This is a genomic window from Streptomyces sp. NPDC006372 (assembly GCF_040612515.1).
Taxonomy (GTDB): Bacteria; Actinomycetota; Actinomycetes; order Streptomycetales; family Streptomycetaceae; genus Streptomyces.
Genome location: NZ_JBEXQJ010000009.1, coordinates 115,343 through 171,515, shown reverse-complemented (window position 1 = coordinate 171,515; position 56,173 = coordinate 115,343). Strand labels below are relative to the sequence as shown.

Below are 56,173 nucleotides of genomic sequence, written 5' to 3'. Positions count from 1 at the left end.
CGGTGCGGCGCTGTGTGCCCGGACTGCTGCCCAACGTGGGCCTGTTCGTGGTCGGCCTGACCGGCGGATCGGTCGCCGTCGAGCAGATCTTCGACATCCCGGGCCTGGGCCGGCTCACCCTGCACGCCGCCCTCGCTCAGGATCTGCCCGTCCTCCAGTCCGGCACGCTCGCCCTGGTCCTGCTCGCGGCCGGTGCCGGCGTCCTCGCCCGGCTCGCGGCCCGGCTGCTGACCGGGCCCGCGCTGCGTGACGGCGCCCTGCACTCCCTGCACCGGACCGGCCCGGCCGCGCCCCGCGCCCTGCCGCTGCTGTACGGGGCGCTGCTCGCCGCTGTCGTCGGTCTCGGACTGCCCCGTGACCCGCTCGCCGTGGACGCGCTCGCCCGGCTGCAAGCCCCTTCGGCGGCGCACCCCTTCGGGACCGACGCGCTCGGCCGGGACGTCCTCGCCCGGGTCTCGCACGGCGCGCTGACCACGCTCGGCTTCGCTCTGGCGGTGAGTGCCGCCGCCCTCGTCACCGGCCTGCTGCTGGGGCTGCTGCCGAGGCTGTCCGGGCCGCTGGTCGACACCGTCAGCGCCGTACCGCCCGTTCTGGCCGGTCTCCTCGTCGCCGGGGCCGCGGGCAGCGGTCCGTGGACGCCCGCGCTCGCCGTCGGTGCCGTCGCCTGGTCCCCGCTGGCCGCCCACACCTCCGCACTGCTGCGTCAGGAGCGCGCGACCACCCACCTGGCCGCGACCCGCGCGCTGGGCGCCGGGCGCCGGTACCTGCTGCGGCACGAACTGCTGCCGGCCGTGCTGCCGCCGGTGGCCCGGCACGCGCTGCTCCGGCTGCCCGGCATCGCGCTGGGCCTCGCCTCGCTCGGCTTCCTCGGCCTGGGCGCCCAGCCGCCGTCTCCCGAGTGGGGGCTGCTGCTCGCCGAGAACCAGCCGTACACCGAGCGGGCGCCGTGGGCCGTCCTCTTCCCCGCCGCCGTGCTCGCCCTGCTGGGAGCGCTCGCGGTGACGGCCGCCGGAGGTGTACGGCTGCCCCGGCGGCGCGAACGGCCCGGCGGACCGTCCGTGCTGTCCGGACCGTCCGGTCCGTCTGGTCCGTCTGCTCCGTCTGGTCCGTCTGGTCCGTCTGGGGAACGGAGCACGCCCGTGCCGGGGTGGCAGTCGCACCGGCCCGACGGCCTCCTGACCCCTGTGCCCACCCCACCGGCGGAAGAACGATGACCGACCCCACCCCCCGTGTCGTGACCCGCCGGGCCTCTCGTACGGCGCCCAGGACACCGCGCGAGAGCACCTGGCGGCTCTGGAAGGAGCTGTCGCCGCTGCTGCGGCTGCTGATCCTGACGCAACTCGCCTTCAACGTCGGCTTCTACGCCGTCCTGCCGTTCCTCGCCGAGCACCTGGGCACCGCCATCGGCATGGCGGGCTGGCTGGTCGGGTTCGTCCTCGGGCTGCGCACCTTCAGTCAGCAGGGACTGTTCGTAGTGGGCGGCTGGCTCGTCGACCGGTGGGGGGTGCGCCCGGTGGTGCTGGCCGGCTGCGTGCTGCGGATCGCCGGGTTCGCCTGGCTCGGGTACGCGGAGGCGAGCGGGGCCGTGATCGGCGCCGTGCTGGTGATCGGTTTCGCCGCCGCGCTGTTCTCCCCCGCCGTGGAGTCCGAGGTGGCCCGGCAGGCGGTGGACTGGGAAGAGGCAGGGCACGGGGCGCGTACCGGTGTCCTGGCCCTGTTCAGCGTGGCGGGCCAGATCGGGGCCTTCGCCGGCCCGCTGCTCGGCGGGCTGCTGCTCGCCGTGGACTTCCGCACCGCATGCCTCGCGGGAGCCGCGGTCTTCGTGCTCGTCCTCGCCGGGCACCTGTGGCTGATGCCGCAGCACATACCGGGCCGGGTCCGCGCCCCGCAGCGGGGCGGAGTGCGGGTGCTGCTGCACAACCGCCGCTTCCTGGCGCTGTGTTGCGCGTACGGCTCGTACCTGCTCGCCTACAACCAGCTGTATCTGGCTCTGCCGGACGAGGTGCAGCGCGCGTCGGGTTCCCAGGCGCCACTGTCCTGGCTGTTCGCGCTCTCCTCGGTGCTCGTGGTCTTCGCACAACTGCGCGTGACCCGCTGGGCCGGCGACCGGCTCGATCTGCGCCGCTCCATGACCGCCGGGCTGCTGCTGATCGCGTCGGGTTTCGTGGTGGTGGCCGCTGCGCGCCCCGCCGGCTGGACGGGCATCGCGGGACTGCTGCCGGCCGCGGGCTTCGTGGTGCTGCTGACGGTGGGGCAGATGCTGGTCGTGCCCGCCGCCCGGGCCTGGGTGCCCGACCTCGCCGAGGAGGGCCGGATCGGCCTCTACTCGGGTGCGCTGTCGTCCGTCTCCGGCCTGATCGTGCTCGCGGGCAGCGCGGCCACCGGCTCCCTGCTCGACCTGGGCCTCCCGGCCGCCGTGCCGTGGCTGGTCCTGGCCGCCGTGACGGCTCTCGCGGTGACGCTGCTGCCGCGCCGGGAGGAGGGCGCGGCCGCCTGAGACTTCTGGCCACGGCGGTCACGCGGCGCCAGTATCCTGGGTCGGCTGCGGCACACCCCATCAACCTCCGCTGGAACGCGGGGAGTCGAGCCTGCGGCGAACCTTCCCACGAGCATGAGGACGAGGACGAGTGCTGCTAGCGGGCCGCTACCGGCTGGACACTGAGATCGGGCGCGGCGGAATGGGCGAGGTCTGGCGTGCGTACGACCAGATGCTCGCCAGGGCGGTGGCCGTCAAGTTACTGCTGCCGCAGGACACGGACGCGACGGCGGCCTCCCGGTTCCGCCTGGAGGCCCAGACCGCCGGGCGTCTCAACCACCCCAACCTCGTCGGTGTCCTGGACTTCGGCGAGCACGACAACCGGCTGTTCCTGGTGATGGAACTGGTCGACGGCGACAGCCTCTCCGGAGTGCTGGCCGCCTCCGGGGCGCTCCCCGCCGAACGGGTCGCGACCCTCGGAGCGCAGGCCGCCGCCGGACTCGCCGCCGCGCACCAGCAGGGCATCGTGCACCGGGACATCAAACCCGCCAACCTCCTGCTGGACGCCCACGGCACGCTCAAGATCGGCGACTTCGGCATCGCACGCTTCCTCGACGATCCCGGCGCGGCACTCACCGCGACCGGCCAGATCGTCGGCACCGGCCTCTACCTCGCGCCGGAACGGGCCCTGGGCAAGCCCGCGGGCCCGCCCTCCGACATGTACTCCCTGGGCTGCGTGCTCTACCAGCTCCTCAGCGGCCGCCCGCCGTTCCAGGCCGACACCGCCGTCGCGCTCCTCCACCAGCATCTCGACAACGCCCCCGTGCCACCCCGCGAGCTCGGTGTCAACGGTCTCCCGCCGGCCTTCGAGAGCTATCTCCTCGCCCTGCTCGCCAAGCAGCCCGAGGACCGGCCCACGGCCCAGCAGACCGCCGAGTGGTTCGCCGGCGGCGCCTGGCGGGGGCTGCCCGAACCGCTGCCGGAGGCCGCGTTCCCGGTGCCGTCCGCCGAGCCGGGACCGCGCGCGGCGGCAGACCCCGGCACCCCCGCCACCTACGCGCTGCCGACGGGGTCCCGCACGGCCCGGGGCGGGCGTTCACGTCGCGCCGCACCGCGCAACACCGCGGGCAACCGGCCGCGCGTGGCCGCGACGGCCGCCGCTGCGGCCCTCTTCCTGGCGGCGATGGGCGCCGGCATGCTGTGGTTCTCACCCGACGACACCGCGACGGAGGGCACGGAACCCGACACGTCCCCGTCCGCGAGCAGCCCGGCCGCCCCCTCGTCGGCCGAGTCCGCCGATCCGCTCGGGTCCGCCCCGGCGGCCGACGGGACGCCGACCGTCGGCACAGTGGCCGATGTCACTCCCTCCGTCACGGCACCCGCTCCCCCGACCGCCGCGGACCCGGCACCCAGCCCCACGGGCCCGACCGAGGAGGCGAGTGACACCAAGCCCGAGAAGGCTGACAAGCCCAAGGAGGACAAGCCCGGACCGTCCCCGGAGGGCTCGGGGGACGATGACGACGAGGGCGACGACTGAGGAGTTCTGCGCCGGTGTGCCGGGGGGCGCCCCTTGCGCGCCCCCTCGGGTGGCTTGTCATCGCCCTTGTCCCGGCACTACTGTCACCACGCCTTGGTGAACGGGAAATCCGGTGTGATGCCGGTGCGGCCCTCGCCACTGTGATCGGGAAGTCCGGCTCCGGCCCTCGCGGGCGGCCACTGGGTCCTCAGGGACCCGGGAAGGCGGAGCACGGGCGGTGGGACCCGTGAGCCAGGAGACCGGCCAAGGCACGTCAACCATCCACGAGGTGCTGGAGAGGGTCTGCTGAGCCATGCACATTGCCGAGGGTTTCCTTCCTCCGGCGCACGCGGTCGCCTGGGGCGTCGCGTCGGCGCCGTTCGTCGTCCACGGGGCCCGGTCACTCACCCGTGAGGTGCGCGAGCATCCCGAGAGCACCCTGCTCCTCGGTGCCTCCGGCGCCTTCACGTTCGTCCTGTCCGCCCTGAAACTGCCTTCCGTCACCGGCAGTTGCTCCCACCCCACCGGCACGGGCCTGGGAGCCATCCTGTTCCGGCCGCCCGCCATGGCGGTGCTGGGGACCATCACCCTGCTCTTCCAGGCCCTGCTGCTGGCCCACGGCGGTCTCACCACGCTCGGCGCCAACGTCTTCTCCATGGCGATCGTCGGGCCCTGGGCCGGATACGCGGTGTACAAGCTTCTGCGGCGGTACGACGTGCCGCTGATGGTCGCCGTGTTCTTCGCCGCGTTCGTCGCCGACCTGTCCACCTACTGCGTCACCAGCGTGCAGTTGGCGCTGGCCTTCCCCGACCCGGGCAGCGGGTTCCTGGGGGCACTCGGCAAGTTCGGCTCCATCTTCGCCATCACGCAGATTCCGCTCGCAGTGAGCGAGGGTCTGCTGACGGTGCTCGTGATGCGGCTGCTGGTGCAGTCCAGCAAGGGCGAACTGACCCGGCTGGGTGTGCTCCTCACCAAGAAGCAGTCCCGGACCGAGACCGAGTCCGAGACCGAAACCGAGGCCGGGACCGAGACCGAGGCGGCGACCCGATGAGCAGGAACACGAAGATCAACGTCCTGCTGCTGGTCCTGGTGGCCGCGCTCGCCGTGCTGCCGCTCGCGCTCGGCCTGGGCGACCACAAGAAGGAGCCGTTCTCGGGCGCCGACGCGGAGGCGGAGAACGCGATCACCGAGATCCAGCCGGACTACAAGCCCTGGTTCTCGCCGCTGTACGAACCGCCGTCCGGTGAGATCGAGTCGGCCTTGTTCTCCCTCCAGGCCGCCCTCGGCGCCGGCGTCCTCGCCTACTACTTCGGCCTGCGCCGGGGCCGGCGGCAGGGCGAGCAGCGGGCGCTGGAGCGGGCCGCGGCGAGCCCGGGCCGTGAGGCCGCCGGGAAGTCCACGGCCGAGAGGGCCTGAGCCGCGTGCTGCCGATCGACGCGGCGGCGCACAGCAGTCGCTGGCGCCGCCGCCATCCGGTGGACAAGGCCGTGCTCGGACTGGGGCTGACCGTGCTGGCCGTCTCGCTGCCGCCCTGGCCGGGCGCGGCCCTGGTGCTCGTGACGGCCCTGGTGGTGCTGCTGGGTCCGGCCGGTGTGCCCTGGCAGCGGCTGTGGCGGGCCTACCGCGTGCCGCTGGGCTTCTGCGTGACCGGAGCGGCCACCCTGCTCGTCCAGGTCGGCGGGCCCGGGGGCTTCGTCTCCGTCGCCGGCGACGGGCCCGTCCGGGCCGGTGAGTTGCTGCTGCGCACCTCCGCGGCCTCGCTGGGCGTGCTGCTGTTCGCCTTCACCACGCCCATGTCGGATCTGCTGCCGCGGCTGGTCCGGGCCGGGATCCCCGCGCCCGTCGTGGACGTGGCGCTCGTGACGTACCGCATGAGCTTCCTGCTGCTGGACTCCGTGCGCCGGGTCCGCGATGCGCAGGCCGCCCGGCTCGGGCACACCTCGCGGGCCGCCGCCTGGCGTTCGCTGGGCGGGCTCGGCGCCACCGCGTTCGTCCGTGCCTTCGACCGCGCGGCCCGCCTCCAGGCCGGTCTCGCCGGGCGCGGCTACGACGGCACGCTGCGCGTGCTGCTGCCCGAAGCCCGTGTCTCCGTCCGCTTCACGGCCGCCAGTGGTGCGCTCCTCGTGGTGCTGACCGTGCTCACCTTCCTACTGGAAAGGCCGCTGACATGAGCGAGCCCGCCCTCGTCGCCCTGCGGGGCGCGTCCTTCGCCTACGAGGACGGCCCGGCCGTGCTCAGCGGCCTCGACTTCGACATCCGCGAGGGGCGCGCGCTCGCCCTGCTCGGCCGCAACGGCAGCGGCAAGACCACGCTGATGCGGCTGCTCAGCGGTGGACTGCGGCCGGACGAGGGCCGGTTGACGGTCGGGGGGCAGCCGGTGGCCTACGACCGTAAAGGCCTGACGCGGCTGCGGACGACCGTCCAGCTGGTGGTGCAGGACCCGGACGACCAGCTGTTCGCGGCCTCCGTCGAGCAGGACGTGTCGTTCGGGCCGCTGAACCTCGGGCTGTCCGGCGGGGAAGTGCGGGCGCGGGTGGCGGAGGCGCTCGACGCGCTGGACATCACCGCCCTGGCCGACCGGCCCACCCATCTGCTCTCCTACGGGCAGCGCAAACGCACCGCCATCGCGGGCGCGGTCGCCATGCGGCCCCGGGTGCTGATCCTCGACGAGCCGACGGCCGGCCTCGACCCGGACGGCCAGGAACGCCTCCTCACCACGCTCGGCGGGCTCCGCGAGGCCGGTACCACGGTGGTGATGGCCACCCACGACGTCGACCTCGCCCTGCGCTGGGCCGACGACGCGGCGCTGCTCACCCCGTCCGGCGTCCGCAGCGGGCCCGCACCCGAGGCGCTGGCCCGCACCGATCTCCTCCGGGAGGCGGGGCTGCGGCTGCCGTGGGGCGCCGCGGCCGCCGATCTCCTGCGTGCCCAGGGGTTGTTGACCGAGTCGGCAACCGGCCCGCGCACCGCGGACGAACTCGCCGCCCTGGCGACGGGACGGCTGGGTGCGGCCGGCTGAGGCGCGGCGAAATGCGCTTGTCCGCCTTGACGGCACGGCACTACGTTGCCTGCGTGGATCACGTGGATCTCTTCTCACGCTCCTGGGCGGCGCTGCGCACTGCGGTCGCCGGGCTCTCCGACGAGGACTTCGCACGGCCCTCCGGCTGTACGGGCTGGCTGGTACGGGACCTGGTGTGCCATCTGGTCATCGACGCCCAGGACGTCCTGATCACCCTCGCCACCCCGTCCGACCGGGAACCGACCCGGGACGCGGTGACCTACTGGGAGGTCAGCGGCACACCGCCGACCGGCGAGGACCCGCTCGACGCGCTGACGGTCCGGCTGGCCGCCGCGTACGAGGACCCGAAGCTGCTCACGTTCCACCTGGACGACGTGGGCTCCGCCGCGGGCCGCGCCGCCCTGCTCGCCGACCCGGCCCTCAGGGTCGGCACCCGCGACGAGGTCCTCACCGTGGCCGACTACCTCTCGGCGTACGTCATGGAGTGGACCCTGCACCACCTCGACCTGATCGCGCACCTGCCGGACTCGGAGCAACCGCCGGCGGAGGGGCTCACCCGGTCCCGCGAGATGCTGGAGCAGATCGCGGGGAGCGCGTTCCCCTCCTCGTTCCACGACCTGGACGCGCTGCTGGTCGGCACGGGCCGGCGTGCGCCGACGGAGGCCGAGCGGGCCGAGTTGGGCGACCTCGCGGCGCGACTCCCGCTCTGTCTGGGGTGACCGCCGACCGTCGAGACGTCGTGGGCGAGGTGGGAGCATGTCCGGCATGGACATCAGCCGCAGGAACAACGTGCAGGTCACCGGCCGGGCCGACGCGCCCGTGCTGGTTCTGGCGCACGGCTTCGGGTGCGACCAGAACATGTGGCGGCTGGTGGTGCCGGCCCTCGCGGAGCGGTACCGGCTGGTGCTGTTCGACTACGTCGGTTCCGGCGGCTCGGACCTGTCGGCGTGGAGTGAGGAGCGGTACTCCTCGCTGCACGGCTACGCCCGGGACGTCGTGGAGGTCTGCGAGGAGCTGGATCTCCGGCAGGCGGTGTTCGTGGGGCACTCGGTCAGTGCCATGGTCGGGGTGCTGGCGGCACGGGCCGCACCGGAGCGCATCGGGGCGCTGGTGATGGTGACGCCCTCGCCGCGCTACATCGACGACGAGGGATACCGGGGCGGCTTCGGCACCGAGGACATCGACGAGCTGCTGGCGTCCCTGGAGGCGAACTACCTGGGCTGGTCGTCCGCGATGGCGCCGGTGATCATGGGCAATCCGGAGCGGCCGGAGCTGGGCCAGGAGCTGACCAACAGCTTCTGCGCCACCGACCCCGACATCGCTCGTGTCTTCGCCCGTACGACCTTTCTGAGCGACAGCCGCGACGATCTGAAGAGCGTGTCCGTGCCGACCCTGGTGCTGGAGTGCGAGCAGGACGCCATCGCGCCCCGCGAGGTCGGCGCGTACGTGCACGCGGCGATCCCGTCCTCGCGTCTGGTCACTCTCGACGCCACCGGGCACTGCCCCCAGCTGAGCGCGCCGGAGGCCACCACGCGGGCGGTCCTCGACTTCCTGGAGTCCGTGCGGTGATGTGCCGCGCGGACGGTGTGCCGGATCCCGCCGGAACCGGGGACGAGGCGAGCACGGACGCCGCCTTCACGGCGCTGCTGGAGGACAGCGCCGAGGACCTGTACGAGTCGGCACCCTGCGGCTATCTGTCCACGATGATGGACGGCACCATCGCCAAGATCAACGCCACCCTGCTGGACTGGCTGGGCCTGGAACGGCATGCCGTGGTGGGCCGCACGCGCTTCACGGATCTGCTCACCGTCGGCGGGAAGCTGTACCACGAGACGCACTTCGCGCCGCTGCTGCGCATGCAGGGCGAGCTGCGGGGCATCGCCCTGGACCTCAAGCGGCAGGGCGGCGGCAGGCTGCCGGTGCTGGTCTCGGCCGTGGTCAAGCACGGCTCCGGCGGTGAGCCGCTCCTGATTCGCATCACGGTCTTCGACGCCTCCGACCGCCGCGCCTACGAGGAGGAGCTGCTGCGCCGCCGCCAGGATGCCGAGCGGTCCCGCGCCGAGGCGGAGCGGGCGCGTGAAGAGGCGGACGCGGCCAGGCGGCAGGCCGAGGCCGACCGGTCCCGGCTGGCCGACGCGCTCTCCGTCCTTCAGCGGTCGCTCGTGCCGGACTCGCTGCCCGCCGTGCCGGGGCTGGAGACGGCCGTCCACTACCACACGGCCTCGCCCGACCAGCTCGGCGGCGACTTCTACGACCTGTTCCCCGTGGCCGGCGGCCGGTGGGCGTTCTTCCTCGGTGACGTGTGCGGCAAGGGACCCGAGGCCGCCTCGCTCACCTCACTGACCCGCTACACACTCCGGGCCGCCGCCCACCACGACCCGGACCCCGCCACGGCCCTGGCCACACTGAACGCCGTACTGCACGAGCGATACACGGCCAGCGGCAACCCCCGTTACTGCACCTGCATCTTCGGCGTCATAGAGCCCGGCGGCGCCCACGGTCCGGCCACCGTCCGCCTCGCCTCCGGCGGCCACCCGCCGGCCCTCCTCCTGCGAGCCGACGGCCGCGCCGAGTACCTGCCCACTCCGGGTGGCATGCTCGTCGGCGCCCTCCCCGGCGCCCCGATCGCCACCACGGAGACGGTGCTGGCCGCCGGCGACACGCTGGTGCTGTACACCGATGGACTCACCGAGGCGCGCACCGGCGCCGGCCGCGACGACCTCTACGGCGAGGACGCCCTGCGCGCCTTCGGCGCCGACCACGCTCCCGCCGCACCGCACGAGGTGATCACGGCGCTGACCGGACTGCTGAAGAGCTTCGGCGACGGCCTTGACGACGACACCGCCCTGCTCGCCCTCGGCGCCCCTGCCACCCCGACCCCTGTACTCTCCGCGACGAACCCTCCTTCATGAACCCGCTCATCACCACCCGGCACGACACCGCGACCGGCCCCGTTCTGCGGCTGTCCGGCGACCTCGACTACGACCAGGCGCCCGAACTGCGCCGACAGGTAGACCAACTCCAGTTGGCACCGGGCCAGTGCCTGGTCATCGACCTGGCCGGACTGGAGTTCTGCGACTCCTCCGGCATCACCGTCTTCCTCGCCGCCCGCCAGCGCGCCCTGGACGCCGGGGCCGAGGTCGCCCTGGCCGCCGTACCGGCCAAGCTGCTGCGCGTCCTCACGCTCGTCGGCCTCGACCGGGTCTTCACACTGCTCCCGGACAGCCCCACGTCATGACACGTCCGGCAGGCCGGGGAACAGCGCCCGGGCCCGGTCGGCGTCGGGCGCGACGAACACGCCGTCCGCTGTGACCAGGTCCGTGGCGGGGTCCTCCTGGGCGGTGACCGCCCCGTGGACGAAGACCTTGCGGCGGTCGGTCCCGGTCACCCGGGCCAGGATCCGCAACGGGGTCTCCAGTGGGACCGGACGGTGATAGCGCATCTGCAGGGAGACGGTCAGGCCGGGCAGCCCGGCCGCGGCGCAGGCGCGCCCCATGAGTTCGTCCAGCAGCAGAGCGCTCATGCCGCCGTGGCCGTAGCCGGGCGGGCCCTCGTGGGCGAAGCCGAGGGTGCAGTGGCCGAGCAGCCCGTCGTCGGTGTGCGTGACGCGCACGGGCGGGGCCAGCGGGCTGCCGGCTCCGGTGACGGGACTGTAGATCCGTGTTCCGGCGGGGAACTCGTCGACCTCGGGGATCTCCGCTCGGGCCCGCCGTCGGCCCGTCAGCCGGCCGGTGAGACGGCGGACGTCGCCGGCCAGGCGGTCCAGGGTCTGCGGGGTGGCGGCGGTGCGGACGGTGGCTTCCACCAGTGCGCGCAGTTCGTCACCGAGGCGGGTGATGGCGGCCCTGCGGTGTTCCAGCTCCTCGGAGGTGCGGGGGGCCGGCGGGTCGGTGAGGGAGGTGGGCATCGGGTTTCCGGGCGCAGTGGGCAGGGGCGGCGACGGTGGGGGCTGAACCGGGGTGTGATCAGGCATCGGACCTGACGAAGACCGGCTTGAGGTGTTTCTCCGGCAGCGCGGCCGGCAGGTCCTCCCAGTCGATGACGTGGGAGACGACCTTCTCGGGGGCGACCTTGCCGGAGGCGGCGAGTTCGAGGGCGTCGGGGATGTGGGCGCGTACGCTGTCGCGGGCGACGCGCAGGGTGACGCCGGTGAGGTACATGTCGAGCAAGGGCAGCTCGCCGGGGCGGAAGTGGTTGCCCGCGCTCTCGCAGATGCCTTCCGGGGTCAGGCACTTGAGGGCCAGCGAGAGCTGTTCGACGCGGCCGGTGGCCTCGACGGCGATGTCGTAGCTCTGCGGGATCGGTTCCAGGGTCTCGGCGGTGGCGGCTCCGAAGGCCCGGGCCAGGTCGCGGTGTCCGGGGTCGGGGTCGACGTAGAGCACGTCGGAGGCGCCGAGCGCGCGGGCGATGTCGCACACGTACAGGCCGATGCTGCCGCGGGCCACGACCAGGACCCGGGCCCCGGGGCGGGCCTTGAGGTGCGGGGCGACCAGGCGCCAGGCCAGGGACCAGTTGTCGCTGGCGGACGCCATGGCGACCGGGTCGAGACCGGTGGGCAGCGGGACCAGCATGGCGTCGGCGTAGGGCACGCGGACCAGGTCGGAGAAGAGGCCGCCCCAGGTGCCGCCGATCGGCGCGCCGTACATCGCCATGTAGGGCACGGCGGTGCAGTGCGCGGTCAGCCCGGCCCGGCAGCGGTCGCAGGTGCCGCAGCTGATGGACCAGGGGACGACGACCAGGTCGCCCGGGGCCACGGCGGTGACGGCGTCGCCGGTCTCGACGACCCGTGCCACGCACTCGTGGCCGAGGGCGAAGGGCGGCTCGATGAAGCCGTGCCCGGCGAGGATGGAGGAGTCCACGTCACAGGGGGTGGCGGCGACCGGGGCGACGATCGCCTCCCGGTCCGACCGGAGCTCGGGGTCGGGTGCCTCGCGCCACTCGACGGTGCGCTTGGCCACGTAGGTCAGTTCACGCATCGTTCCGCTGCCCCTTCGCCAGAGCGACCAGGTCGGAGTAGCGGACGACGGAGCCGCCGGCGCCCCAGGTGCCGTCGGGCTGTTCGTGCACCAGCACCCACACCCGCAAGGCGTCGTCCGGGCCGAGTCCGGCGGCGGCCAGCACCGTCTTCGTGGCCTCCTCGACCAGGCCCGCCTTGCGGCGCTCGGACAGGGCGCCCTGCGGGACGGTGACCTCCACGAGGAAACGCGGCGCCTCGTCCTCGGCGGTGCGCTGGGCGCCGTCGGGCAGTTCGACGAGGTAACTCCACGCCTGGGCGCGGAAGAACGCGGTGTCGGGTGCGCCCTCCCAGCGCAGCAGCACGGCCGCGAGGTCGCGCTGGACGCTGTCGCGTCCCGCGTCGGTCAGCGCGCCGGCCGGGGCCGTGAGCCGGATCATCGGCATGGAGGACCTCTTTCGGGTGTCCGGGGGCTTCAAGGGCCCACGTGGTTTATGACAGTCGTTATAGACGACGGTCACGCTAGACTATGACGGCTGTTATAGCCAGTGGGGTCAGAAGGGATCGCGTACGTGACCAAGCCCAGCCCGACGGCGCGCGAGCGGATCGTGGCCGGCGCCGCCGACATGATCAGCCGGCGCGGCCTGAACGCGACGAGCATCCGCGAGACGGCCAAGCACGCCAGGGCGCCGCTCGGCTCGACGTACCACTACTTCCCCGAAGGCAAGCAGCAGTTGGCCACGGAGGCCGTGCGCCACACCGGCGCATGGGCCGCCCGCAGTCTGCGCAGGGAACTGGAGGCGGGTCCGGTCGCCGGGCTGCGGGCCTTTCTCACCCTGTGGCGCAAGATCGTCGTGGAGAGCGACTTCCGGGCCGGCTGCCCGGTCCTCGCCGTCTCGATCGAGGAGCCTCCCGTGGACGAGACGCCCACCGCCCTGACGGCCGCCGCCGAGGTCTTCGACGAATGGGAGAGCCTGCTGGCCGGCTCACTGCGCGAGCACGGCGCCGATCCCGAGCAGGCGGCGGAGGTCGCGACGCTCGTCGTCGCCGCGGTCGAGGGGACCGTGGCCATGTGCCGCGCCAAGCGCAGCACCCAGCCGCTGGACCGCACGGCGGCCCAGCTTCACGCCCTGGTCCTCGCCACGATCAAGGCCTGACCGCCAACGCCGCCCGGACGGCCTCGGCCCGCTCCTCGGTGAACACCCCGCTCGCGAGCAGCGACAGGATCGACAGCACACCGCCGGAGGCACCCCAACTGCCTTCGTCGATCACCCGGAAGGTGACCCACCACGCCGGCGAGGGTTCGCCCCGCCCGCACGCCGCCGCCAGGGCGGCGAGGAGACGCTCGACGACCTGAGCCCGTACGTCCGCCTGCCAGGCGGCATCCATCACCGCGACGTCGACGACCATCACGTCGGCTTCCGGTCCGGCGTCCGCCAGCAGCCGCCCGCCGATGGCCATCATGTCCCGCTCACGCTCGACGAAGTGCACCTGGAACCCGACCCGGGCGGCCGGCGCGAGCTGTCCCACCTCGGGCACCAGCACCGCGTCGGTCAGCGTCTGTGCGAGTTCGCGACGCTGCCCGGGACCGAGGCGTCCCGTCGGGGCGGTCACGGTGATGATCGTCACGGCACTCTCCTATGACAGTCGTTATGGAGGGCAGCAGGCTAGCACTCGCCTATAACGACTGTCATAGAAGGTGAACCGGTCGAGCGCTTCGGCCTGTTCGGCGTCCGCCCCGAGTCCGCCCGCCGCGCCTCCCGGGCGCTCCCCGCGCACCACCGCCCGGCCGGAAAACGCTTGGACTCCATGGCCGCTGTCGCGGGACACTTCCGGACTCGACCCGAAATCCACGCATTCGTTGCGGCGATGACCCCTGCCCGCGCAGACGCGGTGGCGGTCCGCCACAGGACGACACAGGGGTGGGATGGAAACGCCGGAATCACGCAGGGTTCGGCCGGGCAAGCGCTCGGTACTGCTCGCACTTCGCTACTACGGACGGGAGCTGGCCCGGCTCCGCCGGTGGACGGCACCGGCCATGTTGCTCTCGGCGCTCGGCAACATCGGCATCAACTACGTGGCGCCTCTGATCGTCGCCAAGCTCGTCGGCGACATGGCCGGCGACCGGGACGTCACGGTCGCCTCGACCCTGCCGTACGTCCTGGGCTTCGCGGGTGTCCTGCTGCTCGCGGAGGCCCTGTGGCGCGTCGCCCTGCACTGCCTCAACCGCGTCGACGCCCTCGGCATCGAGCATCTGTACGTGATCGGGATGGACGAACTGTTCGCCAAGGACGCGGCGTTCTTCCAGGACAACTTCGCGGGGTCGCTGACCAAGCGCGTGCTGAGCTTCGCCTCCCGGTTCGAGCCGTGCGTGGACACCCTGACGTTCCAGATCGTGGGCAACTTCGTGCCACTGACGTTCGGGGCCGTGGTGCTCTGGCGCTACGAACCGCTGCTCGTCGCCGGGCTGCTGGTGATGATCGCACTGACGGCCGTGCTGGTCGTGCCCCTCATCCGGCGCCGCCAGCGGCTGGTCCACCAGCGTGAGGAGGCGATCGCCCTGGTATCGGGCCATGTCGCCGACAGTCTGATGAACATGGACACGGTACGGGCGTTCGCCGCCGAGGAGCGCGAGGCCGCCGAGCACCGCTCCCGCGTCGCCACGTCCCGCCGCCTCACCCTGCGTTCGTGGGACTACGGCAACCTGCGCATCGACACGCTGGTGGCGCCGATGTCGGTGCTGACCAACGCGGTGGGCCTGCTGCTGGCGGTCCGGCTCGCCGGGGGCGCGCAGGGCGTGGAGGCGATCGTGGTGGCCTTCACCTACTACAGCAACGCCACGCGGATCATGTTCGACTTCAATCAGATCTACCGTCGCCTGGAGAGCTCGATGACGGAGGCCGCGCAGTTCACCGAGCTGCTGCTGACGCCGCCGACCGTGCTCGATCCCGCGGTCCCCGAGCCGCTGCGACCCCGGACCGCCGACGTCCGCTTCGAGAAGGTGACCTTCGCCCACCGGGGCGGCCGGCCGCTGTTCGAGGGACTCGAACTGGACGTGCCGAGCGGGGCGAAGCTCGGCCTGGTCGGCCGGTCCGGCGGCGGCAAGACGTCTCTCACCCGGCTGCTGCTGCGGATGACGGACATCGACGGCGGCCGCATCCTGGTCGGTGGTCAGGACATCAGCCGGCTGCGCCAGGCCGACCTGCGCAGCCAGATCGCCTACGTGCCGCAGGATCCGGCGATGTTCCACCGCACCCTGCGGGACAACATCGCGTTCGCCCGGCCGGACGCCACCGACGCCGAGATCCGCCGAGCGGCCGAGGCGGCCCATGTCACGGAGTTCGCCGACACGTTGCCGGACGGCTTCGACACCATGGTGGGCGAGCGCGGAGTGAAGCTGTCCGGCGGTCAGCGCCAGCGGGTGGCGCTCGCCCGCGCGATCCTGCGTGACGCTCCGATCCTCCTGCTCGACGAGGCGACCAGCGCACTTGACTCCGAGAGCGAGCTCCTCGTCCAGGAGGCGCTGTGGCGGCTGATGGAGGGGCGGACCGCGCTCGTGGTGGCGCACCGGCTGAGCACCGTCGCCACCATGGACCAGCTCGTCGTCCTCGACCGCGGACGGATCGTCGAACAGGGCACCCATCAAGAGCTGCTCGCGTTCGACGGCGCCTACGCGAAGCTGTGGCAGCACCAGTCGGGGGGCTTCCTCGACGACACGCCCTAGGCGAGACCCCGCCTGCCGTGCACCAGGTACGCCAGGTGGGGTCAGGGTGCGGCCGCTGCTCATCGTCAAGTTCTCCACCCTCCTCGGTGGCCGCAACACCGTCGCACACCACGACCGGCTCGTGGACGTCTGCGCCGGCGGCGACGCCAAGGCCGCCGCCGAACTCTCCGGACAGCACTGGTCCGAACTGGGCGGCCACATCAACCAGCTCTTCGACACCAACCAGTTGACGGAGGACGCGCCGGTCTGACGCATGCGGCGCTACGCCCTGCTTCGAGACCCCTGCGCGACGTGAACCGCCCAGTCCAGGATCTGCACCGCCGCCCCCGCGGCCTCCAGCCCCCGGCAGTGGGCGTGGTGCCTGCGGGCGATGCCGTCGAGGTCGAGGTGGCACCCGAAGGCGGGGTGGGCGGCAAGCCGCCGGGCGTAGGCCCACAGGTGCGGGTGACCGGCGACGCGGTGGACCGCGGCGGCGTCCAGATGCAGGCGGTGCACCGTGTCGAGCTGGACCAGGGCCACCCACAACCGCACGTCGGCGGCGGTGATGGCGTCGCCGAGGACGAAATCCTGGTGGGCGAGCCGGTTTTCCAGGGAGCCCAGCACGCGCAGCAGGGAGCCGAGGGCGGTACGGCGCGCCGTGACGTCGGTGTCGGACCGCCCGGCTTGCTGTGCGGCGTGGTCGATGCGGTGCTCGCAGAGGCGTTCGAAGGCCTCGATCTCCTCCTCGGCGCCGTGCGGGTAGAGGTCGGGCCGGTCCGGGCCGTCGCCGCCGAAGTGCCGGGCCAGGTCCCGGAGGATGTGTGCGGAGTGGCTGCTGACGATCCGTCCGGTCCAGGTGTCGCTCAGCACCGGTGCGAGGGCCGGTCCGGAGTGACGGTGCGAGCCGGCCTCGTACAGGGGGCGCAGCGCGGAGTGTCCGCCGTCGGGCCTGTCGGGGACGGCCGGCAGCGGCTCGACCGGGAGGATCTCTTCCAGACCGAGCAGGCTGTGCGTGATGGCGATGCGCAGACAGTCGGGGCAGGGCAGCGAGAGGTGGAGGCGGTAGCGGCGCGGTACGGCGTAGTAGCCGCTGTTCGCGTCACACCCGATCCTGCCTCGGAACGACGGTGAGGAGAGGAGGGACGGCACGGTGGACAGGGGTGTGGCGGGCATGTGTCTCCCTGGGTCCGGGTCCGGCTCGGTTCGCGGAGGTGCGGCGGGCGGCGCACGCGGGGTGGGTGCGCGGCGGCGTCGGCGCATACCCGTAGGCGCGGCGGAGTGCGGTGCCGGTGGGCACCGCCGGTTCAGCGCAGGGGGCTCGCCGCGCTGCAGACACGCAGGAGATCGATGTGCCGACGGGAGGTGAGGAGGAGAGACGACCGGCCCGCGCGGATCGCGCGGTCTGCGGACGACTCCGGACGCTCCATCTTTCCTACCCGTTCACTAGGGATCTCTCCTCTGGAGTGTCGGACGGCCTCGCCGCCACGTCAAGAGGGCCGCAACGTGTTCCGCCCGGCGCCCCTTCCCCTCCCCCTCTGACAGTGCCTCAGTTCTGAGGCAGGTCACGCCCCTTGCCCGTCACCGTCCCGGCCGCTCCGCAGCCGTCCTCCGGCAGCGGGCCCAGCAACACCTCGATGCCTTCCCGCAGATACCGCTCCAGCGTGGCGTCCGGCGCCGAGGCCAGGGCGGGAGGCCGGATCTCCGTACGCATCAGGCTGGTGCCGAGCATCCACGCTGCGAGGAGTTCCGCCCGCAGATCGGCGTCGGGGCCGCCGAGACGAGCGGCCAGGCGCTCGGAGAACACCTCCGTGAAATCCGCCCGCAGCCGCGCCACCGCCTCGTCCCGGCCCGACGACCGCAGCACGGACAGCACCGGGTGCGGGAAACCGCCTTCCCTGGGCGGCCCCGTGAGCAGCGCGCAGAACCACTCGGGGATCGCCTCGACCGGCTCGTCCAGCAGCGGCTCGAAGATCTTGCCCGTACCCGACACGTCGTTGAACAGCGCTTCTTTCGAGCCGAAGTAGCGGTAGACGAGGGCGGCGTCGACACCGACGTCGCCCGCTATGTCGCGCACGCTGGTGCCGTCGTAGCCGTACTTGCCGAAGCGGAAGGCCGCTGCGGCCCGAAGCGCGGTGCGCGTGGCCGAGGCCGAGCGTTTGCGGGCGGGCCCTGGGGCCACCGCCTTCGACGTCTCGCCGTTCTGTACTCCCGACACGTACCGCACCTCCGTGGTCCACGGCGCTTCCGCCATCCGCCCATGTTCCAGTCTGCGGGAGCTGTCTCAAAGTCACCGACCGATGTCATCAATCGTTGACTTCCGTTCTCCGCACATGCCATACCTGTGTCAGGTCAACGACCGATGACTTGACTCCTCACTGTGCGAGGGCCGTACGACGACGTCGGCCCTCCCAGGTCCGCCCGCAGCACGCGACGCCGCGCGCCCTCGCGCTCCTCGAAGCCGTCGCAGGCGGGTCCTCCACCGACCGGAAGTGGTGATCTTCTGTGCCTGTTCGACGCGTCGCCGTGATCGGAACCGGATACGTAGGACTGACCACCGGCGCCTGCCTGGCCTCCCTCGGCCACCATGTGGTGTGCGCGGACGCCGACCCGTACAAGGTCGAGCGGCTGCGCGAGGCGCGGGTGGACATCCTGGAACCCGGTCTGCCCGAGACCGTCCGGGACGAACTGGACGCGGGACGGCTCGACTTCACCGGCGACACCGCGTCCGCCGTCGCCGAGGCCGACGTGGTGTTCCTGTGCCTGCCCACGCCCATGGGAGCGGGCGGCGCGGCCGATCTCGCCGCCGTGGAGGCCGTCGCCGCGCAGGTCCGCGAGGTGCTGCCGCCCGGCTGTGTCGTCGTCAACAAGTCGACCGTGCCCGTCGGAACGAGCGAGCGCGTCGCCACGCTGCTCGACCGGGACGACGTGGCCGTGGTGAGCAACCCGGAGTTCCTGCGCGAAGGCCGCGCCGTCCAGGACTTCCTGCACCCCGACCGCATCGTGATCGGCGCCGCCGACCGGGACACCGCCCGGCGCGTGGCCGGCCTGTACGCCGAACTGGACGCGCCGCTGGTGCTCACCGACCCCGCCAGCGCCGAACTGACCAAGTACGCGGCGAACTTCTTCCTCGCCATGAAGCTGTCCTTCGCCAACAACCTGGCCACCGTCTGCGAACGCTTCGGCGCCGATATCGACGATGTCACCGAGGGCATCGGCCGGGACCCGCGCGTAGGCTCCGCGTTCCTGCGGCCCGGGCCCGGCTGGGGCGGCTCCTGTCTGCCCAAGGACACGCACGCCCTGCTGACCGTGTGCGACCTGGCCGGGGTCGACTTTCCCCTGCTGCGGGCCACCATCGAGACCAATGTCGCCCACCAGCGGCAGCTCGTGGAACGGGTCGCCGCGGCGTGCGGTCGCGGCGAGGGCGGCTCGCTGGACGGCGTACGACTCGCCCTGTACGGCCTGACCTTCAAGGCCGGCACCTCCGATCTGCGCGACTCCCCCGCGCTCTCCTTGGCCCGGCTGCTCCGCGAGCGCGGAGCCCGGCTCAGCGCGTACGACCCCGCGTTGCGCGAGGAGCGGCCCGACCTGAGCGATCTGGTCGAGCTCTGCGACGACCCGGTGCGGGCGGCCGACGGGGCAGCGGCCTGCCTCGTCCTCACCGAGTGGCCGGAGCTGCGCGACCTCGACTGGGCGGAGATCGCCGCGCGCATGGCGGGCCGCGAGGTCCACGACTTCCGCAACCTGCTGGACCCGGACCGCCTCGCGCGGGCCGGGCTGACCTGGCAGGGCATCGGGCTCGCGCAGGCGCCGACGCGGGTGACGTGACAAGGCCCTTTTCGTTCCCCTTCGAACAGTTTCCGAGAGAAAGGCTCACCCCATGCGGGTTCTGTGCACCACGCTCGGCAGTCCTTCCCACGGCCGTGCTCAGCTGCCGCTGCTGCGCGCCCTGGCCGGGGCCGGGCATCAGGTGCTGGTGGTCACCACCGACGCCCTCGTCCCCGTCTTCCGTGACGACGACGTAACGGTGAACGCCGCAGTGCCGGAGTTCAACCCGATGGCCGCGCTGGTCCCCTACCTCGCCGAGCTCGAGGAGACCCCGGACTCGACGGATCCGTCAGGTGTTCTGACCCGGTTGCTGATGCGGAACGTGGCCGGGCCGCACGTCAAGCCGCACCTGGACGTCCTGCTTCCCCTCGCCCGGGACTTCCGGCCCGATCTGATCCTGCGGGACGGCATGGACATGGGCGCGGTGCTCACCGCCGAGCTGCTGGGCATACCGCAGCTGCCGACGCCTTCCGGGTTCAGCAACATCCTGGACCCGGCGGAGGTGCTGCCCCAGCTGAACCAGCGGCGCGAGGAGCTGGGGCTGCCCGTACGGGAGGACCCGCTGTCCGTCGTCCCGCACGGCCGCGTCGACTACGTGCCGTCCTCCTTCTCCTTCGCCCGGCATCTGCCCCGGACGTGGTCCTACCGGCAGACCGTGGACGTCGAGCGCGGCGGAGTGCTGCCGGAGTGGGCCGCCGCCCTGCCCACGGACCGGCCCCTGGTGTACGCCGCGATCGGCACCGCCCTGCCGCAGCTGCGTGCCCGCATGGAAGGCCAGTCCGAGCCACTGCCCGTGAAGATTCCGGACGCCGCCGAGAGCCTGAACGCGATCGTGGATGCGGCGGCCGAACTGGACGACTGCACGGTGGTCGTGTCGACGTCCGGGATACCGCTGGACCGCGCGGGACTGCCCGGGCACGTCCACGTCGCCGACCGGGTGCCGCAGCCGCTGCTGCTGGAGTCGGTGGACCTGTTCGTCACCCATGGCGGCTTCAACAGCATCCGCGAGGCCATGCGCACCGGCACGCCCCTGGCGGTCCTGCCGTTCTTCGGGGACCAGCCCACCAACGCCGAGCGCGTGGAGGAGCTGGGCCTCGGACGTCACCTCACCGACCGCAGCCCGTCCGGCATCGCCGAGGTGTGCCGCAAACTCCTCGCCGATCCCGAGCCGCGGGCGCGGGCCAGGTCGGCCCAACTGGCGATGCTGACGCTTCCGGACGTCGCGGACGCGGTCGCCGACCTGGCGAGGATCGCCGGCTAGCCGGACGGCCCCCGCCCCCACACCGAGGACGACGACACGTGACCTTCTCCGACACCCGAGAACAGGGCTCGGCCGGGGACATGCCCCCGCGGCTCAGTCACCGGCAGATCACCACCGTCATGTCCGGGCTGGTGCTCGGCATGTTCCTGGGGGCCCTGGACCAGACGGTGGTCTCGTCCGCGCTGCGGACCATCGCGGACGATCTGCACGGGCTGACGGCCCAGGCGTGGGTGACGACCGCGTATCTCATCACCGCCACCATCGCGACACCGCTCTACGGCAAGCTGTCCGACATCCACGGCCGCAGGCCCGTCTACCTCGCCGCGATCGCCCTGTTCACCGTCGGTTCGCTGCTGTGCGGATGCGCCACGTCGATCTACGAACTCGCGGCGTTCCGCGCCGTGCAGGGTCTCGGTGGCGGCGGACTGATGTCCCTGGCGATGACGATCGTCGCCGACATCACCACCCCGCGCGAACGGGGCCGTTACCAGGGCTACTTCATGGCCGTGTTCGGCGGCGCCAGCATCGTCGGGCCTCTGGTGGGCGGCGCGTTCGCGGACCGGGCCACCCTGCTCGGCATCGACGGCTGGCGCTGGATCTTCCTGATCAACGTGCCGCTCGCCGCCGCGGCCGCCGTGACGATCGTGCGCGTCCTGCGTTTCCCGCACCGGCGGGTCGGCCACCGGCTCGACTACGCCGGTGCGCTGACCCTGGCCGTGGGACTGGTCCCCCTGCTGGTCGTCGCCGAGCAGGGCCGCACCTGGGGGTGGGACTCGCCCCGGGCACTGTCGATGTACGCGGTCGGGGCGGTGGGACTCGCCGTGTTCGTCGTGGTGGAGCGGCGGTCGGGTGACGCCGCGCTGCTGCCGCCGCGCCTGTTCCGCATCCGGGCCTTCCGGCTGGGCGTCGGGCTGCACTTCCTCGTCGGCATCGGCATGTTCGGCGCCATGACGACGCTGCCGCTGTACTTGCAGCTCGTACGCGGCATGAGCCCCATGGCGGCGGGCCTGGCCACCCTGCCCACGGTGGCCGCGAACCTCGCGGTGACGATGCTGACGGGCCGGATGATCGCCCGGACCGGCCGGTTCAAGGTCCATCTCGTCGCCGGGGTCGGCTCGTTCACCGCGGCGATGCTCGTCTTCGCCACCCTGCGCGTGGACAGCCCGCTGTGGCATCCGGCGCTCGGCATGGTGTTGATGGGCGCGGGCCTGGGCGCGTCGATGCAGACGCTCACCACGCTCGCCCAGTGCGAGGTGCCCCGTACGGACATGGGTGCGGCGACGGCGTCGGTGAACTTCTTCCGCTCCAACGGGGGCACCGTCGGCACGGCGGCGTTCCTGTCGATCCTGTTCACCACGGCGGCCGGCGCCATCGCCGACCGGCTGGCCGAGGCCCGCCACGACCCGGCCTACCGGGCGCTGCTGGACCGGCCCGAGAACGCGCACGCCCTGACGGGAGTGCTGCGTCCCGGCGGCGGCGTCGACCTGGAGGACTCCGCCTTCCTGCGCGCCCTCGACCCGAACGCGGCCCTGCCGTTCCTGGAGGGCTACGTCAGCTCGATGCGCGTCGTCTTCCTCGCCGGTGCCGCGGTGACCCTGGCCGCCTTCGTGATCGCGGCGTGGCGGGTACCGGACCTGACCCTGTCCGACGAATAGACGTCATCGCGGGGATCCCGTACCCGCGAACGGGACCTGGGCCGAGGGGGCGCTCCGGATGCCGGAGGGATGCTGCCACAGGCCCTGCGCCTGGAGCTTCGGCAGGACTCCCTCGCCGAACCAGTAGGCCTCCTCCAGGTGCGGGTAGCCGGAGAGGACGAACTCCTCGATGCCCAGGGCCGCGTACTCCTTGATGCGTTCGGCGACCTCCTGGTGGCTGCCGACCAGGGCGGTGCCGGCGCCGCCGCGCACCAGACCGATGCCGGCCCACAGGTTGGGGTGGATCTCCAGGGCGTCGCGCCGGCCGCCCTCGTGCAGGGCGAGCATGCGCTGCTGCCCTTCGGACTCGCTGCGGGCGAGGCCGGCCTGCACGGAGGCGACGGTCTCCGGGTCGAAGCCGTCCAGCAGGCGGTTCGCCTCCGCCCAGGCCTGCTCGGAGGTGTCACGGGTGATGACGTGCAGCCGGATGCCGAACCGGACGGTGCGCCCCTGCTCGGCCGCCAGCTTCCTGATCCAGGCGACCTTCTCCGCGACCTGCGCCGGCGGCTCGCCCCAGGTGAGGTACACGTCGACGTGCCGGGCGGCGATCTCCCCGGCGATCGGCGAGGAGCCCCCGAAGTAGACCTCGGGGACCGGGTCGGGCACCCGGGCCAGCGTCGCGTCGGCCACCTGGAGGTGCTCGCCGTGCAGGTCGACGGTCTTGCCCTCCCACAGCTCCCGCACGATCTGCAGGAACTCCCCGGTGCGGCGGTAGCGCGCGTCCTTGTCGAGGAAGTCGCCGTAGGCACGCTGCTCGTGGCTCTCGCCGCCGGTGACGACGTTGAGCAGCAGCCGTCCGCCGGTCTGCCGCTGGAAGGTGGACGCCATCTGCGCGGCGAGGGTGGGTGAGACGAATCCGGGCCGGAAGGCCACCAGGAACTTCAGGCGTTCGGTGTTCTGGCTGACCATGGCCGTGGTCAGCCACGCGTCCTCGCACCACGCTCCGGTGGGGGTGAGGGCGCCGACGAAACCGAGGTCCTCGGCGGCGCTTGCGATCTGGCTCAGGTAGGCGACCGACGGCGGCCGGTCCCGTCCGGACTCGGTGGCCGGGGTGCCGTGGCCGCCGCCGACGACATGACGGCTGTCGCCGTTGGTGGGCAGGAACCAGTGGAAGGTGAGGGACACGAGGGGTCTCCGATCGTGAGAGGGGAGGCAGCGGGGCAGCGGGCTCAGAGCAGGCCGTGCCGGGCTGGCCTGGTGCCGTTCAGGACGTAGCGGCCGATGTGCTGGATCTTCCAGCGGGCCGGGTCGTGCAGGGTGTGGGTGCGGGCGTCGCGCCAGTGGCGGTGCAGGCCCAGGGAGTCGAGCGCCGAGCGGGTGCCGGAGACCTCGAAGAGGGCGCTGCCGACCTCCACGGCGGCCTCCGCCGCGGTCACCTTGGCCGCGGCCACCGCGATCGAGGCCTCGGCGGCCGAGTCGTCGGTCAGGTCGTCCCGGGCGGCGTCGACCGTGCGGGCGGCCTCGCGCAGCAGTGCCTCCGCCGCCCGGACCCGCACGGCGAGCTCACCGAACCGCTGGACCAGCAGCGGGTCCTCCGCGGCCGTCTCGAATCCGCTCTCGAACCAGGGCCGGCTTTTCGTGCGGACGAACTCCACGGCCTCCGCGAGCGCTCCGGAGGCGATGCCCGCGTCGATCGCGGCGTGCAGCAACTGGGCCACGGCTCCGTGGAGTTGGGGGCCCTGGAAGGTGAGGTGGTGGGGAACGACACGGTCGGCGGGGACGGGCACCCGCTCCAGGCGGACGGTGCCGCTGGCCGTGGTGCGCTGCCCCATGCCGTCCCAGTCGTCGACGACCGTCAGGCCGGAGGCGTCGCGCGGGACGTACGCCACGTGCAGGGTGTCGTCGTCGGCGCGGGCGAGGACCGGGATCCAGTGGGCGAACAGCGCGCCCGTCGAGTAGTGCTTGACGCCGTCGAGGACGTACGACCCGTCCGGGCGCCGCGCGAGCGTGGTGCGGATGTCCTGCACGTGCCGGGTGCCCGCCTCGGACTGGGCGTTGCCGAACCGGCGGCCCCGCAGCACCTCGCCGAAGAGGAACTCCTGCTGGGCGTGCGTCCCCTGGCGGCGCAGCACGTTGACGTAGACGAAGTGGCTCTGCGGGATCTGGGCGAGGCTGGCGTCGGCGGCGGCCAGCAGCCGGAAGATCTCGGCGAGCGTCCCGGCGCCGACGTCCGCCCCGCCGAACTCGGCCGGGACGCTCACGGCCAGCAGGCCGGAGGCGGACAGCCGTTCCAGCTCCGCGTGCGGGAGCCTGCGCCGTGCGTCCCGTTCGGCGGCGTCCTTGCGGAACTCCGCGGCCAGTTCGGCGGCGACGGCGAGGGCCTCGGCGTCGTCGCCGATCACGTGGGGCGCGCTCATCCGGTGGCCGCCAGCAGCGCCGTACGGCCCCCCAGCGCGGTGGAGAACTGGTCGGTGACCTGGGCCAGGGCCTCGGCCGAGCCGGGTGCGACGGTCAGGGAGCCGTCGTCGCCCATGGTGATGTCCTTGTCGAGGGTGAACCAGCCCGGGACGATGTGCGCGGCGCCCATGGAGCTCAGCACGGGACGCAGGGCGTAGTCGATGGCCAGGACGTGGGCGGTGGAGCCCCCGGTGGCCAGCGGCAGGACCGTCTTGCCGGCCAGCGCGTACTGCGGGAGCAGGTCCAGCAGTGACTTCAGCAGTCCCGAGTAGGCGGCCTTGTAGACGGGGGTGCCGACCACCACCCCGTCCGCCTGCTCGACCAGGGCGGTGGCCCGGACGATCTCCGGGTGCCGGAAGTCCGCTCCGAGGAGCGCTTCGGCGGGGACGGTCCGGACGTCCAGCGGGATCACCTCGTGTCCCTGTGCGGTGAGCCGCGCGTCGAGGTGGCGCAGCAGCCGCTCGGTGCGGGAGGTGGCGGAGGGGCTGCCGGATACGGACAGGATGGTGGCCATGTGAGGACCTTCCGTTGGGCTGTTCGTGGGCGGGCGTCGGTCAGGCGTGGGCGGCGACGGGCTCGGACCGTGCTTCCCGCGCCTCCAGTTCACGCACGAGGGGCAGCACCCGCTTGCCGAAGTACTCGACCTCCTCGTGGTAGTGCAGGAAGCCGAGGAGGAAGAGGTCGACGCCGAGCCGCTTGTAGGCGACGATCCGTTCGGCGATCTGCTCGGGAGTGCCGATGAGTCCGGTACGGAAGCCGTCGTTGTACTGGACGAGGTCCTCGAAACTGGAGTCCTGCCACATGCCCTTGCCGTCGGCGGTGGACTGACCGGCCTGCTGGACGGCGTCGCGGAAGCCGTGCACGGCCCGGGTGTCGGCGTGGGCGACGATCTCGCGGAGCGTCTCGCGGGCCTCGGCCTCGGTGTCGCGGGCGATGAGGAAGCCGTTGAGGCCGAACTTCGGTGGGGTGCGGCCTGCTTGAGCGGCGGAGGCCCGGACGTCCTCGATCTGCTCGGTGACGCCCTCGAAGTCCTTGCCGTTGCTGAAGTACCAGTCGGAGACGCGGCCCGCCATGGCCCGGGCGGCGGTGGAGTTGCCGCCCTGGAAGATCTCCGGGTGTGGGCGCTCAGGGGTGTTGAGCGGCTTGGGCTTGAGGGAGAAGTCGCGCACCCGGTAGAAGTCACCGGCGAGTTCGGCGTGGTCCTCGGTCCAGATGGTGCGCAGGGCGGTGATGAACTCCTCCGCGCGCCGGTAGCGTTCGTCGTGCTCCAGCCAGGGCTCCCCGAGGGCGGTGAACTCGCCCTTGAACCAGCCGCTGACGACGTTGACGGCGAAGCGGCCGCCTGACAAGTGGTCGGCGGTGGCGCCGAGTTTGGCGAGGACGCCCGGGTGCCACAGGCCGGGGTGGACCGCGGCGATGACCTTCAGCCGCTGGGTGGCGAGCAGCAGGGCGAGGCTGAAGCTGGTCGACTCGTGCTGGTACTCGGCGCCGTAGCTGGCCATGTAGCGGACCTGGCTGAGGGCGTAGTCGAAGCCGTTGTTCTCGGCGAGGACCGCGAGCTCGCGGTTGTAGTCGTATCCCCAGTCGGTGCGCTGCTCGACGGTGCTGGTGACCAGACCGCCGCTGACGTTCGGCACCCAGTAGGCGAAGCGGACGGGGTCGGATACGGGCGGTACGGGCATGGGGACTCCTGGGGAGGGCGGAAAGGCACGCGAAGCGCACAGGCGTCGGCACGGGTACGTGCTCGCGCGGGGAATTCAGGCGCGCTGGAGCAGCGGTTCCGGGAAGGCCGTCAGCACGACGGAGAACGTCCGGGACCGCGGTTCATGAACGGTGAGGGCGCAGAAGACGAGTGGGAGGGTTTCCCTCGGGTGCGCTGCGCTCAGGCGCAGCGGCGACAACAGGAGCTGGAGACACGCGCGAGGTCGACGTGGCGTCGTCGCGTGAGGTCCTGTCGCTTCATGTCATCGATCCAACCAAGCGCGAGTCCGGCCGGTCAAGAACGCCCGGTGGTGATTCCACATGGTGAGAGTCGGTATTCACGAGGTTGTGACAGGGATTCCCTTGAACCGGGTTCGCGACGGACGCAGTCTCCTGTCGTGCGTATAGAACAGCTGGAATACATCGCCGCCGTGACCCGGTTCGGTTCGCTGCGGCGCGCCGCTGAGGAACTGCATCTGTCCCAGCCCGCGCTCAGTGAGACCGTGCGCAATCTGGAGCGGGAGCTCGGCGTGGACCTGCTGGAGCGCAAACGGTCGGGCGCGAAGGTCAGTGACGAGGGCCGGGAACTGCTGCCGCACATCATGACGGTGCTGGACGCGGTGGACCGGCTGCGCGGTGCGGCCGGCGATCAGCACCGCATCAGCCGCATGGTGCGGCTCGGCACGGTCAACACGGCCACCGTCCCGCTGCTCATCCCGACCGTGCGGGAGTTCCGGGCCGCGCATCCGGCCACCCAGGTCGAGGTGGTCGGCGCCCAGCAGGCCGACATCCACCGCGGCCTGCTGGAGGGCGCCTTCGACCTGGGGCTGGTGAACTACCTCCACGGGGACGACGTGCCGCCCGGATTCGAGACGACCGAGCTGCTGCGCGGACGGCCGGTGGTGTGCGTACGCCCCGACAGTCCGCTGGCGGCTCTGGACGCGGTGGATGTGGACAGCCTCCTCGCCGAGCCCCTGATCGTGATGCGGTCCGGTTACGTCATGCACCGCTTCGTCCACCGGCTGCTGCGCGGCCGGACACCGTCCTTCTCGTACTCCACCGACGGCGCCGAGATGGGCAAGCTGATGGTCGCCGAGGGGCTGGGGGCCACGGTGCTGCCCGACTTCAGCGTGATCGGCGATCCGCTGGAGCGGCGGGGCACCATCACCGTGCGGCCGCTCGCGGAGGACGAGACCGACGTGCTGCTGGTGCTGCAGCGTCGCCCGGCGGTGTCCGCCCCCCGGGCCGTTCGCGATCTGCACACCCTCTTCGTACGCAACGCGCGTGCGCACCGGGCGCCGTGAGGCACTGACCACTCCCCAGCGCTGAACGAGGCAACCGAAGTGACGGACATCACACCTTGCATTCCGTCGTCCTCAGGTCATCATATGACCTGATCTCCCGGAGGGGCTGCCCCAGCCATTCCGGAGTGCACGGCAATGCGAGGAGGGGCATGAGCGACCTGAACGAGCCCGCACGATCGCGCGTGGGCGTGGTGGGTCTGGGGGCCATGGGCCTCGGGATGGCCCGGAGCCTGCGGACGGCGGGCTACGACGTGGGTGTTCACGACCTGAGGCCCGAGACCGCCGCTGACTTCGCCCGCGACGGCGGGACGGCCTTCGGTACCTGCGGTGAGCTGGCGGCCGCGGTGGACGTCCTGGTCAGCGTGGTGGTGAACGCGGCGCAGGTGGAGACCGTGCTGTTCGGTGCCGATGGCGCGGCCGACCGGCTCCGTCCCGGCTCCGTCTTCGTGATGTGCTCCACCGTCGACCCGGGCTGGTCCGCCGCGCTGGAGAACCGCCTGGCGGACAGGGGTGTGCTCTACCTGGACGCCCCCATCTCCGGTGGCGCGGCGCGTGCGGCGACCGGTGAACTCACCATGATGACGTCGGGCTCCGCCGGGGCCTACGCCCTGGCCGACCCGGTCCTGGAGGCCATGAGCAGCACGCTCTACCGCCTGGGAGAGCGCGCCGGACTCGGCTCCAAGGTCAAGATCGTCAATCAGCTGCTCGCGGGCGTGCACATCGCCGCCGCGGCCGAGGCGATGGCCCTCGGCATCAAGGCGGGCGTTCCCGCCGAGGCGCTCTACGAGGTCATCACCCACAGCGCCGGCAACTCCTGGATGTTCGAGAACCGCATGGCCCATGTGCTCGCCGGTGACTACACACCTCTGTCCGCCGTCGACATCTTCGTCAAGGACCTGGGGCTGGTGCTGGACTCCGCGAGGCCGGAACGGTTCCCGCTCCCCCTCGCCGCCACGGCCCACCAGATGTTCCTCCAGGCCTCGGCGTCCGGACTGGGGGCCGAGGACGACAGCGCGGTCATCAAGATCTTCCCGGGGGTCGACCTGCCCAAGCCGGTGGAGGCCTGACATGGGAATCCGTCTCGGATGCATCGCCGACGACTTCACCGGCGCCACGGACCTCGCCAACAACCTGGTGCGCGCGGGCCTGCGCGTGGTCCAGCTGATCGACACACCACCGGACGGTGTCGAGCAGGCGGTGGACGCGGACGCCGTGGTCATCGCCCTCAAGTCGCGCACCGTCCCGGCCGCCGACGCCGTCGAGGCGTCACTGCGAGCTCTCGCCTGCCTGCGGTCCATGGGCGCGGAGCAGATCTACTTCAAGTACTGCTCCACCTTCGACTCGACTCCGGCCGGCAACATCGGGCCGGTGACCGAGGCACTGATGGACGCCCTGGGCACGGACTTCACGGTCGCCACACCGGCGTTCCCCGACAACGGACGCACGGTCTTCAAGGGCCATCTCTTCGTCGGTGACGTGCTGCTCAGCGACAGCGGCATGCGCCACCACCCGCTCACGCCGATGACCGACTCCAACCTGGTCTCCGTCCTCGGCGCCCAGAGCACGCGCAAGGTCGGCCTCATCGACCACACCGTCGTCGCCGACGGCGTCGAGGCGATCCGGGCCCGCGTCGACGCCCTGCGTGCGGACGGCATCGGGATCGCCGTCGTCGACGCCGTCTCCAACGACGACCTGGTGCGCCTGGGCGCGGCGGTCCAGGGCTTCCCCCTGGTGACAGCCGGATCGGGGCTGGCGATCGGCCTGCCCGCGAACTGGGGGGTCAAGCCGTCCCGCGCCGCCGCGCACCTGCCGCCCACCACCGGCCACCGGGCCGTCGTCTCGGGCTCGGTCTCCGAGGCCACCAACCGTCAGGTCCTTCAGTACCTGCGCACCGGCCGCCCCGCCTTCAGCGTGGACCCGCTGCGCGTGGCGGCCGGCGAGGACGTGGTCGAGGAGGCCCTGGCCTTCGCCGAGTCACACCTGGACGACGGGCCGGTCCTCGTCTACTCGACCCAGCCGGCCGACACCGTCCGGACCGTGCAGGGCCGGCTCGGTGCCGCCGAGGCCGGTGACCTCGTGGAGCGGACGCTGGCCCGCGTCGCACAGGGGCTCGTGGAACGCGGCGTGCGCCGCCTCGTCGTCGCGGGTGGCGAGACCTCGGGCGCCGTCGTCCATGCGCTCGGCATCACCGGGCTCCGCATCGGTCCGCAGATCGACCCCGGTGTGCCGTGGTGCGCGGCGGCCCTCCCCGGCGGGGACACGCTCCACATCACGCTCAAGTCGGGGAACTTCGGCGGCCCCGCCTTCTTCACCTCCTCGTTCGCGCTCCTGGACGAGGAGGCGGCATGAGCCCTCAGGTGAACAGCGAGACCGAGACGGCACACGACGAGGCCGTCGACCTGGCCCGCGACGAGATCGTCCGGGTCGGTACGAGCCTGTTCGCCCGGGGCTACGTCCATGCCAGCGCGGGCAACATCAGCGCCAAGGTCGGTGACCACCACCTGATCACGCCGACCGACGCCGCACTGGGGTTCCTCGAACCCGACCGCCTGGCGCTGGTCGACGCCCGGGGCGAGCAGGTGGCGGGCGACCGGGCCAGCAAGACCCTGACCCTGCATCGCCGCATCTGTTCCGCCGACCCCACGGCCCGCTTCGTCGTCCACACCCATTCCACGCACCTGGTCGCGCTCACGCTGGCCGGAGTGTGGAGCGACGACGACGTGCTTCCCCCCATCACCCCGTACTACGTGATGAAGGTCGGGCACGTCCCCCTCGTCCCCTACCACCGGCCCGGCGACCCGCGCGTGGCCGACCTGGTGACCGCACACATCGCCGACCGCGCAGCGAGCCGTACGCCCATCAGGGCGGTGCTGCTGGACCGGCTGGGCCCCGTGGTCTGGGGCCCCGACGCGGCCACCGCTCTCGCCGTCCTCGAGGAACTCGAGGAGACGGCACGTCTCTGGCTCCTGACCGACCGTCGCCCCGAGCCGCTCGCCGCGCACTCGCTCGACGAACTGAGGTCCACGTTCAACGCCGCGTGGTGACCCCTCTCCCCTCCCGGAGAATTCCCCTGAGCCGCTCAAAGGATCGCCATGTCCATGCCCGTATCGGCGTCCCAAGTCACCGACGCCTCCCGTGAGAACGCCGTCTTCCGCAAGGTCGTACGACGTGTCGTCCCCTTCCTCGTGCTCTGTTACGTCGTCTCCTACCTGGACCGGGTCAACGTCGGCTTCGCGAAGCTCCAGATGTCCGACGACCTCGGCTTCAGCGAGGCGGCGTACGGCCTCGGCGCCGGCCTGTTCTTCGTCGGCTACTTCCTCTTCGAGGTCCCGTCCAACCTCATGCTGCAGCGCGTCGGCGCCCGCACCTGGATCGCCCGGATCATGATCAGCTGGGGCCTCGTCTCGGCGGCGTTCATGTTCGTCCACAACGAGGCGATGTTCTACGTCCTGAGGTTCCTCCTCGGCGCCGCGGAGGCCGGCTTCTACCCGGGGGTGATCCTGTACTGCACCTACTGGTTCCCCTCGCACCGCCGTGCCCGCGTGATCGCCCTCTTCATGTCCGCGATCCCGGTGGCCGGCATCTTCGGCAACCCGCTCTCCGGCTGGATCATGGACCGGTTCCAGGGCGTGAACGGCTGGCAGGGCTGGCAGTGGATGTTCCTGCTGGAAGCGATACCCGCCCTGCTCATCGGCGTGGCCACCCTGTTCTACCTCGACGACAGCGTGCGCGCCGCGAAGTGGCTCACCGACGAGGAGAAGGACGTCGTCGAACGGGCGATCGCCGAGGACGCCGCGCACCAGACCGTGCACGGCCGGGTCTGGGACGCCTTCCGCGAGCCCAAGGTGTGGCTGATGTGCCTCATCTACTTCTGCTTCGTCATGGGCCAGTACGCCCTGACGTTCTGGATGCCCACGTTCATCGAGTCCACCGGCATCGAGGGCAACCTCGCGATCGGCGCGCTCAGCGCGGTGCCGTTCCTGGCCGCACTGGTCACGATGAACCTGCTCGGACGTTCCGCGGACAGGCGCCGCGAGCGCCGCTGGCACCTGGTCGTCCCGAGCCTGATGGGCGCCGTCGGCTTCTCCCTGGCGGCCGGCTGGGCCGGGTCCACCGCACTGTCCCTGATCGCGCTGTCCGTCGCCGCGGCCGGTGTGCTGACCTGCGCGCCGCTGTTCTGGTCGCTCCCCACCGCCTTCCTCGGCGGTACCGCAGCCGCGGTCGGCCTCGCCGTGATCAACTCGGTGGGCAACCTCGCCGGTTTCGTCAGTCCCTACATGATCGGCGCGCTGAAGGACGCGACCGGCTCGACCTCCCTCCCGATGTACGTCCTGGCGCTCACTCTCGTCCTGGGCGCCGCCGCGGTGCTCACCACCGACAAGCAGACCGTCAACCGCTGAACCGGGGCCGCCCGGTCCCGTCGATGGAGCCACCATGCCGAGGTTCGCAGCGAACCTGTCCATGATGTACGCCGAGCACGACTTCCCCGACCGCTTCGCCGCGGCCTCGGCGGACGGCTTCACCGCCGTCGAGTACCTCTTCCCCTATGCCTACGACAGCGGGGAGTTGCGCCACCGGCTCGACGACCACGGCCTCAGGCAGGTGCTGTTCAACGCGCCTCCCGGGGCGTGGGAGTCCGGAGAGCGCGGGATCGCGGCGCTCCCCGGCCGCGAGGCGGAGCTACGCTCCGGCGTCGCCCGCGCCCTCGACTACGCCGCCGCGCTCGACTGCCCGCGGTTGCACGTGATGGCCGGTCTCGTGCCACCGGACGCGACCGCCGAGGAACGGGACGCGCACCGCGGCACCTACCTGGCCAACCTGGAGTGGGCCGCGGAGCGAGCCGCCGCGGTGGCCGTCGACGTCCTCATCGAGCCGATCAACGGCCGTGACATGCCGGGCTACTTCCTGTCCGGGCAGTCGGAGGCCCACGCGGTGGTCCGGGACGTCGGCGCCCCGAACCTCAAGGTGCAACTCGACCTCTACCACTGCCAGATCGTCGAAGGCGACCTCACGATGACGCTGCGCCGCGACCTGCCGACCGGCCGGGTCGGTCATCTGCAGATCGCCGGCGTGCCGGACCGCCACGAGCCCGACAGCGGCGAACTCGACGTCCGGCACCTGTTCGGCGTCATCGACGACCTGGACTTCGACGGGTGGATCGGCTGCGAGTACATCCCCCGGGCCGGCACGAGCGAGGGCCTCGGCTGGCTGAACGACTACCGAGGAGACCACGCATGAGGATCGTCATCACGGGTGGCTTCGGCTTCCTGGGACGCGAGATCACCGACACCCTGCTCAGGACGCGCACGCATCGTGGCGTGCCGATCGACCGCCTTGTGCTCACCGACCGGTACGTGCCGGCCGGGGCGGCGGAGACGGCCGATCCCCTCGTGGAGATCGTGCGGGGTGACCTGACCGAGTGCCTCGACGAGGTGTTCGCGGAGCCGGTGGACGTACTGATCCACCTCGCCGCCGCCGTCTCGGCCGAGTGCGAGGCCGACTTCGACCTCGGTATGAGCGCCAATCTGGACACCACCCGCGCCCTCCTCGAGGCCGCCCGGGCGCAGTCGGCCGCCGGCGGGCCGGTGCCGCGCCTGGTCTTCTCCAGCAGCGTGGCGGTCTACGGTTCCGACCCGGCTCTCCCCCTCCCTCCGGTGGTCGGCGAGTCGACCCTGCCCACTCCCCGGTCGAGCTACGGGATCCAGAAGTTCGTCTGCGAGCAGCTGGTCGCGGACTACACGCGCAAGGGCTTCGTCGACGGGCGCGTCGCCCGGCTGATGACCGTGTCCGTGCGGCCCGGCAAGCCGAACGCGGCCGCCTCCGGCTTCCTGTCCGGCATCATCCGCGAGCCGCTCGCGGGCCTCCCCGCGATCTGTCCCGTACGCCCCGGCCTGCGGGTGGCACTGGCGTCGCCACGGCGCACGGTCGAGGGGATCCTCCGCATCGCGGAAGCCGAGCGCGGCACCGGGAAGGGCCGGCTCGACGGCGGGCTGCCGGTCAACCTCCCGGCGCTCACGGTCTCGGTCGCCGAGATGCTGGCCACACTGCGACGCGTGGCAGGCGACGCCGTGGCCGATCTGGTGACCGTCGCGCCCGATCACGCTGTCGAGGCCGTCGTGGGGTCGTGGCCCTCGGTCTTCGACAACACGCGTGCCGCGGCGCTCGGGCTGGAGCCCGACCCGAGCTTCGCATCGGTGGTCCGGGGCTACCTGGCCGACCATCCCGACGCGATCCTGGTCGGCACATCGCCGGCAGCGGAACGACGAGACCCGGACCTATAGACTGAAAACCATGTTTTCTAAGGTGAGCGGTCCCGTCCGGCTCGCAGATCAGGTCGCCGCGACGCTCTCGGAGGAGATCGAGTCGGGGCGGCTGGCCGAGGGCGACCGACTGCCGACAGAGGTGGAGCTGGTCAGGCAGCTGGGCGTCAGCCGTACGGTCGTGCGCGAGGCCCTGTCGCGGCTCCGCAACGCGGGTCTGATCGAACCGCGTCAGGGCATCGGCGTGTTCGTGCTGCCACGGCGCGCCCGCCCGCTCGACCTCGAGGCCGCCGACACCAGGGCGAAGGTGGTGCAGATCGCGGAGCTGCGCCGTGCCATCGAGGGCGAGGCGGCCCATCTCGCGGCCACCCGGGCCACGGCAGGCGACCTGGCGCGGATGCGTGAGGCCCTGGACGCGATCGACTCGGCGGTGGCGGCCGGCGGCGACGGAGTGGACGAGGACCTCGCCTTCCACCGGTCCATCGCCGAGTCGACCGGGAACACGGTGATGGTCTCGACGCTGCGGTACCTGGGCGAGGTGCTGCGCAGCGGCATCCGCGTCACGCGGGCGAACGAGGCACGCCGGAACGACTTCATCGAAGCGGTCCGGGAAGAGCACCACGCCATCCTGGCCGCCATCGAAGCGCGCGACGCCGATGCGGCGCGCGCGGCCGCACGCCGCCACATGAACCATGCCGCCGCCCGCCTCCAGGACGCGGACGACGGATTCTGGACCGAGGCCGAGGACCTCGAGGTGGATCTCGACGCGGCCCCCTGAAGGCGTTCGCGATCAGCCGGGCGGGATGCCGGTGTGCTTCTCCAGGGCCCGGAGAAGCCGAGCCTGGAATTGTGCGTCCTGCGCGGCGGGGTGCGGTGTCTGTGTCCGCCGGTGGTACCAGTAGCCACCGGTGCTCGGGGTCACGTCGGGGTGCGTGGCGAGCCACGCCTGTGTCTCGTGTCCCGCGATCAGGTCGTCCGGTGCGCCGCGGCCGCCCATGCGGGTGGGGACCCAGCCGGGGTCGACCGCATGGCTGGAGGTGCCTTCCCAGCGGGACGCGAAGGCGAGCGCGAGGGCGGTGACCCACAGCTTGCTGTCGTCGTAGGAGGCAGTGCCGTCGGTGAGCCGTCCCAGGTCGGTGGAGCCGGTGCGGTGCATGGAGCTGCTCAGGTGGACGAGCCTGGCCGGTTTCTCCATCAGGGCGGTCAGCACGTAGGGCGCGACGGTGTTGACGGTGGCGTCCTCCGGACGGTTCATGACGCCGGCGTTGTGGATGACGGCGTCGAAGCGGCCGAACTCGACGGCCTGCCCGGCGACATCGCGGATCGCGTCCAGATCGGCGAGGTCGCCGGTGACGACGCCTTTCCACCGGGCGGTGTCGTCCGTGCCGGTGAGCCGGGCCCGGTTGCGGACGTGCACGACCACGTCGTGGCCGTCGTCGGCCAGCGCCTTCGCCGTGTTGTGCCCGAGCCCACTGGCCGCTCCGGTCACAAGAATCAGTGCCATGCCGGTCTCCTACCCGCGTCACAAGGATCTCCACGTCCTCGTCGGCGAACTGACCACCCGGTCGTCGGAGACCGCACCCTCACCGTTCCGCCAGGCCCGCACCGGTGCCGATGCGGTCCTGGACCCAGTCGTGGAACTTGCCGATGTGGTGCTCGCTGGGCACCAGGACGCCGCCCTTGGCGTACAGGCGGGAACTCATCGCCGGCTGGCAGCGCTCACAGGCGTCGAAGTCCTGCCGGTTGACGCGGTCGAACAGTTCCACCGACCGGCTGACGTCCCGGCCGCTCTCCACCACGCCCTTGAGGTACAGCCAGTCGCATTCCACGATCGTCCGGTCGACCCCCACCGGGAACATCCGGTGGAAGATCACATGGTCCGGGACGAGGTTGATGAACACCTGCGGGCGCACCGTGATCGCGTAGTACCGGCGGTCCTGTTCCTCGGCGACCGTGGGGATGCGGTCCAGGCCCTCGGAGCCGTCGACGGTGAAGCCCTGGACCTCGGAGCCGAACTCGGCGCCGTGCCCCACGTAGTACTGCGCCGCGTAGCCGTCGGCGAACTCCGGCAGCACCTCGGTCAGTTCCGGATGGATGGTCGCGCAGTGGTAGCACTCCATGAAATTCTCGATGATCAGCTTCCAGTTGGCCTTGACGTCGTAGACGATCCGCCGTCCGACCTCCAGGCTCTCGACGTCGTACCGCTCGATGGACTCCACGTCGCCGAGACGGGCCACCACGTCCGCGATCACCGACTCCTCGAACGAGGGCGGGTTCTCGGCCAGGCACACCCACACGTAGCCCAGCCACTCGCGTACGGCCACGCTCGCCAGGCCGTACTCGGTGCGGCCGATGTCCGGCATCTTGGTGAGGTTGGGGGCCGCGACGAGTTTGCCGTTGAGGTCGTAGGTCCAGGCGTGGTACGGGCACTGGAAGGCCCGCTTCACCTCGCCGGACTCCTGCGTGCACAGCTTGGCGCCCCGATGCCGGCACACGTTGAAGAAAGCCCGGACGGAGCCGTCCCGCGAACGGGTCAGCAGGACGCTCTCCCGCCCGACGTCCACGGTCCGGAACGCACCCGGCTTCGCCAGTTCCGACGAGCGTGCCGCGCAGAACCACATGGATTCGAAGATGTGCTCCTGCTCCAGGCGGAAGATCTCCGGGTCCGTGTAGTGGTCACCGGGGAGGGTCGCGATCAGGCTCTCCGGCAGGCCGGTCGTAGTCATGGTTCACCTCGAAGTGAAGCGCCCCGGTCGGGCGACATGGTTGCCTCATGCGCAACGAGCTGCTTGCTACGCAACTCACAGTGCAGTCCGCCCGAACCACTGTCAAGCCCTTGACCGCAGACCGCCGCAACCAGGAGCATGTTGCGTATCAGTCCCACTGTTGCGTAATGCGCACTTCCCTCAGGGAGGGCTCAGTGTCTCCTGGACCCACAACCGGCCGCGAGTTCGTCCTCACCCTGTCGTGTCCCGACCGCTCGGGCCTCGTCCACGCCGTCACCGGCTTCCTGGTCCGGCACTCCGGGAACATCCAGGAGAGCCAGCAGTTCGACGACCGGCTGCAGGACCGCTTCTTCATGCGGGTCCACTTCGACGTCTCGGACCCGGGAACCTCGCTCGATGACCTGAAGTCCGGCTTCGCCCCGGTGGCGGAGGCCTACCGGATCTCCTGGCAGCTGTACGACGCGTCGACCCCGACGCGCACCCTGATCATGGTGTCGAAGTTCGGGCACTGCCTCAACGACCTGCTCTTCCGCCGGAGCACCGGCTCGCTGAACATCGAGGTGCCGGCGATCGTCTCCAACCACCGGGACTTCGAGCCGCTGGCCGACAGCTACGGGATCCCGTTCCACCATGTGCCGGTGACACGCGAGACGAAGCCCGAGGCGGAGGCGCGGCTGCTCCAGCTCGTCGACGAGCTGGACATCGACCTCGTGGTCCTCGCCCGCTACATGCAGATCCTGTCGAACGACCTGTGCAAGCAGCTCGAAGGCCGGGCGATCAACATCCATCACTCGTTCCTGCCGAGCTTCAAGGGCGCCCGGCCCTATGTCCAGGCGCACGAGCGCGGCGTGAAGCTCGTCGGGGCGACGGCCCACTACGTCACCCCGGACCTCGACGAGGGGCCCATCATCGAGCAGGACGTGATCCGGGTGAACCACGCCCAACGCCCCGAGAGCCTGGTCGCCCTGGGGCGCGACGTCGAGGCGCAGGTCCTGGCGCGGGCGGTGGAATGGCACAGCCAGAGCCGCGTCATGGTCAACGGCAACCGTACGGTCGTCTTCCGCTGAGGAAAATGACCTCCAGCCCCTCACGTGTGTTGACTGTTTCGCCTAGAGTTTCGCCATGAGCAACTACGGTGCCGACTCCGCAGGCGCTCCCAGTGGCGGGGTGCAGTCCGTTGACCGTGCTGTCGCCGTGCTGGAGATCCTCGCCCAGCACGGCGAGGCGGGCGTGAGTGAAGTGGCCGCGGCGATCGACGTCCACAAGTCCACCGCCTTCCGGCTGCTCGGCGCGCTGGAAGCGCACGGGATGGTCGAGCAGGAGAGCGACCGCGGGAAGTACCGCCTCGGCTTCGGGGTCGTACGCCTGGCCGGCGCCGTGACGGGCCGTATCGCCGTCACCAGGCACGGCCGGGGAATTTGCGAGCGTCTCGTCGACGACGTGGGCGAGACGATGAACATCGCCGTGCTCGAGTCCCACCACGCGATCAACCTCTACCAGGTGCGCAGTACGTCGGCCATCGCCGCACAGAACTGGGTGGGACGGCAGACGCCGCTGCACTGCACCTCCAGTGGCAAGGTCCTCCTGGCCCACCTCGACCGCACCCTCCGCGACGAGCTCCTCGCCGAGGCGGGTCTGCCCCGTCTGACACCGCGCACGGTGACCTCCAGGAAGAAGCTGGAGGCGGACCTGACCCAGGCCCGTGAGCAGGGCTATGCCATCACGATGGAGGAGTACGAGGAGGGCCTCAACGCCCTGTCGGCTCCCGTGCGTTCGGAGGACGGCGAGATCGTGGCCGCCCTCAGCGCGTCGGGGCCGGCCTTCCGGCTGACCGAGGAGCGGATGCGCGAACTCGCCTCGGTGGTGGTGGCGGGAGCGGACGAGCTCAGCCGCCGTCTCGGCTACGCGGGCTGAGGCTCCGGAGGCCCGGCTCGGTCTCCGGCGAGGACAGGACCCCGACGGAAGGCGGCGGTCGGTGATCCGAACCCGGGATCACCGACCGCCGTTTCCGTGGTGCCGGCGTCAGCCCGTCCACTCCACGGCCGCGTCCAGCAGCCAGTCCGTCAGATAGGCGGCGAACGACGAACGGACCAGGACCCAGAACCCGGCCCGGGGGTCGTCACGGGCGACGAGGACGACCTGGGTGCGGCCCAGGGTCGTCTGAGCGCAGCGGCCGGGGCCGAAGACCCGTGGGTGCAGATCCAGGGAGCAGCCGTGGGCCAGCAGGTCGTGGGCCCGTGGGCCCGCCACGAGGAGCGTGGTGCGCTGGGCCGAGACGTCGATGACGGACACGGGCTCGTCACCCGCGGCCTCGCGGATCCGGCTCTCCAGTTCCCGCTGCCCGCCGGGCGGACCCACCAGGAGCCACTCGTCGGGGCCGAGCCACAGCGCGGTCAGCTCCCCGGCGCGGACGACGGTGCCGGGTTCGACGGGCAGTTGGAGACCCAGCGCCGGCCCCACGGCGTCCGCCGCCGCTCCCTTGGGGTCGAGGCGCACGTTCACCTGGGTCAGGAAGGGGAGTTCCGCCAGCCGGACCGCGCCCCCGGAGGTGCGGGTCGCGACGGCCAGCCGGTCGACGGTGTGCGCCAGCGGGCTGCGGAGCGGGGCGGTCACGGTGTCAGCCATCGCGGCGGGCTCCCTCGGGGTCGTAGAGGACGGGACTCGCGACGGTCACCGGGACCAGCCGGTCACCCACGGGTGCGTGGAGTCGCTCACCGATGCGGTCCCGGCCGCCCTTGACCAGCGCGAGCGCGAAGGTCCGGCCGAGGGCCGCGCTGCGGTAGCTGGACGTGACGTGACCGAGCATCGGGACGGGCGGCGCGGGCAGCACACCGTCGGCGACCAGGTGTGTGCCCTCGGGGAGGAACGCACCCGGGTCCTCCGGGAGCAGCCCGACCAGATGCTTGCGGTCGGGGCGGGCGGTGTCGGCGCGGGCGTGGGACCGCTTGCCGATGAAGTCCCGTTTCTTCTTCGACACCACCCAGTTCATGCCGAGGTCCTGCGGTGTCACGGTGCCGTCGGTGTCCTGCCCTACGATCGGATAGCCCTTCTCCGCGCGCAGGACGTGCATCGTCTCCGTGCCGTACGGGGTGATGCCGTACGGGGCGCCCGCCTCGTACAGCGCCTCCCACAGGGTGCGGGCCTCCCACGGCGACACGTTGATCTCGTAGGCGAGTTCACCGGAGAAGCTGATCCGGCAGACCCGCGCGTCGATGCCGGCGACGGTGGTGTCCCGCCACGCCATGAACGGGAAGTCGTCGCCCGCCACGGCCAGTCGGGGCGCGAGCGAGCCGAGCACCTCGCGGGACTTCGGACCGACCAGGGCGACCGTGGCCCACTGCTCGGTCACGGAGGTGCAGTGGACGCGCAGTTCGGGCCACTCCGTCTGGAGCCACTCCTCCATCCAGTCCAGCACGGCGGCGGCGTTGCCGGTGGTGGTGGTGACCAGGAAGCGGTCCCGGTCGAGGCGGATGACGGTGCCGTCGTCGAAGACCATCCCGTCCGGGCGGCACATCACGCCGTAGCGGATCATGCCGACCTTCAGGGTGCTCATCATGTTGGTGTAGAGCCGGTCGAGGAAGACGCCGGCGTCCGGGCCCTGGACGTCGATCTTGCCGAGGGTGGAGGCGTCCATGAAGGCGACGCCCTCACGGGCGGCGGCGCACTCGCGCAGGACGGCCGCTTCCATGTCCTCGCCGTCCTGCGGGTAGTACCAGGGGCGCTTCCACTGGCCGACGTTCTCGAAGAGTGCGCCGTGGGCGACGTGCCATGTGTGGAGGGCCGTCGTACGGACCGGGTCGCTCAGCGCGCCGCGGTCGCGGCCCGCGAGGGCGGCGAAGGAGACCGGCGTGTACGGCGGGCGGAACGTGGTCGTGCCGAGCGCCGAGACGTCCACGCCGAGCAGTTCGGCGACGGTGCCACTGGCCAGGACACCCGAGGTCTTGCCCTGGTCGTTGGCGGTGCCGGCCGTGGTGTAGCGCTTGGTGTGCTCGACCGACCGCATACCGGCGCCGGTCGCGCGGGCCAGGTCGTCGACGGTGACGTCGCGTTGGAGGTCGACGAAACGCGGGGCGCCTTCCCGGCCGGGGACGGTGAAGACCTGCATGGGCGGTGTCCGCGGGTGCACGGGCACACGGGGCAGTCGCGGAGCCTCGGCGGTGTAGCCCTCGGTCTCGATCGCGCGTGCGCCGGCGGTGGCCCCCTGGGCGAGGACCCGCGCCAGGTCGAAGACGCCGCTCGCGGCCCCCGCGACCTCGACGGCCTGCCGGGAGACGTCGGGGACGAAGGTGCCGAGCTCCTCGTCGTGGCGGAGTGTGCCGCCCGCCTGGCTGAACAGGTGCGCCACCGGGTTCCAGCCGCCGGAGACCAGCAGCAGGTCGGCTGCGAACTCACGTCGGCCTGTCGTCTCCCCGTACGGGGAGACGGTGACGGCGGTGAGACGGGGAGCGCCGTCCGTGGCGGTGACGGCGTGGCCCGTCAGCACCTCGACACCGGCCCGCCGGGCACGCTCCGCCCACTCCCCCGGTTCGGGGCGGGTGTCGACGATCGCCGTGATGCCGACGCCCGCGGCGGCGAGGTCCAGCGCCGCCGCGTAGGCGCTGTCGTTGGTGGTGAGTACGACGGCGTGGCGGCCGGGCAGGGCACCGTACCTGTTGACGTAGGCGCGGGCCGAGGCGGCCAGCATCACCCCGGGGCGGTCGTTGTCCGCGAAGGCCAGCGAGCGTTCGTGGGCGCCGGTGGCGAGGACGACACGGCGGGCTCGGATGCGGTGGACCCGTTCGCGGGAGACGTGGTCGGGGGCCGCTGCTCCGAGGTGGTTGGTGCGGCGTTCGACGGCCAGGAGGTGGTTGTCGTCGTAGTAGCCGAACACGGTGGTGCGGCGCAGGATGCGTACGTCGGGGCCGGCGTCCAGCCGGTTGCCCACCTCGCTCACCCAGTCGAGCAGTTCACCCGTGCCGAGGAGGCTGCCACCGAGTTCGGGCTGGTCGTCGGCGAGGATCACACGGGCGCCGCTCCGCGCCGCCGCGGCTGCCGCGGCGAGGCCGGCCGGGCCCGCGCCCACCACCAGGAGGTCGCAGTGGGTGTGCACGGCGTCGTAGCGGGCCGGGTCCGGTGCGGTGGCGAGGCGGCCCTGGCCGGGGAGGCCGGTCGCGACGAGACCGTCGTAGAGCTCGACGGTGGTGGCGGGGAGCATTGGCTCGGGAAACGGTTCCTCGATCTGGACGACCGCGTTGGGTTCCTCGACACCGGCAGAGAAGATGCCGCGGGGGCGGCCCAGTTTGATGCTGGTGCCGGTCTGGATGACGCCGTTGGCGAGCAGGGCGGAGGCGAGGGTGTCGCCCTCGCAGCCCTGGTACTCGGTGCCGTCGAAGGTGAAGGTGAGGGGGGTGTCGCGGTGGATTCGGCCCCGGGTGGGGTGGCGGAACGGCTGGGTTGTCTCGCCCCCGCTGGGGGCTGCGCCCCCAGACCCCCCTTCGGCCTGAACGGCCTCGTCCTCAAACGCCGGGCGGGCTGGAATGACTGGACGCGGCTGCAGAGTGACGGGACGCGGCTCAACCGTCTCCGGGCGCTCCTCCCCCGCCCGGTACACCGTCAGGATCTCGTTCGTCGACGTGTCCCGCACGGCGTTGAACCAGCGGCGGCAGCCCGCCGTGTGGCTCCAGCGCTCGGCGAAGGGGCCCCTCGGGTTGTCGCGGAAGAAGAGGTAGCGGGCCCACTCCTCGTCGGTGAGGGACGCCGGGTCCTCCGGGTACGGCACGTGGGCCTGTCCGCCGTAGTGGAACTCGGCCTCGTCGCGAGGTCCGCACCACGGGCAGGGGATCAGCAGCATGGATCGGCTCCCAAAGCTTCCAGTGGTCCTAGTGGGCCACCGCGGCCGCGCCGTGCTCGTCGACGAGCGCGCCGGTGGTGAAACGGTCGAGCGAGAAGGGGGCGTTCAGCGGATGCGGTGTGTCGTGGGCGATGGTGTGGGCGTAGACCCAGCCGACGCCCGGGGTGGCCTTGAAACCGCCGGTGCCCCAGCCGCAGTTGAGGTAGAGGTTGTCGACGGGGCTGAGGCCGATGATCGGTGACGCGTCGGGGCTGACGTCGACGATGCCGCCCCAGGTGCGCAGGACATGGGCGCGGGCGAAGACCGGGAAGAGTTCCAGGGCCGCCGCCATCTGCTCCTCGATGATGTGGAAGGCGCCGCGCTGGGTGTAGGAGTTGTAGGCGTCGATGCCCGCGCCCATCACCAGCTCGCCCTTGTGGGCCTGGCTGACGTACACGTGGACGGCGTTGGACATGACGACCGTCGGGTGGACCGGCTCCAGCAGCTCCGACACCAGCGCCTGCAGGGGGTGGCTCTGGACGGGGAGGTCGACGCCCGCCATGGCGGCCAGGACCGAGGTGTGGCCCGCCGAGCAGAGCGCGACCTTGCCCGCCGCGATCGGCCCCCGGGTGGTCTGGACTCCGACCACCCGGTTGCCGACCACGTCGAGGCCGGTGACCTCGCAGTTCTGGATGATGTCGATGCCGGCGGCGTCGGCGGAGCGGGCCAGGCCCCACGCCACGTGGTCGTGTTTGGCGATGCCGGCGCGCGGCTGGTAGGTGGCCCCGAGGACGGGATAGCGCACGTCCGGGGAGGTGTTGACGATCGGGCAGACGTCCTTGACGCCGTCCGCGTCGAGCCACTCGGCGTCCACGCCGTTGAGCCGGTTGGCCTCGACGCGGCGCACGCTGTCGCGGACGTCCTGGAGGCTGTGGGCGAGGTTCAGCACGCCGCGCTGGGAGAAGAGGATCGGGTAGTCGAGCTCGTCCGCCAGGCCTTCCCACAGCTTGAGGGCGTGCTCGTAGATGCCGGCGCTCTCGTCCCAGAGGTAGTTGGAGCGGATGATCGTGGTGTTGCGGGCCATGTTGCCGCCCGCCAGCCAGCCCTTCTCCAGCACGGCGACATCGGTGATGCCGTGGTTCTTCGCCAGGTAGTGGGCGGTGGCCAGGCCGTGGCCTCCGCCGCCCACGACGACGACGTCGTAGGAGCGCTTCGGCTCGGGGTTGCGCCAGAGCCAGTCGGGGTGTTCGGGGAGCTCGGCGCCGGGGGTGCGGGGGCTCATCGGGCGTCTCCGTTGTCGGACAGGTGGGGGTAGAGCGGGTGTTTGGCGGCCAGGGCCTCGGTGCGGGAGCGCAGGGCGGTCACGTCGGGTTCCGGCTGGAGGGCGAGGGCGATCACGTCCGCCACCTCGGCGAAGTCCGCCTCGGTGAAGCCGCGGGTGGCCAGGGCCGGGGTGCCGATGCGCAGGCCCGAGGTGACCATGGGCGGGCGGGGGTCGAAGGGCACGGCGTTGCGGTTGACGGTGATGCCGATCTCGTGGAGCAGGTCCTCGGCCTGGCGGCCGTCGAGTTCCGAGTCGCGCAGGTCGACCAGGACCAGGTGGACGTCCGTGCCGCCGGTGAGCACCTTCACCCCGGCCGCCGCCGCGTCCGCCCGGGTGAGGCGTTCGGCGAGGATGCGGGAGCCGGCGAGGGTGCGAGCCTGGCGTTCGGCGAACTCCGATGACGCGGCGACCTTGAAGGACACCGCCTTCGCGGCGATGACATGCTCCAGCGGGCCGCCCTGCATGCCGGGGAACACCGCCGAGTTGATCTTCTTGGCGAGGTCGGCCTCGTTGGTGAGGATGACACCGCCGCGGGGGCCGCCGAGCGTCTTGTGCGTCGTCGTGGTCGTGACGTGGGCGTGCGGTACGGGGCTGGGGTGCAGGCCCGCCGCCACCAGTCCGGCGAAGTGCGCCATGTCCACCATCAGCAGGGCGCCCACCTCGTCGGCGATCCTGCGGAAGGCCGCGAAGTCCAGCTGCCTCGGGTACGCCGACCAGCCCGCGATGATCATCTTGGGGCGGTGTTCCTTGGCGAGGCGCTCGACCTCGTCCATGTCGACGAGGTGGTCCGCCTCGGACACGTGGTACGGCACGACGCCCAGCATCTTGCCGCTGTAGTTGATGCGCATGCCGTGCGTGAGGTGCCCACCGTGCGCGAGGTCGAGGCCGAGGACGGTGTCGCCGGGCTGGAGCAGGGCGAAGAAGACGGCGGTGTTCGCCTGGGCGCCGGAGTGCGGCTGCACGTTGGCGAAGCCCGCGCCGAAGAGGGACTTGATCCGCTCGATGGCCAGCCGCTCGGTGACGTCGACGTGTTCGCAGCCGCCGTAGTAGCGGCGGCCCGGGTAGCCCTCGGCGTATTTGTTGGTCGCGACCGAGCCCTGGGCCTCCATCACGGCGGTGGGCGCGAAGTTCTCGGAGGCGATCATCTCCAGGGTGGACTGCTGGCGGTGCAGTTCGGCGCGGAGCGCGGCGTGGACCTCGGGGTCCAGCTCCGCCAGGGGGGTGTTCAGCGCGTTCATACGGCGTTCGCGTTCCTCTCGGCGGCCTCGACGACATTGGCGAGCAGCATGGCCCGGGTCATGGGACCCACGCCCCCGGGCATCGGCGCCAGCCATCCGGCGACCGCGGCGGCGTCCGGATGGATGTCACCGACCAGCCCCTGGTCGGTGCGGGTGATGCCGACGTCCAGGACGGCCGCGCCGGGGCGCAGCATGTCCTTGGTGATCAGCCCGGGCGAGCCGGCGGCCGCGACGACGATGTCCGCCTCGCGTACGTGCCAGGCCAGGCCCTTGGTCCCGGTGTGGCAGAGGGTGACGGTGGCGTTCTCGGACCTGCGGGTGAGCAGGAGCCCGATGGGTCGCCCGACCGTGATGCCCCGGCCGATCACGCACACCCGCGCTCCGGCGAGCGGCACGTCGTGGCGCCGGAGCAGTTCGATGATGCCGCGCGGCGTGCACGGCAGCGGAGCCTCGACACCGAGGACGAGCCGGCCGAGGTTGACGGGGTGCAGTCCGTCGGCGTCCTTGGCCGGGTCCATGCGCTCCAGTACGGCGTTGGCGTCCAGATGGCGGGGCAGCGGGAGCTGGACGATGTAGCCGGTGCAGTCGGGGTCGGCATTGAGCTCGTCGATCGTCGCCTCGACCTGCTGCTGCGAGGCGTCGGCGGGCAGCTCCCGCCGGATGGAAGCGATACCCACCTGGGCACAGTCACGGTGCTTGCCACCGACGTAGGCATGACTGCCGGGGTCGTCACCGACGAGGACGGTACCGAGCCCCGGCGCCCGGCCCGTGGTCGCAGTCAACTTGGCAACGCGCTCGGCAAGCTCACTGCGGATCGCGGCGGCAGTGGCCTTGCCGTCAAGGAGTTGTGCAGTCACCTGGAGGGTTCCTTCCAAGGAGGCTTGGTGGGACGCGGCTCAGGGGCGCGGGGAACTGCGCGCCAAGCCACACCGCAGCCGCAGACGAGAACTCACCCACGAAGGCGGGACATCTTGGGGTCGAACAGAGGCTCCTCGGCGACCACGGCCTCGACGGACTGGTCGAAGTACCCGATGTGCACGACCGTCCCCGGCTCCGCGAGCTCCACCGGCAGCCACGCATAGGCGATGCCCTTGCCGATCGTGTAGCCATAGGCCGCACTGGTGACATGGCCGACAGCACCATCCCCGTCGAACACCGGCTCCTTGCCCATGACGACGGCCTTCGGGTCATCGATCGTGAGACACGTCAGCCTGCGCCGCACATCCCCCTTGCGCCGCTCCAGCGCCGCCTTCCCGACGAAGTCCTCCTTGTCGAGCTTCACCGCGAAGCCGACCCCGGCCTCGTACGGGTCGTGTTCATAGGTCATGTCCGTACCGAAGGACCGGTAGCCCTTCTCCAGCCGGAGGCTGTTGAACGCTCCCCGCCCGGCCACGATGCCGCCCAGCGGCTCCGCCGCCCGCCACAGCGTGTCCCACAGCTTCTGGCCCAGGTCCGCGGTGGTGTACAGCTCCCAGCCGAGCTCACCGACGTACGACAGCCGCATCGCCGTCACCGGCACGGAGCCGATGTGGGCACGCTTGGCGCGGAAGTACTTCAGGCCGGTCGCCGAGAAGTCGGCGTCGGTGAGCGGCTGGAGGACGTCCCGGGCACGCGGTCCCCACAGACCGATGCAGCAGGTACCGGGGGTGATGTCGCGGACCTGGACGGTGCCGTCGGCGGGCAGGTGGCGCGTGAACCAGTCGAGGTCCAGGTTGCCGTTGGCGCCGACCTGGAAGAGGTCGGGGGCCAGCCGCGCGACGGTGATGTCGCTGCGGATGCCGCCGTCGTGGTCGAGGAGCAGGGTGTACGTCACCGAGCCGACGGACTTGGCGACCTTGCCGGTGCACAACCGCTCCAGGAACTCGCCGGCACCGCGGCCGCTGACCTCGAGCCGCTTGAGGGCCGTCATGTCGTACATCGCGACGGTCTCGCGGGTGGTCTGGGCCTCGGCGGCGACGATGGGCGACCAGTACCGCGCGGCCCAGTCGTTCGGGGTGATCACGGAACGGCCTTCGACCAGGCGGGCGTTGGCCTCGTACCACTGGGGCCGCTCCCAGCCGTTCGCCTCCAGGAAGAAGGCGCCCAGCTCCTGCTGGCGAGTGTGGAAGGGGCTGGTGCGGATCGGGCGGGGGTCCCCCGACGGCTGGAGGGGGTGCAGGATGTCGTAGACCTCGACGAAGTTCTGGCAGTCGCGGGCCAGTACGTACTCCGGTGAGAGCTGGTGCGGTTCGAAGCGGTTGACGTCGCACTCGTGCAGGTCGAACGAGGAGCAGTAGCCGTCGACCAGCCACTCGGCCATGGCTCGCCCGACGCCCGCCGAGTGGGTGACCCAGACGGCCTCGGCGACCCAGAAGCCCTTGACGTCCGGGGACTCACCGAGCAGCGGCAGGCCGTCGGTGGTGAAGGAGAACAGGCCGTTGATGCCCTCCTCCACCTTGGCGTCCTTCGTCGCGGGAAGCAGTGACTGCGTCTCGCTCCAGGCCTCCTCGAAGTCCTCCTCGGTGAACTTCAGGACGGAGGGCATCTCCTCGGCCTCGTCCACGGAGAGGATGTCGTCGGCGGAGATCGGCATCGGGCGGTGGCCGTAGTAGCCGATGCCCAGGCCGTCGAAGCGGTCGCGGTAGTAGAGGTCGGCGTCCTGGTGGCGCAGGATCGGGCGGACCGCCTCCTGCGTCTGGCCGGCCAGGGCCGGCACCGGGCCGGTCCAGGCGAGCTGGTGGCCGAGCGGCGTGAGCGGGAGGTTCATGCCGACCATGCGGGCGATCTTCGGGCCCCAGATGCCGGCGCAGCAGACGACGATGTCGGCGGGGATCTCTCCCTGGTCGGTGAGGACGCCGGTCACCTCACCCTCGGCCCTTGGGACGTCGAGGACCTCGTGGCGGGCGAGGAAGCGCACGCCGCGCTCCGTGGCCCGGCGGATCTGCGCCTCGACGGCGAGGACCGCCTTGGCGAGACCGTCCGTCGGCACGAGGAGGCCGGCGAGGACCCGGTCCGGATTGACGAGCGGGTGCTGGGCGACGCACTCCTCGCTGCTGAGCAGCCGCGACTCGACGCCCCAGGAGCTGAGCCAGCCGTGGCGCCGCTGGAGTTCGGCGACGCGCTCCGGGCTGGTCGCCACCTCCAGGCCGCCGACCTGGAGGAAGCAGGGCTGCCCGTCGACGTCGAGCGAGCAGAACTTCTCGACGGTGTAACGGGCCATCTCGGTCATGGTCTTGGAGGGGTTCGTCTGGAAGACCAGGCCCGGGGCGTGCGACGACGATCCCCCCGTGGCGGGCAGCGGGCCCTGGTCGACCACGGTCACTTCGGTCCAGCCTCGCGCGGAGATCTCGTCGGCGAGCGCTGCCCCCACGACGCCCGCTCCGATGATGACCACCCGGGGTCCCGCCATCGCCGCACCTCCGACGTTGTAAGCGTCCAGTTGCTACCTGCGCAACAAGGTTCAGGTTGCGCAACTCAATGTGCCCGCCGTGAAGAAACGTGTCAAGGGGTCCGCGACGGCGGAAAAACGCCCGGTGGCGACAGGGCGGAATCACCAGAAAACGGGAGGGCCCGGCAGGCTGACGGCACAGCCTGCCGGGCCCTCCCGGCGGGGGTTCACAGGGGGCGGTCGGCGCCCTACTTGATCCAGGCGTCGACCTTGCCGCGGTTGGCCTCGACCCACTTCTTCGCCGCGGCCTCGGGCGCCATCTTGTCCACCGCGATGTACTTGGCCACGGTGTTCTGGTCGTCGTTCGTCCAGCTGAAGTTCTTCACCAGGTCGTAGGCCGGGCTGCCCGACTTGGCGAACTTGGCGCTGACGATCTTGTCGAGCTTGTACACGGGGTAGTCACAGGCGACCTTCTCGGCGTCGGCGTCGCAGCCCGTCTTGTACTCGGGCAGGCTGACCTTCTTCAGCGGCACCTCGGACATGAACCACTGCGGCTCGTAGAAGTAGCCGATCACCCATTCCTTGTTCTTCTCGGCGTTGCGGTACGCCTGGATGAGCGCGGTCTCGCTGCCCGCGTACACCACCTTGAAGTCCAGCTTCAGGTTCTTCACCAGGGCCTCGTCGTTGGTGACGTACGACGGGTCGCCGTCGAGGAGCTGGCCCTTGCCGCCCGACTCCGAGGTCTTGAACTTCGACGCGTACTTGTTCAGGTTCTTCCAGTCGGTGATGTCCGGGTGCGCCTTCGCCAGCCACGGCGGCACGTACCAGCCGATGAGGCCCTTGTTGCCGGTTGGGCCCGCTTCGACGGCCGTCTTCTGCTGGGTGATGTACTTCTTCTTCAGATCGTCGTGGCCCCAGTTCTCGACGACGGCGTCGACCTCGCCCGTGCCGAAGCCCTGCCAGGCGATCTCCTCCTTGAGGTCCTTCTGTTCGACCTTGCAGCCGAGATCGTGTTCGGCGACGTACGCGAGGACCGCCGCGTTCGCCTCGTAGCCCACCCACGGGTTGATCGCGAGGTTGAAGGTGCCGCACTTGCCCTTGCCGCCCGAGCCGCCCGCGCTGTCGTCGCCGACCTTCGCGCCCCCGCAGGCCGTGAGGGTGAGGCCGAGGACGGCCAGGCCGGCCGCGCCGGCTCTCCAGTGTCGTGCCATGGTGTGCTGCTCCTTAAGCGCTGGTGCGGCGAGCCGCTGCCTGAGTGATCCGGTCGAACATGACTCCGAGCAGGACGATGGCGAGCCCGGCCGCGAGTCCCTTGCCGTACAGCTGGCCCTGTGAGAAGCCGGCCACGACGTCGTAGCCGAGGGCGCCCGCTCCCACCAGGCCGCCCACGACGACCATCGACAGCACGTAGATGAGGCCCTGGTTGGTCGCGAGGGTCAGTGCCCCGCGTGACATGGGGAGCTGGACCTTGGTGATGATCTGCCAGGTGTTGCACCCGGTGGACGTGGCCGCCTCCACGGTGGTCTCGGGCACGGCCCGCACACCGTCGGCGATGATCTTGATGGCGACGGGCGCCGCGTAGACGACGGCGGCGACGATGGCCGTGAACCGTGTCGCGCCGAACAGCGCGAGGAACGGCACGAGATAGACGAACGGCGGCATGACCTGCGCCGCGTCCAGGGAGGGCCGCAGCAGCCGGTCCACCAGCGTGCTGCGTCCCATCCACACCCCGAGGACGACGCCGAGCAGCATCACCAGCACGGTCGCCACCGCGGTGGAGGCCAGCGTCGTCATGGCGTCCGACCACACACCGGTGGCGACCAGCAGGCCCACGCAGAGGGCGGTGGTGGCCCCGGCGCGCCATCCGCCGAGCACCGCACCGACCGCGACGAGGGCGGCGCCGACGAGCCACCACGGGGACTCGGTCAGCAGGGCCTGGAACGGATTGAGCAGACCGTTGGTCAGGGCGTCACGGAAGGCGTTGGTCAGGCCCGCGAGGTTGTCCTGGGCCCAGGCGGTCACGTCGGCCGCCGCCTTGGCGATGCTGCTGCCGACGCCGCCCTCACCGGGGAACTCGGCCGCCCACACATAGGTGTGCGACAGGTACACCAGCACCAGCGCGGCCACTCCCCCGGCCGCCAGCAGCTGCCGCCGCCACTTGAGGAAGGGACTGTCCGAGCCGCGGGCGCTGTCCGCCCGCCCGCTCGCCGCGGTGGTGACCCGGTCCAGCACGATGGCCAGGACGACGATGGCCAGACCGGCGTTGAAGGCCGTGCCGACGTCGAGCGACTGCAGGGCCTGGACGACGGTCTTGCCGAGGCCGGGCGCGTCGATCAGGGCCGCGATGGTCACCATGGCCAGGGCGGCCATGATGGTCTGGTTGACGCCCATCACCACGGTCCGCTTCGACATCGGCAGCAGGACCTTCAGCAGCGCCTGCCGCCGCGTCGCGCCCAGCGAGTCCGCCGCCTCCACGGTGGTCTCCGGTACCGAGCGGATGGCGTGCGCGGTGATGCGGATCGCCGGTGGTGCCGCGTAGATCGCGGTGGCGATCGTGGCGGAGGCCGGCCCGATCAGGAAGAACAGGGTCAGCGGCGCCAGATAGACGAAGGTCGGCATGGTCTGCATGAAGTCCAGGAACGGTGTCATGATCCGGTTGCACCGGTCCGACAGCCCGGCCCACACACCCAGCGGGATGGCGAACAGGAGCGCCACGAAAACGGCCGAGACGGTGAGCGCCAGGGTGTCCATGCTCTCCTGCCACAGGCCCTGGAGGCCCAGGAAGGTGAAGCCGGCCACCGTCAGCAGCGCGACCCGCCAGTTGCCGACGGCCCACGAGACGTATCCGGCGATGCCGACGACACCGAGCCAGCCGATCTGCGGAACCGGGCGGCCGGTGGTCGGTTGTGAGATCAGCTCCTGGACGAAGGTCACCAGGGAGTCGATGACCAGGCGGATCTCGTTGAAGAAGTAGAGGAAGAGCGGGTTGGAGTTGCGGTTGGCGCCGATCGAGTCGTTGACGTCGTTGAACCACCGGTGCAGATCGGTCAGGTCGGCCGCCGCGAGGGACAGGGTCTGTCTGCCGCGCAGCACGGCGAAGAGCACCAGCCAGACGACCAGGATCGCGGCCACCACCAGGGAGCGGCCCACCACCGGCACGCGCCGGGCGGGAGTTGGTGGCTGTTCCTCGATCCCGGTCTTCTGCGGTTTCTCCATCGCGACGGTCATCACGCGTCGCCTTCCTGTCCGGCGACCACCGCGAGGATCTCCTCGTCACCGACGATGCCGAGCAGCTCGCCGTTCTCGACGACCTTGGCCGGCTTCTCCGCGGCGAGCACCGCCCGGGTCGCCTCCTTCACCACGACGTCCGGACCCAGCTCGGGACCGTCCAGGGGGTCGTCGGGCTCCGCAGGACGCATGATCCACCGCAGGGTGAGGACGTCCCCGCGGGGCACGTCCCGGACGAAGTCGCGTACGTAGTCGTCGGCGGGGGCGCCGACCAGTTCGTCGCCGGTGCCGCACTGGACCGTCCGGCCGTCGCGCATGATGAGGATGCGGTCGCCCAGCCGCAGCGCCTCGGACAGGTCGTGGGTGATGAACACCATCGTCTTGCCGACCTCGTGGTGCAGCCGGACGACCTCGTTCTGCATGTCCCGCCGGATCAGCGGGTCGAGCGCCGAGAACGGCTCGTCGAAGAGGAGCACGTCCGGGTCGCCGGCCAGGGCGCGGGCGAGGCCGACGCGCTGTTGCATACCGCCGGAGAGCTGGTCGGGGTAGGAGTTCTCGTACCCCGAGAGGCCGACGAGTTCGACGACCTCCAGCGCACGCCTGGTGCGCTCGGCTCTGCTCATGCCGCGGATCTCCAGACCGAACGACACGTTGTCGACGACCCGGCGGTGCGGCAGCAGCCCGAAGTGCTGGAAGACCATGGAGAACTTGCTGCGCCGCAGTTCGCGCAGGCGGCCCGCGTCCGCGTCGCGGATGTTCTCGCCCTCGAAGAGGATCTCGCCGGCGGTGGGTTCGATCAGCCGGGTCAGACAGCGGACCAGGGTGGACTTGCCGGAGCCGGACAGGCCCATGACGACGAAGACCTCGCCGGGCGCGACATCGAAACTCACGTCGCGCACGGCGGCGGTGCATCCGGTGCGGTCCATCAGTTCGCGGCGGGTGAGCCCGCGCAGTTCCTCGGAGCCCGGTACCTGGTCCGCCTTGGGCCCGAACACCTTCCACAGCTCGCGCACGGAGATGACCGGGGTGGGCGCCCGGTCCTCAGGAGTATCGCGCCGCCGCGGCGCCTCGGTCGTTGCTGGGGTCATGTTCGACCTCTTTTCGGCGTTCAGCCGCGGAACCAGTGCTGCGGCCGGGGTTGGATGTTCTGCCAGATGTGTTTGGGTTCCCGGTACTCGTCCAGGCCGGTCGGGCCCAGCTCGCGGCCCACGCCGGAGAGCCCGAACCCGCCCCACTCCGCCTGCGGTACGTAGGGGTGGTAGTCGTTGATCCAGACCGTGCCGTGACGGAGCCGGCGGGCGACCCGCTGGGCCTTGCCGGCGTCCTGCGTCCAGACGGCGCCGGCGAGCCCGTACTCGGTGTCATTGGCGATGCGTACGGCGTCGTCCTCGTCGGTGAAGCGCTCCACGGTGAGGACGGGGCCGAAGGACTCCTCGTGCACCACGCGCATGTGCTGACCGCACGCGTCGAGCACGGTCGGCGGGTAGAAGTGGCCGTTTTCCAGGCCCGGGTCGTCGGGGCGTTCGCCTCCGCACCGCAGGACGGCGCCCTCGGCGAGTCCGGCCGCGACGTACGCCTCGACCTTCGCCAGGTGCTGTGCGGAGATCAGTGCTCCGGTGTCGGCTCGCGGATCGAAGGGGCCGCCGAGCCGGATCCGCCGGGCACGGCGGACCACCTCGTCGACGAACCGGTCGTGCAGCGCGTCCTCGACGATCAGCCGGGCGCCGGCCGAGCAGACCTGCCCGGAATGCAGGAAGACGGCCGTGAGAGCGAAGTCCACGGCCGTCTCGAAGTCGGCGTCGGCGAAGACGACGTTGGGGTTCTTGCCGCCGAGTTCCAGCGCGACCTTCTTCACGGTCGCGGCGGCGGTGGCCATGATGCGTCTGCCCGTGTCCAGGCCGCCGGTGAAGGACACCATGTCCACGGCGGGGTGCTCGGCGAGCGGTGCGCCCACCTCCGGCCCGGTCCCGAGGACGAGGTTGGCGGCTCCGTCCGGGAGTCCGGCCTCCTCGAGGGCCCGCATCAGGAGGATCGAGGTGGAAGGGGTGAGCTCGCTGGGCTTGAGGACGATCGTGTTGCCGGCGAGGAGAGCCGGGGCGACCTTCCAGCTTGCCTGGAGCAGCGGGTAGTTCCAGGGGGTGATCAGTGCGCACACGCCGATCGGCTCGTACACGACGCGGCTGACGGCGTCGTCCCGGCCGGTGTCGATCACCCGGCCGGCGTCGGTGCCGCCGAGGCCTCCGTAGTGGCGGAGGCAGGAGACGACGTCGGCGATGTCGTACTCGCTCTCCACCAGCCGCTTGCCGGTGTCCAGCGATTCGGCGCGGGCGAACGCGTCGGCGTCGCGTTCGAGGAGGTCGGCGGTGCGCAGCAGGAGCGCGCCGCGCTCGCGCTCGGGGGTGCGCGGCCAGGGCCCTTCGTCGAAGGCCCGGCGGGCCGCGGCGATGGCCGCCTCGGCGTCGGGGCGGGTGCCTTCGGACACGGTCACGGAGAGCGTGCCGTCGGCGGGACAACGGATGTCCCGGTGGCCTCCGGCCACCGGATCCCGCCATTTGCCGTCCACGAACAGGTCTGCCACGTCGGGAGCCCTTCGGCGAATCGCGTTGCGCATCGCGCACCGCATTGCTTGTGGTGGAACACTCTGCGGAAGGCGGGAACCCGCGTCAAGGGGTTGGCGGATGACGGTTTTGCCAAGGAGGCAGCCCGGAGAACGCGACACCCCCGGGCCCGGAACATTCGCTCCCGGGCCCGTCGGCTGTCTGAAAACCGCAGGTTACGCGCCTGCGTCGCGGTAGCGGTAGTACCCGGCGGTGGACGGCGGCAGCGGCTCCCTGCCGAGGATGAGGTCGGCCGCCTTCTCGGCGATCATCATCACCGGCGCGTAGATGTTGCCGTTGGTGATGTAGGGCATGACGGAGGCGTCGACCACCCGCAGCCCCTCCACCCCGTGCACCCGCAGGTCGGCCGGGTCCACGACCGCCATCTCGTCGGTGCCCATCTTGCAGGTGCACGACGGATGCAGCGCGGTCTCGCCGTCCTTGGCGACCCAGGCGAGGATCTCCTCGTCGGTCTCGACGGACGGTCCGGGCGAGATCTCACCGGCGTTGTACGGGGCCATGGCGGGCTGATTGAGCAGCCTGCGGGCGACCCTGACGGCCTCGACCCACTCGCGGCGGTCCTGTTCGGTGGACAGGTAGTTGAAGCGCAGCGCGGGGTGCTCGGCCGGGTCCTTGCTCCTGATCTTCACCGAGCCGATGGCGTCGGAGTACATGGGTCCGACATGCACCTGGTAGCCGTGCCCTCCGGCGGGCACGGAGCCGTCGTAGCGGACCGCGACGGGCAGGAAGTGGAACATCAGGTTGGGGTAGTCCACGTCGTCGTTGCCGCGGACGAAGCCGCCCGCCTCGAAGTGGTTGGTCGCGGCGGGCCCTGTACGGAAGAGCCACTGCAGGCCGATGAAGGGGGCGCGCCACTTCGCGAGGTAGGGCTGCATGGAGACGGGCCGCTTGCAGGCGTACTGGATGTACACCTCCAGGTGGTCCTGGAGGTTCTCGCCGACACCCGGCAGATCGTGGACGACGTCGACGCCCAGCGCCTGAAGTTCCTTGGCGTTGCCGACGCCGGAGAGCTGGAGCAGCTGCGGGGAGTTGATCGCGCCTCCGCAGAGGATGATCTCGCGGGCACGGACCCGCTGGGGTCTGCCGCGACCGCGCCGGTACTCGACGCCGACGGCCCGCTTGCCCTCGAAGAGGACGCGGGTGACCAGGGCGCGGGTGGTGACGGTGAGGTTGGGCCGCTTCCGCACGGGCTTGAGGTACGCCTGCGCGGCCGACAGCCGGCGTCCGCGGTGCACATTGCGGTCGAACCTGGCGAAACCTTCCTGCCGGTAGCCGTTCACGTCCTGGGTGGGAGCGTGACCCGCCTCCTCGGTGGCCTTGAGGAAGGCCTCGAAGAGAGGGCCGGTCCCGGGACCGCGTTCGAGGACGAGGGGCCCGTCGTGCCCGCGGAACTCGTCGTCCGGGTCGGCGGCGAGGCAGTTCTCCATCCGCCGGAAGTACGGCAGGCAGTGCGCGTAGTCCCAGGTCTCCATGCCGGGGTCGGCGGCCCAGCGCTCGTAGTCCATGGGATTGCCGCGCTGGAAGATCATGCCGTTGATGCTGCTGGAACCGCCGAGCACCTTGCCTCGCGCGTGGTAGACGCGCCGCCCGCCCATGTGGGGCTCCGGTTCGGACTCGTACTTCCAGTCGTAGAAGCGGCTGCCGATCGGATAGGTCAGTGCCGCGGGCATGTGGATGAAGACGTCCCAGGGGTAGTCCGGCCTGCCCGCTTCCAGGACCAGCACACGGTTGCCAGGGTCGGCGGAGAGCCGGT

General features: G+C 71.4%; 51 protein-coding genes and 1 riboswitch (2 of these 52 cut by a window edge). Of the genes, 27 read left to right on the top strand and 24 right to left on the bottom strand.

Going from position 1 to position 56,173, the window contains the following annotated elements:
• The 11 genes from ABZ016_RS17220 to ABZ016_RS17170 form a co-directional block, all read left to right on the top strand.
• On the top strand, positions 1–1,214 hold the 3' portion of the coding sequence (locus ABZ016_RS17220) for an ABC transporter permease subunit (protein ID WP_356917444.1). The gene continues 691 nt to the left of window position 1, outside the view; only the last 1,214 of its 1,905 coding nucleotides appear in the window; its start codon lies beyond the left edge, outside the window; the stop codon is at positions 1,212–1,214.
• A complete protein-coding gene (locus ABZ016_RS17215; protein ID WP_356917443.1) occupies positions 1,211–2,497 on the top strand; it encodes an MFS transporter in 1,287 nt (428 codons plus the stop codon). Before ABZ016_RS17220 ends, ABZ016_RS17215 begins: the two co-directional genes overlap by 4 nt.
• A 130-nt stretch (positions 2,498–2,627) precedes the next feature.
• On the top strand, positions 2,628–4,013 hold the full coding sequence (locus ABZ016_RS17210) for a serine/threonine-protein kinase (protein ID WP_356917442.1): 1,386 nt from the start codon (positions 2,628–2,630) through the stop codon (positions 4,011–4,013).
• Between the two features lie 55 nt (positions 4,014–4,068).
• Positions 4,069–4,276: riboswitch (cobalamin riboswitch) on the top strand.
• 29 nt (positions 4,277–4,305) lie between these two features.
• On the top strand, positions 4,306–5,043 hold the full coding sequence (locus tag ABZ016_RS17205) for an energy-coupling factor ABC transporter permease (protein ID WP_356917441.1): 738 nt from the start codon (positions 4,306–4,308) through the stop codon (positions 5,041–5,043).
• Positions 5,040–5,408 carry an energy-coupling factor ABC transporter substrate-binding protein gene (locus tag ABZ016_RS17200; RefSeq protein WP_356917440.1) on the top strand — a complete coding sequence of 123 codons (369 nt, stop codon included), beginning with the start codon at positions 5,040–5,042 and terminating at the stop codon, positions 5,406–5,408. The genes ABZ016_RS17205 and ABZ016_RS17200 overlap by 4 nt, the downstream gene beginning before the upstream one ends.
• Before the next feature lie 5 nt (positions 5,409–5,413).
• Positions 5,414–6,163: a cobalt ECF transporter T component CbiQ gene (cbiQ, locus tag ABZ016_RS17195; RefSeq protein ID WP_356917439.1), complete on the top strand. Its 750-nt coding sequence runs from the start codon at positions 5,414–5,416 to the stop codon at positions 6,161–6,163.
• Complete coding sequence (locus ABZ016_RS17190) at positions 6,160–7,011, top strand: ATP-binding cassette domain-containing protein (protein WP_356917438.1); 852 nt, start codon at positions 6,160–6,162, stop codon at positions 7,009–7,011. Before cbiQ ends, ABZ016_RS17190 begins: the two co-directional genes overlap by 4 nt.
• A 62-nt stretch (positions 7,012–7,073) precedes the next feature.
• Positions 7,074–7,730 (top strand): maleylpyruvate isomerase N-terminal domain-containing protein, encoded by a 657-nt coding sequence (locus tag ABZ016_RS17185; protein ID WP_356917514.1) that lies wholly within the window; start codon positions 7,074–7,076, stop codon positions 7,728–7,730.
• Between the two features lie 46 nt (positions 7,731–7,776).
• A complete protein-coding gene (locus tag ABZ016_RS17180; RefSeq protein WP_356917513.1) occupies positions 7,777–8,580 on the top strand; it encodes an alpha/beta hydrolase in 804 nt (267 codons plus the stop codon).
• On the top strand, positions 8,580–9,923 hold the full coding sequence (locus ABZ016_RS17175; protein ID WP_356917437.1) for a SpoIIE family protein phosphatase: 1,344 nt from the start codon (positions 8,580–8,582) through the stop codon (positions 9,921–9,923). Before ABZ016_RS17180 ends, ABZ016_RS17175 begins: the two co-directional genes overlap by 1 nt.
• Positions 9,920–10,249: an STAS domain-containing protein gene (locus tag ABZ016_RS17170; protein ID WP_356917436.1), complete on the top strand. Its 330-nt coding sequence runs from the start codon at positions 9,920–9,922 to the stop codon at positions 10,247–10,249. The genes ABZ016_RS17175 and ABZ016_RS17170 overlap by 4 nt, the downstream gene beginning before the upstream one ends.
• Here ABZ016_RS17170 and ABZ016_RS17165 read toward each other — a convergent pair.
• The 3 genes from ABZ016_RS17165 to ABZ016_RS17155 are packed head-to-tail and all read right to left on the bottom strand — an operon-like array spanning position 10,244 to position 12,411.
• The gene (locus ABZ016_RS17165; RefSeq protein ID WP_356917435.1) at positions 10,244–10,918 is read right to left on the bottom strand and encodes a PaaI family thioesterase; all 675 of its coding nucleotides are present in this window, start codon (positions 10,916–10,918) and stop codon (positions 10,244–10,246) included. The genes ABZ016_RS17170 and ABZ016_RS17165 overlap by 6 nt on opposite strands.
• Before the next feature lie 58 nt (positions 10,919–10,976).
• Entirely contained in the window at positions 10,977–11,987 is a 1,011-nt protein-coding gene (locus ABZ016_RS17160; RefSeq protein WP_356917434.1) for an alcohol dehydrogenase catalytic domain-containing protein, read from the bottom strand.
• The gene (locus ABZ016_RS17155) at positions 11,980–12,411 is read right to left on the bottom strand and encodes a tautomerase family protein (RefSeq protein ID WP_356917433.1); all 432 of its coding nucleotides are present in this window, start codon (positions 12,409–12,411) and stop codon (positions 11,980–11,982) included. Before ABZ016_RS17155 ends, ABZ016_RS17160 begins: the two co-directional genes overlap by 8 nt.
• A 126-nt stretch (positions 12,412–12,537) precedes the next feature.
• Between ABZ016_RS17155 and ABZ016_RS17150 the strand changes: the two genes are divergently transcribed.
• Positions 12,538–13,122, top strand: a complete 585-nt coding sequence (locus ABZ016_RS17150; RefSeq protein ID WP_356917432.1) for a TetR/AcrR family transcriptional regulator — start codon at positions 12,538–12,540, stop codon at positions 13,120–13,122.
• Here ABZ016_RS17150 and ABZ016_RS17145 read toward each other — a convergent pair.
• On the bottom strand, positions 13,112–13,594 hold the full coding sequence (locus ABZ016_RS17145) for a tautomerase enzyme (RefSeq protein ID WP_356917431.1): 483 nt from the start codon (positions 13,592–13,594) through the stop codon (positions 13,112–13,114). The genes ABZ016_RS17150 and ABZ016_RS17145 overlap by 11 nt on opposite strands.
• Before the next feature lie 298 nt (positions 13,595–13,892).
• Here ABZ016_RS17145 and ABZ016_RS17140 point away from each other — a divergent pair, with 298 nt between their 5' ends.
• Both ABZ016_RS17140 and ABZ016_RS17135 read left to right on the top strand, forming a co-directional pair.
• Complete coding sequence (locus ABZ016_RS17140) at positions 13,893–15,689, top strand: ABC transporter ATP-binding protein (RefSeq protein ID WP_356917430.1); 1,797 nt, start codon at positions 13,893–13,895, stop codon at positions 15,687–15,689.
• Positions 15,690–15,735: 46 nt separating this feature from the next.
• Entirely contained in the window at positions 15,736–15,939 is a 204-nt protein-coding gene (locus tag ABZ016_RS17135; protein ID WP_356917429.1) for a hypothetical protein, read from the top strand.
• Positions 15,940–15,950: 11 nt separating this feature from the next.
• Here ABZ016_RS17135 and ABZ016_RS17130 read toward each other — a convergent pair whose 3' ends face one another.
• Both ABZ016_RS17130 and ABZ016_RS17125 read right to left on the bottom strand, forming a co-directional pair.
• A complete protein-coding gene (locus ABZ016_RS17130) occupies positions 15,951–16,841 on the bottom strand; it encodes a glutathione S-transferase C-terminal domain-containing protein (protein ID WP_356917428.1) in 891 nt (296 codons plus the stop codon).
• A gap of 373 nt (positions 16,842–17,214) precedes the next feature.
• Positions 17,215–17,919 (bottom strand): TetR family transcriptional regulator, encoded by a 705-nt coding sequence (locus tag ABZ016_RS17125; protein ID WP_356917427.1) that lies wholly within the window; start codon positions 17,917–17,919, stop codon positions 17,215–17,217.
• A 251-nt stretch (positions 17,920–18,170) separates the two neighbouring features.
• On the opposite strand from ABZ016_RS17125, the gene ABZ016_RS17120 reads away from it, so the two are divergent.
• The 3 genes from ABZ016_RS17120 to ABZ016_RS17110 are packed head-to-tail and all read left to right on the top strand — an operon-like array spanning position 18,171 to position 22,409.
• The gene (locus tag ABZ016_RS17120) at positions 18,171–19,493 is read left to right on the top strand and encodes a UDP-glucose/GDP-mannose dehydrogenase family protein (protein ID WP_356917426.1); all 1,323 of its coding nucleotides are present in this window, start codon (positions 18,171–18,173) and stop codon (positions 19,491–19,493) included.
• A 52-nt stretch (positions 19,494–19,545) separates the two neighbouring features.
• Positions 19,546–20,754 (top strand): glycosyltransferase, encoded by a 1,209-nt coding sequence (locus ABZ016_RS17115; RefSeq protein WP_356917425.1) that lies wholly within the window; start codon positions 19,546–19,548, stop codon positions 20,752–20,754.
• Positions 20,755–20,792: 38 nt separating this feature from the next.
• A complete protein-coding gene (locus ABZ016_RS17110) occupies positions 20,793–22,409 on the top strand; it encodes an MDR family MFS transporter (protein ID WP_356917424.1) in 1,617 nt (538 codons plus the stop codon).
• 3 nt (positions 22,410–22,412) lie between these two features.
• Here the strand turns inward: ABZ016_RS17110 and ABZ016_RS17105 are convergent, their stop codons facing one another.
• The 5 genes from ABZ016_RS17105 to ABZ016_RS17085 form a co-directional block, all read right to left on the bottom strand.
• Positions 22,413–23,573 (bottom strand): LLM class flavin-dependent oxidoreductase, encoded by a 1,161-nt coding sequence (locus ABZ016_RS17105; RefSeq protein ID WP_356917423.1) that lies wholly within the window; start codon positions 23,571–23,573, stop codon positions 22,413–22,415.
• Between the two features lie 44 nt (positions 23,574–23,617).
• Positions 23,618–24,805, bottom strand: a complete 1,188-nt coding sequence (locus tag ABZ016_RS17100; RefSeq protein WP_356917422.1) for an SfnB family sulfur acquisition oxidoreductase — start codon at positions 24,803–24,805, stop codon at positions 23,618–23,620.
• Entirely contained in the window at positions 24,802–25,359 is a 558-nt protein-coding gene (gene ssuE / locus ABZ016_RS17095; protein ID WP_356917421.1) for an NADPH-dependent FMN reductase, read from the bottom strand. Before ssuE ends, ABZ016_RS17100 begins: the two co-directional genes overlap by 4 nt.
• A gap of 40 nt (positions 25,360–25,399) precedes the next feature.
• Complete coding sequence (gene sfnG / locus ABZ016_RS17090) at positions 25,400–26,527, bottom strand: dimethylsulfone monooxygenase SfnG (RefSeq protein ID WP_356917420.1); 1,128 nt, start codon at positions 26,525–26,527, stop codon at positions 25,400–25,402.
• A 200-nt stretch (positions 26,528–26,727) separates the two neighbouring features.
• Positions 26,728–26,808, bottom strand: a complete 81-nt coding sequence (locus tag ABZ016_RS17085) for a putative leader peptide (protein WP_356917512.1) — start codon at positions 26,806–26,808, stop codon at positions 26,728–26,730.
• 136 nt (positions 26,809–26,944) lie between these two features.
• On the opposite strand from ABZ016_RS17085, the gene ABZ016_RS17080 reads away from it, so the two are divergent.
• The 8 genes from ABZ016_RS17080 (at position 26,945) to ABZ016_RS17045 (ending at position 34,888) form a co-directional block, all read left to right on the top strand.
• Entirely contained in the window at positions 26,945–27,850 is a 906-nt protein-coding gene (locus ABZ016_RS17080; protein WP_356917419.1) for a LysR family transcriptional regulator, read from the top strand.
• 149 nt (positions 27,851–27,999) lie between these two features.
• On the top strand, positions 28,000–28,917 hold the full coding sequence (gene ltnD, locus ABZ016_RS17075) for an L-threonate dehydrogenase (RefSeq protein WP_356917418.1): 918 nt from the start codon (positions 28,000–28,002) through the stop codon (positions 28,915–28,917).
• A 1-nt stretch (position 28,918) separates the two neighbouring features.
• Complete coding sequence (gene otnK, locus ABZ016_RS17070) at positions 28,919–30,199, top strand: 3-oxo-tetronate kinase (protein ID WP_356917417.1); 1,281 nt, start codon at positions 28,919–28,921, stop codon at positions 30,197–30,199.
• A complete protein-coding gene (locus tag ABZ016_RS17065) occupies positions 30,196–30,894 on the top strand; it encodes an aldolase (protein ID WP_356917416.1) in 699 nt (232 codons plus the stop codon). The genes otnK and ABZ016_RS17065 overlap by 4 nt, the downstream gene beginning before the upstream one ends.
• 48 nt (positions 30,895–30,942) lie before the next feature.
• Positions 30,943–32,250 carry an MFS transporter gene (locus ABZ016_RS17060; protein WP_356917415.1) on the top strand — a complete coding sequence of 436 codons (1,308 nt, stop codon included), beginning with the start codon at positions 30,943–30,945 and terminating at the stop codon, positions 32,248–32,250.
• A gap of 34 nt (positions 32,251–32,284) precedes the next feature.
• Positions 32,285–33,088 carry a 2-oxo-tetronate isomerase gene (gene otnI, locus ABZ016_RS17055; protein WP_356917414.1) on the top strand — a complete coding sequence of 268 codons (804 nt, stop codon included), beginning with the start codon at positions 32,285–32,287 and terminating at the stop codon, positions 33,086–33,088.
• Entirely contained in the window at positions 33,085–34,131 is a 1,047-nt protein-coding gene (gene denD / locus ABZ016_RS17050) for a D-erythronate dehydrogenase (protein WP_356917413.1), read from the top strand. Before otnI ends, denD begins: the two co-directional genes overlap by 4 nt.
• Before the next feature lie 10 nt (positions 34,132–34,141).
• Entirely contained in the window at positions 34,142–34,888 is a 747-nt protein-coding gene (locus ABZ016_RS17045) for a FadR/GntR family transcriptional regulator (protein WP_356917412.1), read from the top strand.
• A 12-nt stretch (positions 34,889–34,900) separates the two neighbouring features.
• On the opposite strand, the gene ABZ016_RS17040 is transcribed toward ABZ016_RS17045, so the two are convergent.
• Both ABZ016_RS17040 and ABZ016_RS17035 read right to left on the bottom strand, forming a co-directional pair.
• A complete protein-coding gene (locus ABZ016_RS17040) occupies positions 34,901–35,614 on the bottom strand; it encodes an SDR family oxidoreductase (RefSeq protein WP_356917411.1) in 714 nt (237 codons plus the stop codon).
• Positions 35,615–35,693: 79 nt separating this feature from the next.
• Positions 35,694–36,836 (bottom strand): aromatic ring-hydroxylating dioxygenase subunit alpha, encoded by a 1,143-nt coding sequence (locus tag ABZ016_RS17035; protein WP_356917410.1) that lies wholly within the window; start codon positions 36,834–36,836, stop codon positions 35,694–35,696.
• 194 nt (positions 36,837–37,030) lie between these two features.
• Between ABZ016_RS17035 and purU the strand changes: the two genes are divergently transcribed.
• Positions 37,031–37,903: a formyltetrahydrofolate deformylase gene (gene purU / locus ABZ016_RS17030; protein WP_356917409.1), complete on the top strand. Its 873-nt coding sequence runs from the start codon at positions 37,031–37,033 to the stop codon at positions 37,901–37,903.
• A gap of 55 nt (positions 37,904–37,958) precedes the next feature.
• The gene (locus ABZ016_RS17025) at positions 37,959–38,750 is read left to right on the top strand and encodes an IclR family transcriptional regulator (RefSeq protein WP_356917408.1); all 792 of its coding nucleotides are present in this window, start codon (positions 37,959–37,961) and stop codon (positions 38,748–38,750) included.
• A gap of 108 nt (positions 38,751–38,858) precedes the next feature.
• Here ABZ016_RS17025 and ABZ016_RS17020 read toward each other — a convergent pair whose 3' ends face one another.
• The 11 genes from ABZ016_RS17020 to betA all read right to left on the bottom strand — a co-directional run.
• The gene (locus tag ABZ016_RS17020; protein WP_356917407.1) at positions 38,859–39,461 is read right to left on the bottom strand and encodes a sarcosine oxidase subunit gamma family protein; all 603 of its coding nucleotides are present in this window, start codon (positions 39,459–39,461) and stop codon (positions 38,859–38,861) included.
• Positions 39,454–42,666, bottom strand: coding sequence for a sarcosine oxidase subunit delta family protein (locus ABZ016_RS17015; protein WP_356917406.1), 3,213 nt, complete (start codon positions 42,664–42,666; stop codon positions 39,454–39,456). The genes ABZ016_RS17020 and ABZ016_RS17015 overlap by 8 nt, the downstream gene beginning before the upstream one ends.
• A gap of 28 nt (positions 42,667–42,694) precedes the next feature.
• Complete coding sequence (locus ABZ016_RS17010; protein WP_356917405.1) at positions 42,695–43,927, bottom strand: sarcosine oxidase subunit beta family protein; 1,233 nt, start codon at positions 43,925–43,927, stop codon at positions 42,695–42,697.
• Positions 43,924–45,207 carry a serine hydroxymethyltransferase gene (glyA, locus tag ABZ016_RS17005; RefSeq protein WP_356917404.1) on the bottom strand — a complete coding sequence of 428 codons (1,284 nt, stop codon included), beginning with the start codon at positions 45,205–45,207 and terminating at the stop codon, positions 43,924–43,926. The genes ABZ016_RS17010 and glyA overlap by 4 nt, the downstream gene beginning before the upstream one ends.
• Entirely contained in the window at positions 45,204–46,064 is an 861-nt protein-coding gene (locus ABZ016_RS17000; RefSeq protein ID WP_356917403.1) for a bifunctional methylenetetrahydrofolate dehydrogenase/methenyltetrahydrofolate cyclohydrolase, read from the bottom strand. Before ABZ016_RS17000 ends, glyA begins: the two co-directional genes overlap by 4 nt.
• Positions 46,065–46,156: 92 nt before the next feature.
• Complete coding sequence (locus tag ABZ016_RS16995; RefSeq protein WP_356917402.1) at positions 46,157–48,595, bottom strand: FAD-dependent oxidoreductase; 2,439 nt, start codon at positions 48,593–48,595, stop codon at positions 46,157–46,159.
• Positions 48,596–48,822: 227 nt separating this feature from the next.
• Positions 48,823–49,785, bottom strand: coding sequence for an ABC transporter substrate-binding protein (locus ABZ016_RS16990; RefSeq protein WP_356917401.1), 963 nt, complete (start codon positions 49,783–49,785; stop codon positions 48,823–48,825).
• Between the two features lie 13 nt (positions 49,786–49,798).
• Positions 49,799–51,802 carry an ABC transporter permease subunit gene (locus ABZ016_RS16985; protein WP_356917400.1) on the bottom strand — a complete coding sequence of 668 codons (2,004 nt, stop codon included), beginning with the start codon at positions 51,800–51,802 and terminating at the stop codon, positions 49,799–49,801.
• The gene (locus tag ABZ016_RS16980; RefSeq protein WP_356917399.1) at positions 51,802–52,890 is read right to left on the bottom strand and encodes a glycine betaine/L-proline ABC transporter ATP-binding protein; all 1,089 of its coding nucleotides are present in this window, start codon (positions 52,888–52,890) and stop codon (positions 51,802–51,804) included. The genes ABZ016_RS16985 and ABZ016_RS16980 overlap by 1 nt, the downstream gene beginning before the upstream one ends.
• Before the next feature lie 20 nt (positions 52,891–52,910).
• Entirely contained in the window at positions 52,911–54,380 is a 1,470-nt protein-coding gene (locus ABZ016_RS16975; RefSeq protein ID WP_356917398.1) for an aldehyde dehydrogenase family protein, read from the bottom strand.
• Positions 54,381–54,575: 195 nt separating this feature from the next.
• Positions 54,576–56,173, bottom strand: the 3' portion of a protein-coding gene (gene betA / locus ABZ016_RS16970; protein ID WP_356917397.1) for a choline dehydrogenase. Its footprint extends 64 nt past the window's final position; 1,598 of the gene's 1,662 nt are visible here — the last part of the coding sequence; the start codon falls outside the window, past its right edge; the stop codon is at positions 54,576–54,578.

What these genes read in the sequence shown, in the direction of transcription:
- ABZ016_RS17215 (WP_356917443.1), top strand. Translation starts at nt 1,211, where the DNA reads ATGACCGACCCCACCCCCCGTGTCGTGACCCGCCGGGCCTCTCGTACG.
- ABZ016_RS17205 (WP_356917441.1), top strand. Translation starts at nt 4,306, where the DNA reads ATGCACATTGCCGAGGGTTTCCTTCCTCCGGCGCACGCGGTCGCCTGG.
- ABZ016_RS17200 (WP_356917440.1), top strand. Translation starts at nt 5,040, where the DNA reads ATGAGCAGGAACACGAAGATCAACGTCCTGCTGCTGGTCCTGGTGGCC.
- ABZ016_RS17190 (WP_356917438.1), top strand. Translation starts at nt 6,160, where the DNA reads ATGAGCGAGCCCGCCCTCGTCGCCCTGCGGGGCGCGTCCTTCGCCTAC.
- ABZ016_RS17180 (WP_356917513.1), top strand. Translation starts at nt 7,777, where the DNA reads ATGGACATCAGCCGCAGGAACAACGTGCAGGTCACCGGCCGGGCCGAC.
- ABZ016_RS17175 (WP_356917437.1), top strand. Translation starts at nt 8,580, where the DNA reads ATGTGCCGCGCGGACGGTGTGCCGGATCCCGCCGGAACCGGGGACGAG.
- ABZ016_RS17170 (WP_356917436.1), top strand. Translation starts at nt 9,920, where the DNA reads ATGAACCCGCTCATCACCACCCGGCACGACACCGCGACCGGCCCCGTT.
- ABZ016_RS17165 (WP_356917435.1), bottom strand. Translation starts at nt 10,918, where the DNA reads ATGCCCACCTCCCTCACCGACCCGCCGGCCCCCCGCACCTCCGAGGAG.
- ABZ016_RS17160 (WP_356917434.1), bottom strand. Translation starts at nt 11,987, where the DNA reads ATGCGTGAACTGACCTACGTGGCCAAGCGCACCGTCGAGTGGCGCGAG.
- ABZ016_RS17155 (WP_356917433.1), bottom strand. Translation starts at nt 12,411, where the DNA reads ATGCCGATGATCCGGCTCACGGCCCCGGCCGGCGCGCTGACCGACGCG.
- ABZ016_RS17140 (WP_356917430.1), top strand. Translation starts at nt 13,893, where the DNA reads ATGGAAACGCCGGAATCACGCAGGGTTCGGCCGGGCAAGCGCTCGGTA.
- ABZ016_RS17130 (WP_356917428.1), bottom strand. Translation starts at nt 16,841, where the DNA reads ATGCCCGCCACACCCCTGTCCACCGTGCCGTCCCTCCTCTCCTCACCG.
- ABZ016_RS17125 (WP_356917427.1), bottom strand. Translation starts at nt 17,919, where the DNA reads ATGGCGGAAGCGCCGTGGACCACGGAGGTGCGGTACGTGTCGGGAGTA.
- ABZ016_RS17115 (WP_356917425.1), top strand. Translation starts at nt 19,546, where the DNA reads ATGCGGGTTCTGTGCACCACGCTCGGCAGTCCTTCCCACGGCCGTGCT.
- ABZ016_RS17100 (WP_356917422.1), bottom strand. Translation starts at nt 24,805, where the DNA reads ATGAGCGCGCCCCACGTGATCGGCGACGACGCCGAGGCCCTCGCCGTC.
- ssuE (WP_356917421.1), bottom strand. Translation starts at nt 25,359, where the DNA reads ATGGCCACCATCCTGTCCGTATCCGGCAGCCCCTCCGCCACCTCCCGC.
- sfnG (WP_356917420.1), bottom strand. Translation starts at nt 26,527, where the DNA reads ATGCCCGTACCGCCCGTATCCGACCCCGTCCGCTTCGCCTACTGGGTG.
- ABZ016_RS17085 (WP_356917512.1), bottom strand. Translation starts at nt 26,808, where the DNA reads ATGAAGCGACAGGACCTCACGCGACGACGCCACGTCGACCTCGCGCGT.
- ltnD (WP_356917418.1), top strand. Translation starts at nt 28,000, where the DNA reads ATGAGCGACCTGAACGAGCCCGCACGATCGCGCGTGGGCGTGGTGGGT.
- otnK (WP_356917417.1), top strand. Translation starts at nt 28,919, where the DNA reads ATGGGAATCCGTCTCGGATGCATCGCCGACGACTTCACCGGCGCCACG.
- ABZ016_RS17065 (WP_356917416.1), top strand. Translation starts at nt 30,196, where the DNA reads ATGAGCCCTCAGGTGAACAGCGAGACCGAGACGGCACACGACGAGGCC.
- ABZ016_RS17060 (WP_356917415.1), top strand. Translation starts at nt 30,943, where the DNA reads ATGTCCATGCCCGTATCGGCGTCCCAAGTCACCGACGCCTCCCGTGAG.
- otnI (WP_356917414.1), top strand. Translation starts at nt 32,285, where the DNA reads ATGCCGAGGTTCGCAGCGAACCTGTCCATGATGTACGCCGAGCACGAC.
- denD (WP_356917413.1), top strand. Translation starts at nt 33,085, where the DNA reads ATGAGGATCGTCATCACGGGTGGCTTCGGCTTCCTGGGACGCGAGATC.
- ABZ016_RS17045 (WP_356917412.1), top strand. Translation starts at nt 34,142, where the DNA reads ATGTTTTCTAAGGTGAGCGGTCCCGTCCGGCTCGCAGATCAGGTCGCC.
- ABZ016_RS17040 (WP_356917411.1), bottom strand. Translation starts at nt 35,614, where the DNA reads ATGGCACTGATTCTTGTGACCGGAGCGGCCAGTGGGCTCGGGCACAAC.
- ABZ016_RS17035 (WP_356917410.1), bottom strand. Translation starts at nt 36,836, where the DNA reads ATGACTACGACCGGCCTGCCGGAGAGCCTGATCGCGACCCTCCCCGGT.
- ABZ016_RS17025 (WP_356917408.1), top strand. Translation starts at nt 37,959, where the DNA reads ATGAGCAACTACGGTGCCGACTCCGCAGGCGCTCCCAGTGGCGGGGTG.
- ABZ016_RS17020 (WP_356917407.1), bottom strand. Translation starts at nt 39,461, where the DNA reads ATGGCTGACACCGTGACCGCCCCGCTCCGCAGCCCGCTGGCGCACACC.
- ABZ016_RS17015 (WP_356917406.1), bottom strand. Translation starts at nt 42,666, where the DNA reads ATGCTGCTGATCCCCTGCCCGTGGTGCGGACCTCGCGACGAGGCCGAG.
- ABZ016_RS17010 (WP_356917405.1), bottom strand. Translation starts at nt 43,927, where the DNA reads ATGAGCCCCCGCACCCCCGGCGCCGAGCTCCCCGAACACCCCGACTGG.
- glyA (WP_356917404.1), bottom strand. Translation starts at nt 45,207, where the DNA reads ATGAACGCGCTGAACACCCCCCTGGCGGAGCTGGACCCCGAGGTCCAC.
- ABZ016_RS16995 (WP_356917402.1), bottom strand. Translation starts at nt 48,595, where the DNA reads ATGGCGGGACCCCGGGTGGTCATCATCGGAGCGGGCGTCGTGGGGGCA.
- ABZ016_RS16990 (WP_356917401.1), bottom strand. Translation starts at nt 49,785, where the DNA reads ATGGCACGACACTGGAGAGCCGGCGCGGCCGGCCTGGCCGTCCTCGGC.
- ABZ016_RS16985 (WP_356917400.1), bottom strand. Translation starts at nt 51,802, where the DNA reads ATGACCGTCGCGATGGAGAAACCGCAGAAGACCGGGATCGAGGAACAG.
- ABZ016_RS16980 (WP_356917399.1), bottom strand. Translation starts at nt 52,890, where the DNA reads ATGACCCCAGCAACGACCGAGGCGCCGCGGCGGCGCGATACTCCTGAG.